Annotated in this window: 51 protein-coding genes and 1 pseudogene; 18 read left to right on the forward strand and 34 right to left on the reverse strand. The window is 71.5% G+C overall.

Annotated elements, in window-relative coordinates; all coding sequences use genetic code 11:
• Together BM430_RS25185 and BM430_RS25190 are read right to left on the reverse strand one after the other, a co-directional pair.
• A pseudogene (locus BM430_RS25185) lies at positions 1–215 on the reverse strand (IS110 family transposase); the annotation flags it as partial.
• 367 nt (positions 216–582) lie between these two features.
• Positions 583–1047, reverse strand: a complete 465-nt coding sequence (locus BM430_RS25190) for an Lrp/AsnC family transcriptional regulator (protein ID WP_244539660.1) — start codon at positions 1045–1047, stop codon at positions 583–585.
• Positions 1048–1237: 190 nt separating this feature from the next.
• Here BM430_RS25190 and BM430_RS25195 point away from each other — a divergent pair, with 190 nt between their 5' ends.
• The 7 genes from BM430_RS25195 to BM430_RS25225 all read left to right on the forward strand — a co-directional run bounded on the left by BM430_RS25195 (position 1238) and on the right by BM430_RS25225 (position 8185).
• The gene (locus tag BM430_RS25195; RefSeq protein WP_093569990.1) at positions 1238–1492 is read left to right on the forward strand and encodes a hypothetical protein; all 255 of its coding nucleotides are present in this window, start codon (positions 1238–1240) and stop codon (positions 1490–1492) included.
• Between the two features lie 39 nt (positions 1493–1531).
• Positions 1532–2779, forward strand: coding sequence for a 3-methyl-2-oxobutanoate dehydrogenase (2-methylpropanoyl-transferring) subunit alpha (locus tag BM430_RS25200; RefSeq protein WP_093569991.1), 1248 nt, complete (start codon positions 1532–1534; stop codon positions 2777–2779).
• Position 2780: 1 nt separating this feature from the next.
• A complete protein-coding gene (locus tag BM430_RS25205; RefSeq protein WP_093569992.1) occupies positions 2781–3794 on the forward strand; it encodes an alpha-ketoacid dehydrogenase subunit beta in 1014 nt (337 codons plus the stop codon).
• Positions 3795–3797: 3 nt separating this feature from the next.
• Positions 3798–5201 carry a dihydrolipoamide acetyltransferase family protein gene (locus BM430_RS25210; protein WP_093569993.1) on the forward strand — a complete coding sequence of 468 codons (1404 nt, stop codon included), beginning with the start codon at positions 3798–3800 and terminating at the stop codon, positions 5199–5201.
• Positions 5202–5204: 3 nt separating this feature from the next.
• The gene (gene lpdA / locus BM430_RS25215) at positions 5205–6593 is read left to right on the forward strand and encodes a dihydrolipoyl dehydrogenase (RefSeq protein WP_093569994.1); all 1389 of its coding nucleotides are present in this window, start codon (positions 5205–5207) and stop codon (positions 6591–6593) included.
• A gap of 73 nt (positions 6594–6666) precedes the next feature.
• Complete coding sequence (locus tag BM430_RS25220; protein ID WP_093569995.1) at positions 6667–6990, forward strand: hypothetical protein; 324 nt, start codon at positions 6667–6669, stop codon at positions 6988–6990.
• A 136-nt stretch (positions 6991–7126) separates the two neighbouring features.
• On the forward strand, positions 7127–8185 hold the full coding sequence (locus BM430_RS25225) for a DUF3616 domain-containing protein (RefSeq protein WP_093569996.1): 1059 nt from the start codon (positions 7127–7129) through the stop codon (positions 8183–8185).
• A 94-nt stretch (positions 8186–8279) separates the two neighbouring features.
• Here BM430_RS25225 and BM430_RS25230 read toward each other — a convergent pair whose 3' ends face one another.
• A complete protein-coding gene (locus tag BM430_RS25230; RefSeq protein ID WP_093569997.1) occupies positions 8280–8933 on the reverse strand; it encodes a hydrolase in 654 nt (217 codons plus the stop codon).
• Positions 8934–9079: 146 nt separating this feature from the next.
• Between BM430_RS25230 and BM430_RS25235 the strand changes: the two genes are divergently transcribed.
• Positions 9080–9961, forward strand: a complete 882-nt coding sequence (locus tag BM430_RS25235) for a LysR family transcriptional regulator (RefSeq protein ID WP_093569998.1) — start codon at positions 9080–9082, stop codon at positions 9959–9961.
• A 46-nt stretch (positions 9962–10007) separates the two neighbouring features.
• Here the strand turns inward: BM430_RS25235 and BM430_RS34865 are convergent, their stop codons facing one another.
• The 20 genes from BM430_RS34865 to bchF form a co-directional block, all read right to left on the reverse strand.
• Positions 10008–10151 (reverse strand): hypothetical protein, encoded by a 144-nt coding sequence (locus tag BM430_RS34865; RefSeq protein ID WP_177303168.1) that lies wholly within the window; start codon positions 10149–10151, stop codon positions 10008–10010.
• Positions 10148–11227 carry a phytoene/squalene synthase family protein gene (locus BM430_RS25240; protein WP_093569999.1) on the reverse strand — a complete coding sequence of 360 codons (1080 nt, stop codon included), beginning with the start codon at positions 11225–11227 and terminating at the stop codon, positions 10148–10150. Before BM430_RS25240 ends, BM430_RS34865 begins: the two co-directional genes overlap by 4 nt.
• Positions 11208–12734, reverse strand: coding sequence for a phytoene desaturase family protein (gene crtI / locus BM430_RS25245; RefSeq protein ID WP_093570000.1), 1527 nt, complete (start codon positions 12732–12734; stop codon positions 11208–11210). Before crtI ends, BM430_RS25240 begins: the two co-directional genes overlap by 20 nt.
• Positions 12735–12797: 63 nt before the next feature.
• A complete protein-coding gene (gene bchO / locus BM430_RS25250; protein ID WP_093570001.1) occupies positions 12798–13685 on the reverse strand; it encodes an alpha/beta fold hydrolase BchO in 888 nt (295 codons plus the stop codon).
• Between the two features lie 3 nt (positions 13686–13688).
• A complete protein-coding gene (locus BM430_RS25255) occupies positions 13689–15419 on the reverse strand; it encodes a magnesium chelatase subunit D (protein WP_093570002.1) in 1731 nt (576 codons plus the stop codon).
• Positions 15416–16438, reverse strand: a complete 1023-nt coding sequence (bchI, locus tag BM430_RS25260) for a magnesium chelatase ATPase subunit I (protein WP_177303169.1) — start codon at positions 16436–16438, stop codon at positions 15416–15418. Before bchI ends, BM430_RS25255 begins: the two co-directional genes overlap by 4 nt.
• A 422-nt stretch (positions 16439–16860) precedes the next feature.
• Positions 16861–18072: a 5-aminolevulinate synthase gene (hemA, locus tag BM430_RS25265; RefSeq protein ID WP_093570004.1), complete on the reverse strand. Its 1212-nt coding sequence runs from the start codon at positions 18070–18072 to the stop codon at positions 16861–16863.
• A 44-nt stretch (positions 18073–18116) separates the two neighbouring features.
• A complete protein-coding gene (gene puhE, locus BM430_RS25270; protein WP_093570005.1) occupies positions 18117–18899 on the reverse strand; it encodes a putative photosynthetic complex assembly protein PuhE in 783 nt (260 codons plus the stop codon).
• 7 nt (positions 18900–18906) lie between these two features.
• Positions 18907–19968 (reverse strand): magnesium-protoporphyrin IX monomethyl ester (oxidative) cyclase, encoded by a 1062-nt coding sequence (gene acsF, locus BM430_RS25275; RefSeq protein WP_093570006.1) that lies wholly within the window; start codon positions 19966–19968, stop codon positions 18907–18909.
• The gene (locus tag BM430_RS25280; protein ID WP_048432793.1) at positions 19965–20264 is read right to left on the reverse strand and encodes a hypothetical protein; all 300 of its coding nucleotides are present in this window, start codon (positions 20262–20264) and stop codon (positions 19965–19967) included. The genes acsF and BM430_RS25280 overlap by 4 nt, the downstream gene beginning before the upstream one ends.
• A complete protein-coding gene (gene puhC, locus BM430_RS25285) occupies positions 20264–20713 on the reverse strand; it encodes a photosynthetic complex assembly protein PuhC (protein ID WP_093570007.1) in 450 nt (149 codons plus the stop codon). Before puhC ends, BM430_RS25280 begins: the two co-directional genes overlap by 1 nt.
• Before the next feature lie 9 nt (positions 20714–20722).
• Entirely contained in the window at positions 20723–21343 is a 621-nt protein-coding gene (gene puhB / locus BM430_RS25290; RefSeq protein WP_093570008.1) for a photosynthetic complex putative assembly protein PuhB, read from the reverse strand.
• Positions 21343–22134 (reverse strand): photosynthetic reaction center subunit H, encoded by a 792-nt coding sequence (puhA, locus tag BM430_RS25295; RefSeq protein ID WP_093570009.1) that lies wholly within the window; start codon positions 22132–22134, stop codon positions 21343–21345. The genes puhB and puhA overlap by 1 nt, the downstream gene beginning before the upstream one ends.
• A 12-nt stretch (positions 22135–22146) precedes the next feature.
• Positions 22147–23553 carry a BCD family MFS transporter gene (locus BM430_RS25300; protein ID WP_093570010.1) on the reverse strand — a complete coding sequence of 469 codons (1407 nt, stop codon included), beginning with the start codon at positions 23551–23553 and terminating at the stop codon, positions 22147–22149.
• A complete protein-coding gene (gene bchM / locus BM430_RS25305) occupies positions 23550–24251 on the reverse strand; it encodes a magnesium protoporphyrin IX methyltransferase (protein WP_093570011.1) in 702 nt (233 codons plus the stop codon). The genes BM430_RS25300 and bchM overlap by 4 nt, the downstream gene beginning before the upstream one ends.
• A 280-nt stretch (positions 24252–24531) precedes the next feature.
• Positions 24532–25422, reverse strand: coding sequence for a ferredoxin:protochlorophyllide reductase (ATP-dependent) iron-sulfur ATP-binding protein (gene bchL / locus BM430_RS25315; protein WP_093570012.1), 891 nt, complete (start codon positions 25420–25422; stop codon positions 24532–24534).
• A complete protein-coding gene (locus tag BM430_RS25320; protein ID WP_093570013.1) occupies positions 25419–29135 on the reverse strand; it encodes a magnesium chelatase subunit H in 3717 nt (1238 codons plus the stop codon). Before BM430_RS25320 ends, bchL begins: the two co-directional genes overlap by 4 nt.
• Positions 29110–30645 carry a ferredoxin:protochlorophyllide reductase (ATP-dependent) subunit B gene (bchB, locus tag BM430_RS25325; protein ID WP_093570014.1) on the reverse strand — a complete coding sequence of 512 codons (1536 nt, stop codon included), beginning with the start codon at positions 30643–30645 and terminating at the stop codon, positions 29110–29112. The genes BM430_RS25320 and bchB overlap by 26 nt, the downstream gene beginning before the upstream one ends.
• Positions 30646–30649: 4 nt before the next feature.
• A complete protein-coding gene (locus BM430_RS25330) occupies positions 30650–31924 on the reverse strand; it encodes a ferredoxin:protochlorophyllide reductase (ATP-dependent) subunit N (protein WP_093570015.1) in 1275 nt (424 codons plus the stop codon).
• Complete coding sequence (gene bchF / locus BM430_RS25335) at positions 31921–32412, reverse strand: 2-vinyl bacteriochlorophyllide hydratase (RefSeq protein ID WP_093570016.1); 492 nt, start codon at positions 32410–32412, stop codon at positions 31921–31923. Before bchF ends, BM430_RS25330 begins: the two co-directional genes overlap by 4 nt.
• A 383-nt stretch (positions 32413–32795) precedes the next feature.
• On the opposite strand from bchF, the gene BM430_RS25340 reads away from it, so the two are divergent.
• The 8 genes from BM430_RS25340 to BM430_RS25375 all read left to right on the forward strand — a co-directional run bounded on the left by BM430_RS25340 (position 32796) and on the right by BM430_RS25375 (position 41317).
• Entirely contained in the window at positions 32796–33569 is a 774-nt protein-coding gene (locus BM430_RS25340; RefSeq protein WP_244539658.1) for a cobalamin B12-binding domain-containing protein, read from the forward strand.
• Between the two features lie 80 nt (positions 33570–33649).
• Positions 33650–35062 carry a transcriptional regulator PpsR gene (ppsR, locus tag BM430_RS25345; protein WP_093570018.1) on the forward strand — a complete coding sequence of 471 codons (1413 nt, stop codon included), beginning with the start codon at positions 33650–33652 and terminating at the stop codon, positions 35060–35062.
• 175 nt (positions 35063–35237) lie between these two features.
• On the forward strand, positions 35238–36164 hold the full coding sequence (gene chlG, locus BM430_RS25350) for a chlorophyll synthase ChlG (protein ID WP_093570019.1): 927 nt from the start codon (positions 35238–35240) through the stop codon (positions 36162–36164).
• A complete protein-coding gene (locus BM430_RS25355) occupies positions 36161–37501 on the forward strand; it encodes a BCD family MFS transporter (RefSeq protein ID WP_093570020.1) in 1341 nt (446 codons plus the stop codon). The genes chlG and BM430_RS25355 overlap by 4 nt, the downstream gene beginning before the upstream one ends.
• 50 nt (positions 37502–37551) lie before the next feature.
• Positions 37552–38736, forward strand: a complete 1185-nt coding sequence (locus BM430_RS25360; RefSeq protein WP_093570021.1) for a geranylgeranyl diphosphate reductase — start codon at positions 37552–37554, stop codon at positions 38734–38736.
• Positions 38733–39221, forward strand: coding sequence for a TspO/MBR family protein (locus BM430_RS25365; RefSeq protein WP_093570022.1), 489 nt, complete (start codon positions 38733–38735; stop codon positions 39219–39221). Before BM430_RS25360 ends, BM430_RS25365 begins: the two co-directional genes overlap by 4 nt.
• A 246-nt stretch (positions 39222–39467) precedes the next feature.
• Positions 39468–39737, forward strand: coding sequence for a hypothetical protein (locus tag BM430_RS25370; protein WP_093570023.1), 270 nt, complete (start codon positions 39468–39470; stop codon positions 39735–39737).
• A gap of 17 nt (positions 39738–39754) precedes the next feature.
• A complete protein-coding gene (locus BM430_RS25375) occupies positions 39755–41317 on the forward strand; it encodes a cytochrome c (RefSeq protein WP_093570024.1) in 1563 nt (520 codons plus the stop codon).
• A gap of 362 nt (positions 41318–41679) precedes the next feature.
• Here the strand turns inward: BM430_RS25375 and BM430_RS25380 are convergent, their stop codons facing one another.
• From BM430_RS25380 to BM430_RS25395, 4 genes are all read right to left on the reverse strand, one after another.
• Positions 41680–42282, reverse strand: a complete 603-nt coding sequence (locus tag BM430_RS25380; RefSeq protein WP_093570025.1) for an SOUL family heme-binding protein — start codon at positions 42280–42282, stop codon at positions 41680–41682.
• A 5-nt stretch (positions 42283–42287) separates the two neighbouring features.
• Complete coding sequence (locus BM430_RS25385) at positions 42288–42938, reverse strand: NAD(P)-dependent oxidoreductase (RefSeq protein ID WP_093570026.1); 651 nt, start codon at positions 42936–42938, stop codon at positions 42288–42290.
• 371 nt (positions 42939–43309) lie between these two features.
• A complete protein-coding gene (locus tag BM430_RS25390) occupies positions 43310–44026 on the reverse strand; it encodes a PhoH family protein (RefSeq protein WP_093570027.1) in 717 nt (238 codons plus the stop codon).
• A gap of 394 nt (positions 44027–44420) precedes the next feature.
• On the reverse strand, positions 44421–46760 hold the full coding sequence (locus tag BM430_RS25395) for an ATP-dependent helicase (protein WP_093570028.1): 2340 nt from the start codon (positions 46758–46760) through the stop codon (positions 44421–44423).
• A gap of 133 nt (positions 46761–46893) precedes the next feature.
• Between BM430_RS25395 and BM430_RS25400 the strand changes: the two genes are divergently transcribed.
• A complete protein-coding gene (locus BM430_RS25400) occupies positions 46894–47142 on the forward strand; it encodes a hypothetical protein (RefSeq protein WP_093570029.1) in 249 nt (82 codons plus the stop codon).
• Between the two features lie 73 nt (positions 47143–47215).
• Here the strand turns inward: BM430_RS25400 and BM430_RS25405 are convergent, their stop codons facing one another.
• Positions 47216–47779, reverse strand: coding sequence for a thioesterase family protein (locus BM430_RS25405; protein ID WP_093570030.1), 564 nt, complete (start codon positions 47777–47779; stop codon positions 47216–47218).
• A gap of 225 nt (positions 47780–48004) precedes the next feature.
• On the opposite strand from BM430_RS25405, the gene BM430_RS25410 reads away from it, so the two are divergent.
• Complete coding sequence (locus BM430_RS25410) at positions 48005–49423, forward strand: FAD-binding oxidoreductase (protein WP_093570031.1); 1419 nt, start codon at positions 48005–48007, stop codon at positions 49421–49423.
• Between the two features lie 249 nt (positions 49424–49672).
• Here BM430_RS25410 and BM430_RS25415 read toward each other — a convergent pair whose 3' ends face one another.
• From BM430_RS25415 to BM430_RS25440, 6 genes are all read right to left on the reverse strand, one after another.
• Positions 49673–49966, reverse strand: a complete 294-nt coding sequence (locus BM430_RS25415) for a GIY-YIG nuclease family protein (RefSeq protein WP_093570032.1) — start codon at positions 49964–49966, stop codon at positions 49673–49675.
• A gap of 146 nt (positions 49967–50112) precedes the next feature.
• Positions 50113–50697 (reverse strand): L,D-transpeptidase, encoded by a 585-nt coding sequence (locus BM430_RS25420; RefSeq protein ID WP_093570033.1) that lies wholly within the window; start codon positions 50695–50697, stop codon positions 50113–50115.
• A 125-nt stretch (positions 50698–50822) separates the two neighbouring features.
• A complete protein-coding gene (locus BM430_RS25425; protein ID WP_093570034.1) occupies positions 50823–53099 on the reverse strand; it encodes a CDC48 family AAA ATPase in 2277 nt (758 codons plus the stop codon).
• A gap of 161 nt (positions 53100–53260) precedes the next feature.
• Entirely contained in the window at positions 53261–54190 is a 930-nt protein-coding gene (locus tag BM430_RS25430) for a metallophosphoesterase family protein (RefSeq protein ID WP_244539659.1), read from the reverse strand.
• A gap of 153 nt (positions 54191–54343) precedes the next feature.
• Positions 54344–54769, reverse strand: a complete 426-nt coding sequence (locus BM430_RS25435; protein ID WP_093570035.1) for a VOC family protein — start codon at positions 54767–54769, stop codon at positions 54344–54346.
• A gap of 53 nt (positions 54770–54822) precedes the next feature.
• Complete coding sequence (locus BM430_RS25440) at positions 54823–56001, reverse strand: FAD-binding protein (protein WP_093570036.1); 1179 nt, start codon at positions 55999–56001, stop codon at positions 54823–54825.
• Between the last annotated feature and the right edge of the window lie 63 nt (positions 56002–56064).

Here is a 56064-nt window from a genome sequence, read left to right on the forward strand (position 1 = left end):
ACCTCGTGGCCCAGAGCCCGGATCTGGCGCGCCCAGTGATGGGCGGTGGCGCAGGCCTCCATCGCCACGATGGTGGCGGGGATCTTCTTGAGCGCCGGCAGCAGCTTGTCGCGCGAGACGCGTTCGGTGCTCACCACGGCGCCCTGCGCGTCCTGGGCCTCGAACTGGAAGACGGACTTGGCGATGTCCAGGCCGATGATGCTAATCTGCGTCACGGACGGTCTCCTCGGTTGGGTGTCAGACGACCTCAACCTGGCACTTATGATGCCGGCGGGGGCCGTCCACCCCAACATCCCGGGGCCGCGCAGCGGAACCCGGGATCCATAACCGCCGACAATTCATGATGAAGCGCAACACGTCGAGCCGGGTGCTGCACCGTCAGCGGTTATGAATCCCGGGTTCTCGACTTCGTCGAGCCCCGGGATGACATCGAGCGGTATTGACCGAGCGCCAGATCGATCGCAGCGAGCAGCGTCGCGCGACGGCTCATGACGCTCTCCCGATATATTCGCGCGCAGCTTGACGCATGTGGGCCGGGAGACAATTCAAGTCTGCCGCACAGCCGGCGCCCTGGGTACCGGGTCACGCCTGCCGCGCGATGGCGACCGGATCGACAGAGACCTCCTGCTTCAGGGTGCGCAAGGCGAAGACGGAGCGCGACTGGCGGATGCCGCGTATCCGGTAGAGCTTTTCGCGCAGGAATCGCTCGTAATGCGCGGTGCCGCTGACCGCGACCTTGATGATGTAGTCGTACTCGCCCGTCACCAGATGTACTTCCAGGACTTCCGGGATGCGCAGGATCTCGGTGCCGAAGGCCTCCAGCACCGAATCGTCGTGCTTGTCGAGGGTCACCTCGACGAAGACCACGTCCGGGATGCCGAGCGCCCGGTGGTCGAGCACCGCGACGTAGTCGCGGATCAGCCCTGCCTCCTCCAGGCGCTTGAGCCGCGTCCAGCACGGCGATTGCGACAGGCCGACCCGCTCGGCGAGGCCCGCGATGGTCAGCCGGCCGTCCGCCCGCAGGGCGCCGAGGATCCGGCGGTCCATGTCGTCGAGCCGGTGCGGTTCGGCGCCCTTCGCGGGGGGCTGCGTGCGCCCGGAACGCTTGTTCGGCGATTCAGCCTTCGATGCCATGATCCGTTCTCCGGAAACCGGCTTTAGCGATGAAAATCGGCGAGGACCATCCGGCCGGACCGGGCTACAAGGGAGTCAAATCAAGCGTCGCGGGAGGACGCGCATGGCTCGTGAGCAAGGCCACGTCATCGAGATCCGGGCCCGGATCCTGCACGCCTTCGACGGCGTGACGCGATTGCTCGGCGAGGTCGAGCGGGCCGGCTACGCCCTGCGCAACCTCGCCCTCAATGCCGAGGGCGCGTCCTCCGCCGTCACCCTGTCGATCCTTGTCCCGGACGGGACGGACCTCTCCTTCCTCGCCGCCCGCCTGTCGCGCCACCCGGCGGTGGTCGAGGCGCGGGTCGGCGCGTCGTCCTGATCCCCCCTGCCCCAAATCCCCCTGTCCCAAGGGATTCCCATGCCGCCAGACGCCCCGAGCCCCCAGGCTGCCTTAAGCCTGCACGTCCCCGAGCCCGCCGTCCGCCCGGGCGGCAACCCGAGCTTCTCCGATCTCGACATCCCGGAGGCCGGTGCCGTCCGCCGGCCCGAGGTCGACGTCGCGGCGGCCGACATCCGCGACCTCGCCTACACGCTGATCCGGGTGCTCGATGCGGACGGCAAGGCGGTCGGCCCCTGGGCCGGCTCGCTCACCGACGAGGAGCTGCTCGCGGGCTTGCGCGACATGATGAAGCTGCGCGCCTTCGATGCGCGCATGCTGATGGCCCAGCGCCAGGGCAAGACCTCGTTCTACATGCAGCATCTCGGCGAGGAGGCGGTGAGCACCGCCTTCCGCCGTGCGCTCGCGCCCGGGGACATGAACTTCCCGACCTACCGGCAGGCGGGGCTCCTCATCGCCGGCGGTTATCCGCTGGTCGACATGATGTGCCAGATCTACTCCAACGAGAACGATCCGCTGCACGGCCGCCAGCTGCCGGTGATGTACTCGGCCAAGGAGCACGGCTTCTTCTCGATCTCCGGCAACCTCGCGACCCAGTACGTCCAGGCGGTCGGCTGGGCGATGGCCTCGGCGATCAAGAACGATTCGAAGATCGCCGCCGCCTGGATCGGCGACGGCTCGACCGCCGAATCCGATTTCCACGCGGCACTCGTCTTCGCCTCGACCTACCGGGCGCCGGTGGTGCTCAACGTCGTCAACAATCAGTGGGCGATCTCGACCTTCCAGGGCTTCGCCCGCGGCGGCTCTTCCACGTTCGCGGCGCGCGGCCACGGCTTCGGCATCCCGGCGCTCCGGGTCGACGGCAACGATTACCTCGCCGTCCACGCCGTGGCGAAATGGGCGACGGAGCGGGCGCGGCGCAATCTCGGGCCGACGATCGTCGAATACGTCACCTACCGGGCCGGCGCGCACTCGACCTCCGACGACCCGTCCGCCTACCGGCCGAAGACCGAGTTCGACGCCTGGCCGCTCGGCGATCCGGTCAAGCGCCTGAAGGATCACCTCATCGCCCGCGGCGCCTGGTCGGAGGAGCGCCACCGCCAGGGCGAGGCCGAGATCCTCGACGAGGTCGTGGCGGCGCAACGCGAGGCGGAGACCCACGGCACGCTGCATGCCGGCGGCAAGCCCTCCCCGCGCGACATGTTCGAAGGAGTGTTTTCCGAGATGCCCCCCCATCTGCGCCGCCAGCGCCAGCAGGCGGGGTACTGACATGCCGCGCCGCACGATGATCGAGGCCATCCGCGACGCGATGGCCGTGGCGATGGAAGGCGACGACGACGTGGTCGTGTTCGGGGAGGATGTCGGCTATTTCGGCGGCGTCTTCCGCTGCACCCAAGGGCTCCAGGCCCGCTTCGGCAAGAGCCGCTGCTTCGACGCCCCGATCAGCGAATTGGGCATCGTCGGCGCCGCGGTCGGCATGGCGGCCTACGGGTTGAAGCCCTGCATCGAGATCCAGTTCGCCGACTACATGTACCCGGCCTACGACCAGATCGTGTCGGAAGCGGCGCGCCTGCGCTACCGCTCGGGCGGCCAGTTCACCGCCCCGATGGTGGTGCGGATGCCCACCGGCGGCGGCATCTTCGGCGGCCAGACCCACAGCCAAAGCCCCGAGGCCTTGTTCACCCACGTGGCGGGCCTCAAGACCGTGGTGCCGTCGAACCCCTACGACGCCAAGGGCCTGCTGATCGCGGCGATCGAGGATCCCGACCCGGTGATCTTTTTGGAGCCGAAGCGCCTCTATAACGGCCCCTTCGACGGCCATCACGACAGGCCGGTGACGCCCTGGGCCCGCCACGACCTCGGCGAGGTGCCGGACGGGCACTACACCGTGCCGCTCGGCAAGGCGGCGATCCGGCGCGAGGGCAAAGCCGTCACGGTGCTGGCCTACGGCACCATCGTGCACGTGGCGGAGGCCGCAGCAGTCGAGACCGGCATCGACGCGGAGGTGATCGACCTGAGGACGCTCTTGCCCCTCGACATGGAGACGATCGAGGCATCGGTGCGCAAGACCGGCCGCTGCGTCATCGCCCACGAGGCGACCCTGACGTCCGGCTTCGGCGCCGAGCTCGCGGCTTTGGTGCAGGAATCCTGCTTCTACCACCTGGAGGCGCCGATCGTCCGGGTCGCGGGCTGGGACACGCCCTATCCGCACGCCCAGGAATGGGCCTACTTCCCCGGCCCCGAGCGCGTCGGCCGGGCCCTGCGCGCCGCGATGGAGGGCTGAACCATGGGCTTTCGCATCGTCAAGCTGCCCGACATCGGCGAGGGCGTGGCCGAGGCCGAGGTCTCAGCCTGGCACGTCAAGGTCGGCGACGTGGTCCGCGAGGACCAGCCGCTCGCCGACGTGATGACCGACAAGGCCACCGTCGAGATCCCCTCGCCGGTGAGCGGCACCGTCGCGGCCCTGGGCGCCGAGGCCGGCCAGATGCTGGCGGTCGGCGCCGAACTGGTGCGGCTCAAGGTCGAAGGCGGGGATTCCGCACCCGCGTCGGCGCCGGAGACCGGCGTGGCCGTGGCACCGGATGTGGCCAAGGCGCAGGACGCGGCTTCGGGCCAGCCGGCCGCCGCCCTGGTCCCGGCCGCGGACGGCCTGGAGCCGGCCCAGCCCGCGCCTGCGCCGAAATCCGCCGCGGCGCCCGGCGCCACCGCAGCTGTGAGGCCGCCCGAAGCGCCGAAGCCGGCGCCGGCCAAGCCCGCTTCTCCCGCCCCGCGCCCCGCCGCGGCACTCTCCTCCGGCCCGCCCCGCCCCGCCGGCGAGAAGCCGGTCGCCTCCCCGGCGGTGCGCCGGCGCGCGCTCGAAGCCGGCATCGACCTGCGTCAGGTCCGCGGCACGGGTCCGGCCGGGCGCATCGGCCACGACGACCTCGACGCCTTCCTCGACGCCCCGCCGGAGGACGCCGCCCCCGCGCCCGCCGGCCGCGTCGCCCGCACGGGCGTCGAGGAGATCAAGGTCATTGGCCTGCGCCGGCGCATCGCCCAGCGCATGGCCGACGCCAAGCGCCGCGTCGCCCACTTCTCCTACGTCGAGGAGGTCGACGTGACGGCGGTGGAGGAGCTGCGCGCCGCCCTCAACCAGCGCCACGGCGCGAGCCGGCCGAAGCTCACCCTGATCCCGTTCCTGGTCCAGGCCCTGGTGCGCGCCCTGCCGGACTTCCCGCAGATGAACGCGCATTACGACGACGAGGCGGAGGTGATCCACCGCCATGCCGGCATCCATGTCGGCATCGCGACGCAGACCCCGTCCGGCCTGATGGTACCGGTGCTGCGCCACGCCGAGACCCGCGACGTCTGGAACGCGGCCGCCGAGGTGCGGCGCCTCGCCGAGGCCGCCCGCAACGGCTTGGCGGCCCGCGACGAGCTCTCCGGATCGACCATCACCATCACGTCGCTGGGCGCGCTCGGCGGCATCGTCACGACGCCGGTGATCAATCGGCCGGAGGTGGCGATCATCGGCGTCAACAAGCAGGTGATGCGCCCGGTCTGGCGCGACGGCGCCTTCGTGCCGCGCCTGACGATGAACCTCTCGGCGTCCTTCGACCACCGGGTGGTCGACGGCTACGACGCCGCCCTGTTCGTGCAGGCGCTGAAGGGCCTGCTCGAGACGCCCGCGACGTTGTTCATGGAGGCCTGACCCGTGGGCGAGATCACCACCAAGCTCCTGGTGCTCGGCGGCGGCCCGGGCGGCTACGTCGCGGCGATCCGCGCCGGCCAGCACGGCATCGACACCGTGCTCGTCGAGGAGAACCGCTTAGGCGGCACCTGCCTCAATGTCGGCTGCATCCCCTCGAAGGCGATGATCCACGCCGCCGAGGCGTATCACGCCGCTCTCCTGCAGGCCGAGGATGCCTCGCCCTTCGGCCTCTCGGCCGGTCCGCCGAATCTCGACTTCACCCGCACGGTCGCCTGGAAGGACGGCATCGTCGGTCGGCTCAATACCGGCGTGGCCTCGCTCCTGAAGCGCGGCGGGGCCAAGATCCTGCGCGGGCGCGGGCAGATGGTCGACGGCAAGACCTGCCTCGTCGAGACCGATACCGGCCCCGAGCGGGTGCGGGCCGAGCACGTCATCCTTGCCACCGGCTCGGTTCCGGCGGCGCTCCCGCACATCCCCTTCGGCGGGCGTGTCATCTCCTCGACCGAGGCCCTGTCCTTGTCCAAGGTCCCGGCCACGATGGCGGTGGTCGGCGCGGGCTATATCGGTCTCGAGCTCGGCACGGCGTTTGCCAAGCTCGGCGCCAAGGTCACGGTGGTCGAGATGGCCGAGCGGATCCTGCCGGCCTACGACGCCGAGCTGACCCGGCCGGTGGCCCGGCGCCTCGGGGCGCTGGGGATCGAGGTGCTGCTCGGCGCCAAGGCGACCGGGGTCTCGGGCGACGCGCTCGCCGTCGAGGTCGGTGGTGAGCTCCGAAAAATCCCGGCGGAGGTGATCCTGGTGGCGGTCGGCCGCAAGGCGCGCACGCAGGATCTCGGGCTCGACCGGCTCGACCTCGACATGAGCGGGCCGTTCATCCGCATCGACGAGCGCTGCGCCACCTCGATGCGCAACGTCTGGGCGGTCGGCGACGTCACCGGCGAACCGATGCTGGCGCATCGCGCCATGGCGCAGGGCGAGATGGTGGCCGACCTCGTGGCGGGACGCCGGCGCGCCTTCCACAAGGTGGCGATCCCGGCGGTCTGCTTCACCGATCCGGAGGTGGTCTCGGCCGGCCTGTCGCCGGAGGAGGCCCGGGCCGCCGGGCACGAGATCCGCACCGGGCTCTTCCCCTTCGCCGCCAACGGCCGCGCCATGACGCTCGGCGCCGAGGACGGCTTCGTGCGGGTCACGGCCCGGGCCGACAACCACCTCCTGCTCGGCATCCAGGCGGTGGGCGCCGGCGTCTCGGAGCTGGCGGCGGGATTCGGCCTGGCGCTGGAGATGGGCGCGCGGCTCGAAGACATCGCCGGGACGATCCACGCCCACCCGACCCTCGGCGAAGCCTTCCACGAGGCGAACCTCCGGGCGCTCGGCGAAGCCCTCCACATCTGAGAGGCGCGCCGCCGGGTGAATCGCCGCCCGATATGCGAGAGGATCGCTCGTCCGGGCCGCGGAGGGACGAGGGGTGAGCGAGAAGAAGCGCCGGGCCACGGCCGCGGAGATCCGCGGCCGGGCCTTCGGCGACGTGATCGAGTGGCTGGAATACCGCGTCGCGGTCTGCCGCGACGGGCTGGAGCGCTACACCGCCTCGCACGGCGCCGACAGCCGGGCCGCGGCGGCGGAGCGTGCCGCGGCGTTCGAGGCCGAGCTGATCCTGCGCGAGATCGGCAAGCTGGCGCGCGCGGCGCCACGCACGAGGGCGTTCCGCGAGGCGGCCGAGGCCCGCCGCCGCTTCGTCGCCGCGCAGCGCGAGGGGGACGGCGAGGCGGGGGCGCCGGAGGAGGCCTGACGGATCGCCGCCGCTTCCCGCCGAAGGCCGGGCACACGAAGAATTTTCCGCCTCAGCATTGAATAGATCCGGGCCCGCGTGAAATACTGCGAAGACGGCCCCGCTTCAGACAGGCCGCGATCCAGGGAGATTCGCCATGACGGGCCGGGGCTCGAAGCGCCTGGGAGAACTCGTTTCCGTGCTCGCCCTCTGCCTCGCGGCGCAAGGCGCGCGCGCCGAGGTGAAGACCGGGCCGGTGCTGATGCATTGGGGTCCGTGCGAAGCGTCGGGCGCCGTGCCCTACCCGGCCGGCAGCTTCGGCGACCGGTTCCTGGTGGTCGACGACGAGAGCAACGCGTTGCGCCTCTACAAGGCCGACGAATCCGGTCCGCCCTTGATGCTCAAGGGCGGCGACCTCGACGCGGCGCTCGCGACCAGCGGCCGCGAGGAGCCCGCCAAGGCCGACCTCGAATCGCTGGCCTGGCTCGGCAACGACTTGGTGCTGATGGGCTCCCACGCCCGCGATTCCGAGGGGCGCACCCGCGAGGCCTCGCGCCAGATGCTCGCCGTCGCGGTGGGCGGCGATCCCAAGTCCCCTGATTCCAAGGCCCCGGCGGTGACGCCGAAGGGCAAGCCGTTCCAGGGTCTCGCCAAGGCGATCGCCGACCTCGACCCGCGCCTGTCCGAGCGCATCGCCGTCGATCTCGCGGCGAAGGCGAGCCTGAGCCCGAAGCGGCGCGGCTTCGCCATCGAGGGCCTGAGCCCGACGCCCGACGGGCGCGGCCTGTTCGTGGGCCTGCGCAACCCGCTCAACGCCGACAACGACGCCCTGGTGGTGCCGTTCGAGAACCCGGCCGAGGTGCTGGCGGGCGGCGCAGCCCCGAAGCTCGCCAAGCCCGTCGCCCTCGACCTCAAGGGCCGCGGCATCCGCGACATCGCCTACGCGCCGGGCCTCAAGGCGTATTTCCTGATCGCCGGCGGCTCGGGCAGCGGCGGCGAGGCCGCCGACCTCTACCGCTGGTCCGGCAAGGCCGGCGAGGCACCCTCCCGCGTCGCGGGCGTGGCGGAGGCGCTGGCGGCGCTCCCCGACTTCCAGCCCGAGGGCCTGATCGTCGCCGCGGACGGCAAGAAGGTGCAGCTGATCAGCGACGACGCCGACATCTGCCCGGCGCGCAAGCCGCAGGGGTTCCGGAGCGTGGTGCTGGAATTGGAGTGAGGGGCGGATCGCCCCTCTCGCCCTCCGGTCGGACGACGTGATCCCGGGGCTCGCCGCGCGGCAAATTCCGGGATCGTGGTGATTCCAGCCCGGATTATCGGGCAGTACCGGGAACGGGCGTGTTGAGCAGCTGCTGTTCCCACAGGAACGCGATGCCGCTGCCGCCGGCATGCTGCGTGATCACGTCCGTCAGCGCGGCGGCCTGTTCGGCCCGCGCCCAGTCGCGCTGCCATTCGGCAGCAACGGCGAGCCAGGTCATCACGTTCGCGCCGGCCGCGATCATGCGCCGGATCGCGACGTCGTGGGCCTCGACCGACACCCCGCCCGAGGCATCCGTGACGACCGTCACGTCCCAGCCTTCACCCAGCGCCTGGATCGCCGGCATCGCGACGCAGACCTCGGTCCATAATCCCGCGATGACGAGCTGCTTGCGGCCCGTCGCCGCGACCGCATCGACGACCTTACGATCCTCCCAGGTGTTGATGAACGTCCGGTCGATCACCTCCTGGCCGGGGAACACCTCGGTGACCTGCGGAAAGAGCAGGCCGCCGCGCTCCGCGATGACGGTCGTGAGGATCGTCGGGACGCCGAAGGCCTTGGCGGCCTTCGCCAACCCCACCGTGTTGTTGATGACCATCTGCGGCTCGTGGCTATTCACGTTCGCGAGCTGGTAGGGCTGATGATCGATCAGCACGAGCACGGAATCCTCAGGGCGAAGAAGCGAAGCAAGACCGTTGCGACGGGTCATGAATATCCCTTTGTCTGCTGTGGTCGAGGCCGATCTGTTCGAGAGATGGCCGCGACAGCGCGCTGCCTGATGACCCTGTCACCGCGATCCGTGATGCGATAGTATTCGTTAGAGCTACCGCGTGTCGCGCAACGGGGAACGCCGAGGTGGATATCGAAGAGCTGCGGACCTTCGTCGAGGTGGCCGATGCCGGCGGCGTGTCGGGCGCCGCGCGCCGCCTCGGCCTCGCCAAGTCCGTGGTCAGTCGCCGGCTCCTGCGGCTTGAGACGGAACTCGGCGTGCAGCTTCTGGTCCGGACCACCCGGGGCGTCGCTTTCACGGAAGCCGGAGCGACCTTCCGGGACTACGCGGCCCGAGCCTGCGCCGAGATCGATTCAGGCCGCGAAACGATCATGCCGGACGGCGAGCTCCGCGGCCGCTTCCGCGTGGCGGCCCCGCTGACGTTCGGTCCGAGTCATTTCGCCGCGATCATCGCCGCCATGGCGAAGCTCCATCCCCGGCTCCACATTCACACCTGCTACACCGATCGCTTCGTCGACCTCGTCGCAGAGGGCTACGATTGCGCAATCCGGGTCGGTTATCTCCCGGATTCCGATCTGCTCTCGCGGCGCGTCGGACCACTCTACGGAAAGCTCGTTGCGAGCCCGATCTACATCGACGCCCATGGATCGCCCGAAGCTCCGGACGACTTGCTCGCTCACCAATCCCTGATGCAGGGCAACGAGTCCTGGCAGTTCATGGACGGCGCCGACATCGTCACGGTTCGCCCGCGCGGGCGCTTCAAGGCCGACAGCGGCACGGCCCTGGTCGCGGCCGCCACCGCGGGCCTCGGGATCGCCTGGCTTCCCGACGGCATCACCCGTGACTACCTGGCATCCGGAGCACTCGTGGCCGTGATGACGCGCTATCCGCCGCCGCCGGCAGGCATCTACGTCGTTCGTCCACCGGGTCGGCATCCGGCGCCGAAAGTGGGCGTGCTCACGGAGCTGCTGATCGACTGCTTCGAAAAATCCCAGGAGAGCCGCTAACGGTGGCGTATCGCATCTTTGCAGCGTCCATAGCGGCCAAGATTCGTTACGCCTCCCCAGACTTGTTCTCCCCGCGTTCTGCCCTGCGCCGCCTGTCCCGCCGCAGCACCCAGAGCTGCCAGAACCCGAACCCCAGCACCGCCCCGAAGACCAGCCCGAAATCCAGCAGCGCGAACAACGTCTGGCTCACGACGGGGCTGCGCCGCCGAAGCGTTCGCGCTCGCGCAGGGTCTCGATCAGGTCGAGCACGCGCACGACCCGGCCACCGAGGTTCCACCAGGCCGGCCGCGAGGCAGGGGGAGGCGCAGGCATCATCGCCACCGCCTCGACCAGGAAGGCCGCCTCCGGTAGGGCCGGCCGGTCGGCGCGGCGGGACGAGGACGTGAGGACCGCGCGGGCGAGCAGCCGCGCCTTGCGGGCGCCCGGCACCCGGGCGCGGCGGGTGACCGAATCGAGCCCGCCGCGCGTGAGGTCGCGGCCGATCTCGGCGTAGATCAGCCCGGCGGCGCGCACGGCGGGACGGCAGGAAGGCGGCAGCATCGCGATGCCGGATTCCGCCCGCGCGTAGAGGAGGTCGGCGGCGGCGAGCAGGCGGGCGACGACGGAGGCGAGCGCGGGGCTCGGCTCGGGATTGGCCAGGAACGCGTCGGGGTCGAGCCCGGCCTCGCGCAGCCAGGATTCGGGCAGGTAGAGGCGCCCGTTGCGGGCATCCTCGCCGACGTCGCGGGCGACGTTGGTGAGCTGCATGGCGATGCCGAGGTCGCAGGCCCGGGCCAGTGCCTCGGGCGAGCGCTCGCCCATCACCAGCGTCATCATCGCCCCGACCGAGCCGGCGACCCGGGCCGCGTAGGCGACGAGGGAGGACAGGTCCGGGTGGCGCCGCCCGGCGGCATCCCAGGCGAGGCCTTCGAGGAGAGCGGCCGGCAAGGCCTGGGGAATCGCGTGGCGGGTCACGATCTCGGCCAGCGCCCGGTCGGCGGCCGCATGGGCGGGCCGGCCGGCATAGGCGGCCGCGAGCCGCGCCCGCAGGCGCGGCACCGCGTCGGCCCGGGCGCCCGCCCCGTCGACCGCGTCGTCGGAGAGGCGGCAGAAGGCGTAGAGCCCGTAGGCGTCGCGGCGCACCGCCCGAGGCAACAGCCACGAGGCGGCGTAGAAGCTGCGCGAGCCGGCCCGGATCGCCGCCCGGCAGGCGGCGTGGTCGGCGGCGCGGGCCAGGGACGCGGCGAAGGGCGTCTGACGACGCGCATCAGGCGAAGACGGCTGCATCCGGCACCACGCGATCGAGGATCTTGGAGGAGGAGAGCACGCCCGGCAGCCCGGCCCCCGGATGGGTGCCGGCGCCGACGAGGTAGAGGTGGCGCACCGCGCCGCAGCGGTTGTGCGGGCGGAAATACGCGCTCTGGGTCAGGATCGGTTCGAGCCCGAAGCCCGAGCCGCGATAGGCCAAAAAATCGTCGGAGAAATCCTGCGGCGTCGTCACCCGGGAGGTGACGAGGGACTCCGACAGGCCCGGCAGCACGGTGGCATCGAGCCGCGCGGCGACGCGCTGACGGAACGGCTCGGCGAGCTGCGACCAGTCCTGTCCGCCGGCGAGGTTCGGCACCGGCGCCAGCACGTAGAACGCGTCGTGGCCCGGCGGCGCGACGCTCGCGTCGGTCGCGGTCGGGCGGTGCAGGTAGAGGCTCATGTCCTCGGCCAGCACTTTTCGGGAAAAGATGTCGTCGAGGAGACCGCGGTAGCGGGGACCTAACAGGATCGTGTGGTGAGCGAGGTCCGGATAGGTCCGCCGCGTGCCGAAATACCAGACGAACAATCCCATCGAGGAATGCGCCCGGTCGAGCCGCCGCTCGCGCCAGCCCCGCGCCTCCGGCGGCAGCAGGTTGAGGGCGGTCACGGCCGAATCGGCGTTCGACACCACGACGTCGGCGGCGATCTCCGTGCCGTCGGCGAGGGCCACGCCCCGCGCGGTGCCGTTCGTCACCAGGATCCGCTCGACCTCGGCGCCGCAGCGCACCTCGCCGCCCTGGCCCTCGATCAGCCGCACCATCCCGCGCACCAGGGCGCCGGTGCCGCCGAGCGCCGAATGCACGCCCCAGCGCCGCTCGAGTGAAGCGATCAGGCAGTAGAGCGCGCTCGCCCGGAACGGCGAGCCGCCGATGAGGAGCGGGTGGAAGCTGAACGCCGTGCGCAGGCGCTCGTCGCGGAACACCGAGGAGACGAGGCCGTAGACGCTGCGGTGGCCGCCGATCCGCAGGAGGTCGGGGGCGATGCGCAGCATGTCGGTGAGGCGCCCGAACGGCACCGCGCCGAGCTGCTCGAACCCGACCCGGCACAGCTCGTCCGACAGCGCCATGAACCGGTCGTAGGCCGGCGCCTCGCCGGGCGACAGGCGCTCGACCTCTTCCCGCATCGCCTCGGCCTCGCCGCACATAGCGAAGGTGGCGCCGTCGTCGAAGCGGATGCGGTAGAACGGCCGCATCGGCACCAGCGTCACGTCGTCGGCGAGGGATCGCCCGCAGAGCGCCCACAGCTCCTCGAACAGGAACGGCGCGGTGACGATGGTCGGCCCGGCATCGAAGGTGAAGCCGTCCTGCCGGTGCACCCGCGCCCGCCCGCCGGGCTGGTCCAGGCGCTCCAGCACGCTCACCCGGTAGCCCCGCGCGCCGAGCCGGATCGCCGCCGCGAGCCCGCCGAAGCCGCTGCCGATCACCACCGCACGGGGTCGGGGCCGGGCGGACGTGACCCGCGGCGGCGCGTCGTCGAATGTCAACATAAGTTGACACTATCATCGCGGTTGGGCTGGGTGGCAAGCGGGAAAGTCGGTGGCAGGCTCCGTCTATGCCGAGGCCCGCGGCTGAGCCATCCGGGCCCGGATCAGCTCGGCCACCACCTCCGGCTTCTCCTCGTGCGCCAGGTGCCCGAGGCCGCGCAGCAGCTCCACCCGCGCCCGGCCGCCGAGGCGGTCGGCGAGGCCGAACGACACGTCGGGGGCGATGGTGCGGTCCTGTCCGCCGACGATCAGCAGCAGCGGAGCCTTGAGGCGGGGCAGGTCGCGGTCGAGGGGAATCAGGTCCCAATGCGCCATCATGCCCAGCGCCCCGGCGACGTGGCCGGGGGTCTGGAACAGGCGGCGGTAGAGGTCGAGGCCGGTGCGGTTGAGGGTCGAGCCGGTGCCGTGGATCAGCCGCTCCACCGCTGCCCGGTCGGCCGACCAGGCGAAGACCCGCGGCGTCACCGGGTTGAGGAACAGGGCGCGGGCCATCGCCGGGAAGATGAAGCCGGCCATGCCCGGGAAGGGTTTCAGGGCGGCGTTGAGCCCGACGAGGAGGCGCGGCGACACGACCCCGTCGAGGCACAGCCGGGCCAGGATCGCCGCCCCGGCGGAGTGTCCGACCGCGACCTCTGGCGCCACGCCGAGGACCCGCAGGAGGTCGCCGAGCGCCCGGGCCATGCGCGGCAGCGAGGGCGTCGGCAGCGGATCGGTGAAGCCGTGGCCCGGCAGGTCGGGGGCGATCACCCGGAAGTCCTTGGCGAGGAGCGGCAGCAGCCCGCGCCAGGAATGGGTCGCCGCGCCGGTGCCGTGGACGAGGAGCAGCACCGGGCCCGTTCCCGCCTCCTGCACGTGCCAGGTCAGGCCGCCGGCGGCGACGAAGCGGCTCGCCTCGCGGTTCGGCCAATCACGGCCCTCGCGGGCGAAGGCGGGTCGGTCGTCGGATGGGGCCATCGGTCAACCCGGCGGGGCGGCCTCGCGCACCGCCCGGGTCAGGCGCGCGGCGTCGGCCTGCGGCATGGCGAGGTAGCGCGCGGCCATGGCGGCGGCGAGCGCCCGGGCGGAATCCTGTGGGCGGGCGGCGGTGTCGATCACCAGGGCGCGGGTGCCCGTCGCCGCGAGCGCCTTTGCCGCGCTCAGCGCGTCGGCGCCCGCCTGGGCCCGGCCGGGCGCACCGGAGCGGGCGACGTTGGCGCGGCCGTCGGTGAGGAGGAGCACGGTCGCGCTGCGGCCGGCCCGGCGCTCCATGGCGGCCAGCCGTCCGGCCGCCTCGATGCCGGCCGCGAGCGGCGTGCCGCCGCCGCCGGGAAGCGAGGCGAGGGCGCGCTTGGCCCGCACCAGCGAGCGGGTCGGGGCGAGGAGCAGGTCGGCACCGCGGCCGCGGAAGGCCACCAGGGCGACGCGGTCGCGCCGCACGTAGCACTCGGCGAGCAGCGATTCGACCGCGCCCTTCGCCTCGGCCAGCCGCTCCAGGGCGGCGGAGCCGGAGGCGTCGACCGCGAAGATCGTGGTGGTCTCGCGCTTCTGCACCAGCCGACGGATGCGCAGGTCGTCGGCGGTGATGCGCAGGCGCGCCTCGGCCTCACCGCGGCGCAGGCGCTGCCAGGGTGCGGCGGCCCGCAGGGTCTCGATCAGGGCGAGGCGGCCGCGACGCGGATCGCCCGGCCGCGCCCCGACCGGACGCCCGCGTTGCGCCGATGCGGCGGCGCCCGTGCGGCCGGCACCGGCACTGCGCAGCCGGGGGCCCTCGCCGGCGAGCAGGCGGGCGAGGAGGCCGGGCGGCAGGCTGGCTGCGACGGCAGCGAGGATGCGGTCGTCGAGGCACTGATGCTCGCCGGTCCGGTCGTCCTCCCGGTCCGCCGGTTCGGCCTCGTCCGGGCCGGGTGGCGGAGGTTCCGACTGCGCCTCGCTCTCGTCATCGGGCCAGACGCGGGCCCGGGGCGCGAGCACCAGGGCGACGGCGGTGGCGAGGTCGGCATCCTCCAGGGCCGCGCGTCCGCAGAGGGCAGCGTGCAGCCGCGCCACTCGCAGGGCGAGGAGCGGCGCACGCAGGGACGCGATGCCGAGGCGGGCCGCGAGGGCGCAGAGCGTCTCGGCCGCCTCGGGCGGACCGTCCGCCGGAACGGCCAGGACGGCCGCGAGGTCGGGGAGCGGCGGCGCGGTCGCGAGGGCGCCGGGCGGCACGGCGTCGAGGTCGAGATGGAGGGCTGCCCGATCGGCGAGGCAGGCCGGGATCGCTTCGTCCTCGCCCTCCCCCTCGTCGAGGAGCACCAGGCCGAAGCAGGCCGGATGCCGGATCGCGATCCCGTCGCGGGCGACCTCGACGGCGCCGCTATCGAGCGCCTGCGCGATCCGCGCCGCGGTGCCGGGCCCGAGCCGCTCGGCCATCGGCACCACCACCAGGCCGCCATGGCTGCGGGCGAGCAGGCCGGCTTGCGCCACCGGGCGCCCCGTCGCCAGGGTCGTCGGCAGGTCGAGCCCGCCGAGGAGCGCGTTGTCGGCGATGCCGGCCGGCAGACGCGTCACCGGCGTGCCCTCCGGGAGAAGGGCGCGCAGGCGCGCGAGCCAGGCCTCGCGCACCGGTCCGGGCCGGGCCCGCACGACCACGCTCGTTCCCGCCGGATCGATCGCCACTAGGGATGCCGCGAGGCAGGCCTGTGTCCAGGCCGCGTCGGGTCCGGCGCTCACCCGAGAACCTCGGCCAGCGCCCGGGCGATCCGCGCCTCGGACCCGGCCTCGTCGAGGGGATTGCGGCGCAGACGGTGGCTCAAGGCGCTCGGGGCCACCTCGCGCAGGTGGTCGAGCGTCACGGTCCCGGCCCCGTCGAGGCTCGCCGAGGCGCGAGCGGTGCGCATCAGGGTCAGCTCGCCGCGCAACCCGTCGGTGCCCAAAGCCAGGCACAGGCGGGCGGCGGCCTCCAGCACCGAATCCGGCACCACGACCTCGGGCAGCTGCGCGCGCGCCGCCAGGATCGCCTGCCCGAGCCGCGCCTCCTCCGCCGACCACTCGGCGGCGAAGGCCGCCGGATCACGCTCGTAGGCGTCGCGACGGCGCACGATCGTCACGCGGGTCGCGAGGTCGGTGGGCGTCGTCACGGTGACGGCGAGGCCGAAGCGGTCGAGGAGTTGCGGGCGCAATTCGCCCTCCTCCGGGTTGCCGCTGCCGACGAGGACGAAGCGCGCCGGATGGCGCAGGCTCAGTCCCTCGCGCTCGACGGTGTTGACGCCGGAGGCCGCCACGTCGAGGAGCAGGTCGACGAGGTGGTCCTCCAGGAGGTTGACCTCGTCGATGTAGAGGAAGCCGCGGTTGGCGCGGGCAAGCAGCCCCGGCTCGAACGCCTTCTCGCCGGCGCCGAGCGCCCGGCCGATATCGAGCGCCCCGACGACCCGGTCCTCGGTGGCGCCGAGGGGCAGGTCGACCACCGGCACCGGCACGGTCTTCACTGTGAGACCCTGCACCCGGCGGGCCGCGCAGGCCGGGCAGAGCGAGGCGGCATCGACGGGATCGCAGGCATACGCGCAGCCCGCCACCGCCCGCATCGGCGGCAGCAGGGCGGCCAGCGCCCGCACGGCGGTGGATTTTCCGGTGCCGCGATCGCCGAAGACCAGCACCCCGCCCACCGCCGGATCGACCGCCGCGACGAGGAGCGCACGCCGCATCGCATCCTGCCCGACGATGGCCGAGAACGGATAGGGCGGGCGCGGCATCGCCTCGGTGCGCGCGGCGGGATCCACGACGGTGGGCGTCGAGAAGCCCGGCTTGGGAGCCCGCCGGGACAGGGCCGAGTGGGTGGGGGCCACGGTTCGCGTCCTCGAAGGCTGACGATGGAGGCAAGGATCGGCCGGGAAGGCGGGATTGTCTAATGAAATTGACGATTGGTTTGGGTGACAGTTGCGCGTCGAGCTTGCTCGGAAGGTCGCAACGGCCGTGCGCAAAAGAACCCTCCCCCCTCTGCGGGGGAGGGTGGCCCCCGCGTCAGCGGGGGTCGGGAGAGGGGCAGCGCGACGTTGATCCAGGTGGCGGCCTTCAGAACGGTTCAGTCTTCTAAGGAAGCGGCGTCACCTCTCCCGCCCGGCTCCGCCGGGCACCCTCCCCCGCAGAGGAGGGAGGGTTCAGGAACCGCCGCGCCCTACGCGGCCCGCGCCAGCCCGATCCGCCCCCAGATCGCCCCGAGCGCCGCCGCCAGGTGGTCGATGTCGGCGTCGCTGTGGAGCGGCGACGGGGTGATGCGCAGGCGCTCGGTGCCGCGGGGGACGGTGGGATAGTTGATCGGCTGGACGTAGATCCCGAACTCGTCGAGCAGCGTGTCGCTGATCTGCTTGCATTGCACCGGATCGCCCACCATCACCGGCACGATGTGGCTCGGATTGTCGAGAAGCGGGATGCCGATGCTCGCGAGCCGCCGGCGCACGGCCGCGACGCGGTCCTGGTGGCGGGCGCGCTCGACCCCGCTCGCCTTGAGATGGCGGATGCTCGCGGCCGCGCCCGCCGCGATCGCGGGCGGCAGCGAGGTGGTGAAGATGAAGCCCGAGGCGAAGCTGCGCACGAAGTCGCAGAGCGCAGCTGATGCCGCGATGTAGCCGCCCGAGACCGCGAAGGCCTTGCCCATTGTCCCCTCGATGACGGTGAGACGGTGCATCAGCCCCTCGCGCTCGGCGATGCCGCCGCCGCGGGGCCCGTAGAGGCCGACCGCGTGGACCTCGTCGAGATAGGTCATGGCGCCATGGGCCTCGGCCACGTCGCAGAGCTCGGCGATCGGCGCGATGTCGCCGTCCATCGAGTAGACGGATTCGAAGGCGACGAGCTTCGGCAGCTTCGGGTCGACGAGGCGGAGCTTGCGATCGAGGTCGTCGGGATCGTTGTGGCGGAAGATGTGGCGCTCGGCGCGGCTGGAGCGGATGCCCTCGATCATCGAGGCGTGGTTGCCCTCGTCGGAGAAGACCACGCAGCCCGGCAGCTTCGAGGCAAGCGTGCCGAGCCCGGCCCAGTTCGAGACGTAGCCCGAGGTGAAGAGGAGCGCCGCCTCCTTGCCGTGCAGGTCGGCGAGTTCCTGCTCCAGGAGCACGTGGTAGTGGTTGGTGCCCGAGATGTTGCGGGTGCCGCCGGCCCCTGCGCCGCAGCGGTCGATCGCCTCGTGCATCGCCCCCGTCACCGCCGGGTGCTGGCCCATGCCGAGATAGTCGTTCGAGCACCACACCGTCACCTCGCGGGTGCCGTGCGCGCCGTGCTGCGTGGCGTAGGGGAACCGGCCGGCCTGGCGTTCGAGGTCGGTGAAGACCCGGTAGCGCCCCTCGCGGTGCAGACCTTGGAGAGCGGCGGAGAAGTGCGCTTCGTAGTCCATCGAACGTCCCCTTGTACGATATTCTTGTGGTCGTGTTCTTGTGGTTACGGAGCCGTGTCGGCCCCGGGGCGGCGGGCGGGCAGGCCCCAGCCCCAGAGCGCGGTGGAGGGCAGCGGCAGCATCAGGAAGCCGTGCTCCAGGATGGCGAGGGCCATCAGGGTCGCCATCATCGTGTGGCCGGAGCGCTTGAAGGCCGAGGCGCTCTCGGTCACGGCCGGGTGCAGCAGCACCAGGAGGAAGCCGGTGGCGAGGATCATCGCCACCGGAAACAGGGCGTTCATCGGCGCGCGGCGGAAGAAGCTGCCGAGATAGCGCAGATGCTCGGGCAGGAACTCGGCGTTGAGGTTGCGCACGCCGAGGAAAAGGTTGAGCCGGGCGCTGAGATTCATCCCCCACAGCACCAGGTAGGTCCAGAGCGCCATCCGGTTCGGGCAGCCCGCCGTCAGCCAGGCGATCGCCGCGAACCCGAGGATGATCGCCGCCTCGTGCCAGAGGTTGGTGGCGGCGGCCGCGCCGAACCGGGCGAGGCCCCGGTCGGTGTCAAGGCCCGGGGTGCGCCGGGGGCCGGCGACGTAGCCCATGTAGAAGGCCATCTCCTGCCAGCCCCAGACGATCAAAGCCGCCGTGAAGGCCGCGTAGGCCCCCGCCTCGCTCTCCTGGGTCGCGCTCCAGGCGACGACCCAGAGGGCGGCCGCCAGCGCCAGCGTCGTCGCGCCGAAGCTCCAGGCATGGGTGCGGCGCGGCCGGTGGTTCAGCCAGAGGATCGCCCCGGTCAGGAACCACCAGATCACGACGGCGTAGAGGATCGGCGCGGCGTAGTCGGACATGCGGGCGCTACCAGGCGGGGCTGAGGCGGATCTGCGCGGGCATCGGGTTGGCTTTCGCCGGCATCACCATCAGCCGCCCGAAGGCGAGAGCCGCCTTCGCGGCGTAACCGGCATGCTTGAGCTTGCCGACGATCCCGCCCTGCGCCTTCGCCTCCTCGATGCCGCGGGCGCAAGCGAGCAGCCGCTCGAGGCCGGCCCGGAAGCCCGGATTCTCGATGTCGAGGGTGAGCGGAAACACCTGGCGCGAGATCTCGGAGGTGATGGCGAAGACCTGGAAGTCGTACTCCTTCGGGTCGACCCCGAGCGCCTTATGGAAGGCGGGCCGGCACTGGTCACGCACGTACATCGTGCAGAACACCGCTAGCAGGAAGAACTTGATCCAGTAGTAGTTGACGCCGGTGAGCAGCTTCGGGTTGGCGCGCATCAGGAGCGCGAAGGCCTCGCCGTGGCGGAACTCGTCGTTGCACCACTTCTCGAACCACTTGAAGATCGGGTGGAAGCGCTTGTCCGGATGGCGCTCGAGGTGGCGGAAGATGGTGATGTAGCGGGCGTAGCCGATCTTCTCCGACAGATAGGTGGCGTAGAAGATGAATTTCGGCCGGAAATGGGTGTACTTCTTGGCCTTGGTCAGGAAGCCGAGGTCGATGCCGACCCCGAAATCCTTCAGCGTGTCGTTGATGAAGCCGGCGTGGCGGGCCTCGTCGCGGCTCATGAAGCCGAACAGTTCGCGGATGTCCTTGTTCTTGGCGCGCTTGCGCATCTCGGCGTAGAGCACGCAGCCCGAGAACTCGGCGGTGATCGACGAGACGAGGAAGTCGAGGAATTCCTTGCGCAGCTCCGGGTCGAGGCCGGACAGGTCGAGGTCGAAATCGGAATTGCGCACGAAGTGGCGCTTGTTCGGATCGCTCCGCATCTCGGCGATCAGCACGTCCCACTCGGCCCGCACCGGCTCGACGTTGGTGCGGTCGAGTTCCTCGAAATTCGTGGTGTAGAAGCGCGGGCTCAGGAACGTCGTCGCCTGCGCCGACTGGGTGCTCTCGTTCGGGGTCCTCAGGGTCGTCGCGCTCATAGCCGCGTCCTTTCCGAGAAGCTGACTTCGTAGAGTTCGGTGAGCTCGAAATGACCCGCGATGCGGGTCCACAGGCGCTCGACGGCGCCGGCGCGCACCACCGTGGCGGTGCGGCGCACCACGATCCGGTCGCCGTAGGGCACGGAGGTCGGCGCGTCGTGCACCGTCACCTCGTCGCCGGGGGCGATGAGAAGCCCCCCGTCCAACGTGACGTGGGCGTGCAGGCTCTCGGCCGTCTGCTCGATCTCGACCGTGCACGGCACCTCGATGCGGCGTCGGCCGCCCAACCAGTGCATCACGATGCGCCCCTCCCCTGTTCGAGCAGCCGCGCGAAGGCGGCCGCATTGCCGAGCCCGAAGGCTTCGAGGTTGATCCGCCGGCCCGTCGCGGCGTCGTCGAGCGAGAGCGTGCCGTTGTCCCAGCGGGTGAGCCGGAACGGCGGGGTGCGCGACAGGCCCTCGCGCAGGCGCGCCTGGGCCATCACCCGGAGGGTGGCGCGCAGGAACCCGTCCTCGCCGGGCTGCACCTCCGCCACGAGGCGGCCATCCGCGGCGTTGCGGAGGTCCACCCGGCCGTCCGGCCGGTCCTCGACCGTGAGATCCAGGACCTGGACGGCCTGGGCCGGCGGCATCTGCGTGGTGCCGATCCCGCCGAACCGTCCGATCGCCACCGCCGCCAGCGAGAAGGCGACGAGGAGGCCGGCATTGCGCAGGAGCGGCCGGGGGATCTGGATGTCGTGCGCCATGCGACCCCCCTAGTGGCCCGCCGCCGCGAGGCGGCCAGGCAGGACGGGAGCCGCCTCGGGTGCGGGCGGCATCGCCTGCACCGGCTGGCCGTTCGCCTCGGCCAGCGCCGCGGCGATGCGCTTGGCGACTGCCTCGGCGTCCGGCACGCAGCGCAGCATCGGTTCGGGCCGGGTCAGGCGCCAGGGCCGGGCATGCGGCCAGAGATGTAGGTAGGCCAGCCGCACGCCGGGCTTGAGCCGCAGGGGCAGGTCGCCGCTGCCATCGCTGAGCCGGCGGAAGGCGGCGCCCTCGATCTCCTTCAACGGGAGATTGATGTCCATCTGGAGCGCGATGCCGATGCGCAGCATCAGCCGTCGGTCGGTCAGGGTGTAGACCGTGGTGCGGCAGGCGCCCCAGGCGAGGAGGAACAGGATCGCCAGCGCCAGCGCGCCGGCGAGGAGGACCGGCCAGGCCGCCGCGGCCCGCCCGGCCGAGACCGCCTGATAGAGCGCGAGCCCGCCGAAATAGACCGCCACGAGATCGACGTGGAAGGCGCGGCGCGCCAGGCTGAGGAGCATCGGGCGGCCCTGCCACAGCAGGCGCTCGCCCTTCGGCAGCGGGCCGGGCAGCCCGTGAGGAAGCGTGTCCATCACAGCAGCGGCTCCTGGCGGGCGTCGGTGGCGTAGAGCGTGCCGGCGCCGTAATAGGCGATGACCCGCTCCTCTTCCCGCAGCGTGATGCTGTCGGGGTCGCGGGCTTGCGGCACGCCGGCGAACTGGCGGGCGAGCAGGGCCGCGACGACGATCTTCTTCTCCCGGCTGAAGCGGTGCAGGTCCGCGAAGGTCACCGGGATCAGCACGGTGCGGTCGCGGGCGCCATCGAGTTCCATCTCGTAGTAGCGCGGCAGCGACTCGCCGCGATCGACCCAGATCTCCGTGACGGTGCCGGCCCGCACCCCGTCGGCGCCGTAGACCGGCAGGCCGCGCGGATCCGGATCGTCCGCCGAGACCGTGAACTCGTCGGCGACGCGCATCGGCACGATGCGGGTCTTGCCCTCCCAGGTCAGGTCCGGCCGCTCGGCGCGGAGCGCGTAGGCGCCCGGGCCGACGCCGTCGGCGAGGCGGGAATCATCGGTCGAGGTCGGGACGATCGGGGCGCCCGGCCAGGGTTCGAGCTTGACCGCCTTGAGTTCGCCGACCGGCCCCTCGTGCGGGCGCGGCGCCAGCACCGCCGAGCCGTCGGCGAGCAGGAAGGTCTTGGGAGAGGGCAGGAACAGCCAGTCCCAGCCTTTCAGGCCGCCATGGGTCTCGGATTCGAGCGGGTAGCCCTCGCGCCGGTCCTCGCGGCGCAGGTAGAAGACGAGGCCCGCGAAGAAGATCCAGAAGGCGTAGAGCACCACTTGCGCGACGTCGAGATAACCTGTGAGGGCACCCTTGGGCATGATGGCCTCCTTCTACGGTAGGGCCGGACGGGCGGAGAGCGGGGCGCGATCGGGCCGGCGGACCAGCGGCCCGATCGCCACCAGGGTGGCGAACAGGAGCCCGATCTCGATGTGGTAGACGACGAGGTAGCCGGTCGAGGCCTCGGACAAGGCCTCGCCGAGGCGGCCCGAGACCGCGAGCGCCGAGCCGAGATCGCGCAGGATGCCGCTCGCCGCGATGGCGAGGCCCGCGGCGCAGGCCTGGACCGCACCCCAGGCGCCGAGCGCCAGCCCGGTCTGCTCCGCTTGCGCGCCCGCCATCGAGGCGGTGAGCGTACCGTGGGCGAAGAGCCCGCCGCCGACGCCGATCAGCGCGACGCCGCAGGCGAAGAGACTGCCGGAGCTTAAGGGCGCGGCGAAGACCACCGCCGAGAAGGCCGCGATGCCGACGACGGCGCCGGCCGCCGCGACCCGGAACGGATCGCCGCCGCGGTTGAGCCAGCGCGCCGCGGTGATGAGCCCCGCCCCTCCGCCGACGGCGAGCACGGCGGTCAGCGCGGTCGTGGCAGCGACCGGCAGGTGCAGGATCTGGCCGCCATAGGGCTCGAGCAGGATGTCCTGCATGCTGAACCCCGCCGTGCCGAGGCCAGTGGCGATGAGGCGCCGGCGCGCCTGCGGCTGGGCCGCGTAGGCCTGCCAGGCGTCGCCGAAGCGGCGCGGCGCCTCCGTCCTGCGGGAGGTGTCGCGCGGCTCCTGCTTCCACAGGGCGATGCCGTTGAGGATGAGCGTCGCGAGCGCTGCGCCCTGGATCACCTGGATCAGGCGGATCGCCGAGAAATTGTGCAAAGCCAGCCCGAACACCACAGCGCTCGCCATCATGCCGGCGAGCAGCATGGCGCAGAGCAGCGCCACCACCTTCGGGCGGGCATGGGCCGGCGCGAGATCGGTGGCGAGCGCCAGCCCCACGGTCTGCGTGGTGTGAAGGCCGGCGCCGACGAGCACGAAGGCGAGCGCCGCGGCCACCTGGCCGATGACGATCGGCCCGGTCGTGTCGCCCGACAGGATCAGGAGCGCGAACGGCATGATGGCGAAGCCGCCGAATTGCAGCAGCGTGCCGAACCAGAGGTAGGGCACCCGCTTCCAGCCCAGCACCGAGCGGTGGGTGTCGGAGCGGAAGCCGATCAGCGCCCGGAAGGGAGCGGCCAGCAGCGGCAGCGCCAGCATCACGGCGACGATCCAGGCCGGCACCTCAAGCTCGACGATCATCACCCGGTTGAGGGTGCCGATCAGCAGCACCGCCGCCATCCCGACCGTGACCTGGAACAGCGACAGCCGCAGCAGTCGGCCGAGCGGCAGCTCCTCGGTCGCGGCATCCGCGAAGGGCAGGTAGCGGGGCCCGAGATCGGCGAGGGCCCGGGCGAGGCGGTGGGCCGTGCTCATCGGCGCGCCAGCTCCAGAGCGTTCGAGAGGTAGAAGCCGGAATTGACCCGGCGGCTGCGGGCCACCGCGAAGGGCGCGAGGCCCGGCTCGGCGGCGATGCGGCGGCGTAAGGCGCCCTCGCCGACCGGCTCGATCGCCGGCGCCCGGTCGCCGCGGGGGAAGAGACGGCCGGCGGCGTGCATCACGGTCAGCAGCGGAGTGCGCGGCGCGACGGTGAAGAGGAGCGAGGCGTCGGTGCGGCAGGCGAGCGCCGCCAGCGCCCGGACGATGTCGGGCGTGCGGTAATGGATCAGCGAATCCATCGCCACGACGTGGTCGAAGCGGCCCAACCCCTCGTCCAGCATGTCGCCGACCTGGAAATCGAGGCAGCCGGAGAGCCGCAAGCTGGCGGTGCGCTCGCGGGCGAGATCGATCAGCGTCGGCGACACGTCGATCGCGACGACCTCGGCGCCGCGCCGCGCGGCCTCGACGGCGAGTGCGCCGGTGCCGCAGCCGGCATCGAGCAGGCGCCGCCCGGTGAGGTCGGCCGGCAGCCAGGACAGGAGCTCGGCCCGCATCGTATCGCGACCGGCCCGCACGGTGGCGCGGATGCGGCTCACCGGCGCGTCGGAGGTGAGCCGCGCCCAGGCCTCGACGGCGGTGCGGTCGAAATAGGTTTCGAGCTGGGCCCGGCGGGTGATGTAGGTGGAGCTGGTCATGGGCGGGGGCTTTCTGTGCCGGAGACCCAATCCGGGCGCCGCGCGAGAACCCTCCCCCCTCTGCGGGGGAGGGTGGCCTGCCGAGCAGGCCGGGAGAGGGGCAGCGCGACGCTGATCCAGGGGGCGCCCGTCATCATGGTCGCGACCTCTCCGGAAACGGGGTTCCCCTCTCCCGGCCCCTGCTCACGCAGGGGCCACCCTCCCCCGCAGAGGGGGGAGGGTTCACGCGCGCGGGCCTCAAGACCAGGGAGTGAAGAAGAGAGATCCATCATCGCTCTCCTCAATCGAACCCGAGGAACTCGAACAGATCCCTGTCCTTCATCGGCACCGCCGGCAGCGGGTCGACGCCGGCCCAGAGCTGCTCGGCGAGCTGCAGGTACTCGGCCTGCACCGCCAGCAATTCCGGCGAGGGATCCATCTCGAAGAGCGTCGCCTTCTTCAGGCGCGAGCGGCGTACCACGTCGAGATCCTGAAAATGCGCCAGGCGCTTCAAGCCCACTGCGTCGTTGAAGCGGTCGATCTCGTCGGTCTTGGCCGAGCGGTTGGCGATGACACCCCCTAAGCGCACGCCGTAATTCTTCGACTTGGCATGGATCGCCGCGACGATGCGGTTCATCGCGAAGATCGAGTCGAAGTCGTTCGCGGTGACGATCAGCGCCCGGTCGGCGTGCTGGAGCGGCGAGGCGAAGCCGCCGCAGACGACGTCGCCGAGCACGTCGAAGATCACCACGTCGGTGTCTTCCAGAAGGTGATGCTCCTTGAGGAGCTTCACCGTCTGCCCGACGACGTAGCCGCCGCAGCCGGTGCCGGCGGGCGGCCCCCCCGCCTCGACGCAGCGCACGCCGTTATAGCCCTCGACGACGAAGTCCTCGACGCGCAGCTCCTCCGAGTGGAACTGCACCGCCTCCAGCGCATCGATGACGGTCGGCGCGAGGCGCTTCGTCAGCGTGAAGGTCGAATCGTGCTTTGGGTCGCAGCCGATCTGGAGCACCCGCTTGCCGAGCTTCGAGAAGGCGACCGAGAGGTTGGACGAGGTCGTGCTCTTGCCGATGCCGCCCTTGCCGTAGACGGCGAAGACCTTGGCGGTCTCGATGCGGATGTCCGGGTCGAGGGCGACCTGGAGGCTGCCTTCCTCCCGACGCGGCACGGGGTTTCGAATCGCGATGTTCATGCGGCAGCCTCCGCGGTGATGCCTTCGAGCCGGTCCTCCAGGGCCTCCTCGGCCCGGTCGAGGGCGGCACGGGTCTCGGGATCGGGGGTCCAGAAGCCGCGCCGGTGCGCCTCGATCAGGCGGTGGGCGACCTTGGCCGAGGCGGCGGGGTTGAGCGCCGCCATGCGCTCGCGCATGACTTCGTCGAGGACGTAGGTCTCGGTGATGCGCTGGTAGATCCAGGGCGCGACCTGATCGGTGGTCGCCGACCAGCCCACGGTATTCGTGAGGTGCTGGTCGATCTGGCGCACGCCCTCGTAGCCGTGGCCCAGCATCCCCTCGACCCATTTCGGGTTGAGCATCCGGGTGCGAGTCTCCAGAGCGACCTGCTCGGAGAGCGAGCGCACCCGGCCCTCGCCGCGGGTCTGGTCGCTGATATAGACCGGCACCGAGGTTCCCCGGGCCTTCGCCACGGCGCGGGCCATGCCGCCGAGCCCGTCGAAGTAATGGTCGACGCTGGTCACCCCGACCTCGACCGAATCGAGGTTCTGGTAGGCGAGGTCGACCCCCGCCAGCACCGCCTGCATCAGGGCGCGGCGGGGCTCCGGACGGCCGGTGCGGCCATAGGCGAAGCTCTTGCGGCGCGAGAAGGTCTCGCACAGCTCGGCCTCGTCTTCCCAGCGCCCGGAATCGACGAGGTGGTTGAGGTTGGCGCCGTAGGCTCCTTCCGCGTTGCTGAAGACCCGGAGCGCCGCCGTCTCGATGTCGATCCCCTGCGCCGCCTGGTGGGCGAGCGCGTGCTTGCGCACGAAGTTCATCGCCTCCGGCTCGTCGGCGGTGGCGGCGAGGTAGGCGGCTTCCGCGAGCAGCTTGGTCTGGAGCGGCAGCAGATCGCGGAAGATGCCGGACAGCGTCGCCACCACGTCGATGCGCGGGCGGCCGAGGTCTTCGAGCGGGATCAGCACCGCGCCGCAGAGCCGGCCGTAGCCGTCGAAGCGCGGCGCGGCACCCATCAACGCGAGGGCCTGGGCGACGGGCGCGCCCTCGCTCTTCAGGTTGTCGCTGCCCCACAGGACGAGCGCGATGCTCTCCGGATAGGCGCCGCCATCCGCCGCGTGGCGGGCGAGCAGCCGCTCGACCTGGGCGCGGCCGTCGGCGAGAGCGAAGGCGCTCGGGATCCGGTAGGGATCGAAGCCGTGCAGGTTGCGGCCCGTCGGTAGGATCGCGGGCGAGCGCAGCACGTCGCCGCCGGCGACCGGCGCGACGAAGCGGCCGTCGAGGGCGCGCAGCAGGGCCGGGATCTCGTGATCCTCGGCCAGCAGCCGGTCGGTCTCGGCGAGCGCCCGGAAGGCGGCGAGCGTCGCGTCGTCGGCGGGCAGGCCCGAGGCCGCGATCGCCTCTTCCGCTGTAGCGCCGTCGACCAGCCGGGCGATGCCGGCGCAATCCGGTGCGAGGCCGTGGACGGATTCGGCGAGCGCCACCAGCAGGTCGGTCCGCTCCTCGGCAGGCGTCCCCTGCCCCACCACGTGCAGGCCGTGCGGGATCAGGGTGTGTTCTAGCTCGACGAGCCGCACCGACAGGGCGGCGATGCGCTGTTCCGCATCCTCGCCCCATTCCTCGCCCTCGGCGAGGTCGAGACCGAGGGCCTGGCCGTGGATCAGGATCGCGAGCTTTCCCCGCTCGGCCGCATCCTCCGGCGGCAGGGCGCGGCGGCGCTCCAGCGACGCCTTGAGATCGATGAGGCCGCGATAGAGCCCGGCCTGGGCGAGGCTCGGGGTCAGGTAGCTCACGAGCGTCGCGGCGGCGCGGCGCTTGGCGAGGGTGCCCTCCGAGGGGTTGTTGGCGGCGTAGAGGTAGACGTTCGGCAGCGCGCCGATCAGCCGCTCGGGCCAGCAGGCGGCCGAGAGCCCGGTCTGCTTGCCGGGCATGAATTCGAGCGCGCCGTGGGTGCCGAAATGCAGCACGACGTCGGCGCAAAAGTCCTCGCGCAGATAGCGGTAGAAGGCCGAGAAGGCGTGGGTCGGGGAAAAGCCCTGCTCGAACAGCAGGCGCATCGGGTCGCCCTCGTAGCCGAAGGCCGGCTGCACCCCGACGAAGACGTTCTCGAAGTGGGCCCCGAGCACCAGGATCCCGCCGCCATCCGTCTGGTGGCGGCCGGGCGCCGGGCCCCATTGCGCCTCGATCTCGGCGAGGTGGGCCTCGCGCCGCACATGCTCGTCGGCCGAGATGCGGTGGGCGACGTTGGCCGGCGTGCCGTAGCGGGCGGCATTGCCTTCGAGCACCCGGGCACGCAGGGCGTCGACGGTCTCCGGCACGTCGACGGAGTAGCCGTCGGCCTTCAGGCCGGTGAGGACGCGGTGCAGCGATTCCCACACCGCCAGGAAGGCGGCGGTGCCGGTGGCGCCGGCATTCGGCGGGAAGTTGAACAGCACCACCGCGACCTTGCGCTCGGCGCGCGCGCGGGAACGCAGCGAGACGAGCCGCGCCACCCTTTCGGCGAGGCGAGCACTTCGCTCGGGATGCACCGCCATGTCGCGGGAATCGCCCACGCCGGCGGCGCGGCCGCCGAACACCATCGGGGCGGTGGCGCCGTCGAGTTCGGGGATCGCCACCATCATGGTCGCCTCGACCGGCGACAGGCCGCGGGCGGAGGCCTCCCACTGCTCCAGGCTCTGGAACTCGACCGCCTGGGCGGCGAGGTAGGGTACGTCGAGCCGCGCCAGCATCGCGCTCGCGGCGGCGGCATCGTTGTAGGCGGGACCGCCGACGAGGGAGAAGCCGGTGAGCGAGACCAGCGCGTCGATCGCCGGCCTTCCGTCGCGCAGGAAGAATTTTTCCACCGCCGGGCGGTTGTCGAGCCCGCTGGCGAAGGCCGGTACGACCGTAAGGCCGCGCGCCTCCAACGCCGCGATCACACCGTCGTAATGGGCGGTGTTGCCGGCGAGCACGTAGGAGCGCATCAGCAGGAGGCCGATGCGGCCCCCCTTGCCGGAAGCCGGCAGCTTGTCGAGGCGCTCGGTCACCCGCTCGGGGATCCGCGGGTGGTAGAGGCCGGTCTCCGGATAGGCCAGCGGCTCGGCGGCCGTGAGGTGGCGGCGCCAGGCGGCGCGCGGACCCGCGGCGTAGCGCCCGGCGAGGAAGCGCACCAGGTTGACGACGTTCTCGTCCGAGCCGGCGAGCCAGTATTGCAGGGTCAGGAAATAGGCGCGCACGTCCTGGGCCGAGCCCGGAATGAAGCGCAGGATCCGGGGGATCTGGCGGATCAGCGCCATCTGGCGCGCGCCGCTGCCCTGGGTCCCGCCCGGGCCCGACTTGCCGCGTAGCCGCTTCAGGAAGTCGAGCGCGCCGCGCTGCGACCCGTCCATGGCGAAGCGGTTCATCCGGGTGGTCCGCACCACCTCGGCCGCCGAGAGGCAGCCCACCATCGCGTCGCAATGCGGACGGCGTTCGAGCAAAGCGGGGAGGACCGCCCGGACGTGCTCATCCATGAACAGCATCGCCGAGAGCACGATGTCGGCCCGCGCGATGTCGGCCCGGCAGGATTCGAGGGCCGAGGGATCGGTCTCCCACTCGGCGGCGGCGTGGAAGCCGAGGACGAGGGTGGGCGCCGTCTGCGCCAGCACCCGGCGCGCGCGCTCCACCGCCCCGGCGAGGTGGTTGTCGAGGGTGACGATGACGACGCGCAGCTCCGGCAGCGCGCCCGGTCCGTCACCGGCTGAAATGCGCTTTGGCATCGTACAGGGTCTCGACGGTGATGAGCGGGAGCGCCCGCTCGCGGGCGAAGCGTTCGGTGTTGTGGCGGGCCTTGCCCCGCACGAAGAACGGGACCTTCTTCAGCTCGCGTTCGGCCTCGATCGACCAGACCACCGGGGCGACGGCGGTGGCGGGCGCGGCGACGATGGTCTCGGCCTCCTCCTCCCGCGGCCGTCCGCCGAGATGGGAAGGGGCGACGCCGTCATGGAATTCCGGATCGTCCCGGAACATCGCCAGCAGGTGCTCCTCCAGCCCCATCATCAGCGGGTGGACGAAGGTGTCGAACAGGACGTTGGCGCCCTCGAAGCCCATCTGCGGCGCGTGGCGGGCCGGCACGTCCTGCACGTGCATCGGCGCCGAGATCACCGCGCAGGGGATGCCGAGGCGCTTGGCGACGTGGCGCTCCATCTGGGTGCCGAGCACCAGCTCCGGCTGCGCCGCCGCGATCGCCGCCTCGACCGCGAGGTAATCGTCGGTGATCAGCGCCTCGATGCTGTGGAGCGAGGCTTCTGCCCGCACCTCGCGGGCGAATTCGCGCGAATAGGTGCCGAGCCCGACGACGGAGAAGCCGATCTCGCGCGAGGCGACCCGCGCCGCCGCGACAGCATGGGTGGCGTCGCCGAAGACGAAGACCCGCTTGCCCGTCAGGTAGGTCGAATCGACCGAGCGCGAGTACCAGGGCAGGCGCGAGCCCTCCCCGTCGAGGACCGGGGCCGGGTCGACGCGAGCGAGCGCCGCCACCGCCTCGACGAAGGCGGTCGTGCCCTTCACGCCGATCGGCGTCGTCTCGACGAAGGGCTGGCCGTGGGTGCGCTCCAGCCACTGCGCGGCGCTGCGCGCCACTTCCGGGTAGAGCACGACGTTGAAGGCGGCGTTGCCCAGGCGCCCGAGATCGGCCGGCGTGGCGCCCAAGGGCGCCACCACGTTGACGGCGATGCCGAGTTCCCCGAGGAGGCCGCGCACCTCGCGCAGGTCGTCGCGGTGGCGGAAACCCAGCGAGGTCGGCCCGAGGATGTTGCAGCTCGCCTGGATCCGGGGGGCGTCGGTGCGTGGGCCGGCGAGCGTCCGCACGAGGCGGTAGAAGGTCTCGGCGGCGCCCCAGTTCTCCTTCTTCTGGTAGGCCGGCAGCTCCAGCGGGATGACCGGGATCGGCAGGCCGAGCGCCCGCGACAGCCCGGCCGGATCGTCCTGCAGCAGCTCGGCGGTGCAGGAGGCGCCGACGATCATCGCCTGCGGCCGGAAGCGGCCATAGGCGGCGGCCACCGCCTGCTTGAAGATCTCGGCGGTGTCGGCGCCGAGGTCGCGGGCCTGGAAGGTGGTGTAGGTCACCGGCGGGCGGGCGCCGTGCCGCTCGATCATGGTGAAGAGCAGGTCGGCGTAGGTGTCGCCCTGCGGCGCGTGCAGCACGTAGTGCAGGCCGCGCATCGCGGTGGCGACCCGCATCGCGCCGATGTGCGGGGGGCCCTCGTAGGTCCAGAGCGTGAGCTGCATGGTCCTAGCCCTCCAGCCGCGCGCGGCGGGCAAGCGGTCGGGTGAACAGACCGGCGAGGTCGCCGGCCTGCTCGTAGCCCTGGATCGGGGTGAACAGGAGCTCGATCGACCACTTGGTCGCGAGGTCCTCCGCCTCGAGCGGGTTGGCGAGGCCGAGGCCGCAGACCGTGAGGTCGGGCCGGGCCGCCCGGCAGCGGTCGAGCTGGTCGTCGAGGCTCTGCCCTTCCGTCACCAGGGTGCCGTCGGGCAGGAGCGCCAGGTCCTCGGCGAGGTGGCCGCGATGCAGGTAGGGCGTGCCGACCTCGATCAGCTCGGCGCCCATCTCCCGCGACAGGAAGCGGGCGAGCGGCACTTCGAGCTGCGAATCGGGAAAGAAGAACACGCGGCGGCCCGAGAGCGCGGCGCGATGCGCCTGGAGCGCCCGCGCGGCCCGGGCCCGGCCGGCCTCCGTCACCGCGACGACGCGCGACGGCGGGATCCCGAAGGCGCGGGCGGCCGCCGCGAGCCAGAGGGTCGTCCCCTCGGCGCCGAGCGGGAACGGCGCCGCGATGCGCGTGGCACCCCGGTTCTCCAGGGCACGGGCCGTGTCGGTGAGGAAGGGCTGGGCGAGGAGATATCGGGTGTTCGGGCCGACCGGCGCCCGGTCGGCCGCGCGGCGCCCGGGCAGGAAGCGCACGTCGGCGATGCCGAGATCGTGAAAGAGCCGCGAGAACTGGTCCTCGACCACGTCCGCGAGCGCCCCGACGACGAGGAGCGATTCGTCGCTACCTCGCGGCAGATCGGGGACGAGGGAGGCGAGGCAGGCATCCTCGCCTTGCGTGAACGTCGTCTCGATGCCGCTGCCGGAATAGCTGAGCACCCGCACGTCCGGGGCGAAGCTGGCGGAGAGCCGCGTCGCGGCGCGGCCGAGATCGAGCTTGATCACCTCGGACGGGCAAGAGCCGACGAGGAACAGGAGCTTGATGTCGGGCCGGCGCTCCAGCAGGCGGCGCACGACGCGGTCCAGCTCCTCGTGCGCGTCGGCGAGGCCGGCGAGGTCCCGCTCCTCGATGATCGCGGTGGCGAAGCGCGGCTCGGCGAAGATCATCACCCCGGCGGCCGACTGGATCAGGTGGGCGCAGGTGCGCGAGCCGACGACGAGGAAGAACGCGTCCTGGATCTTGCGGTGCAGCCAGACGATGCCGGTCAGCCCGCAGAACACCGCCCGCTGGCCGCGCTCGTGGCGGATCTCGGGGCCGCAGGGGACGGGGGACGCGAGGGGGGTGGCGAGCGCCGTCATCGGGCGGCTCCCACGGCGTAGACGGGAGCCTGCAGCCGGGCGGCCCGCAGCTTGAGCAGGAACTGGCCGGCATTGACGAGGTAGGAGGCGTAGGCGGCGAGCGCCAGGAGCATCAGCCCGGCGGTGCCGAGCGCCCCCGTCGCCAGCGCCACCAGGTAGGCGGTGTGGAGCGCCAGCACCAGCATGCTGACCACGTCCTCCCAGTAGAAGGCCGGGGCGAAGAGGTAGCGTCCGAACACCGCCTTCTCCCACAGGGAGCCGGTGACCATGATCGCGTAGAGCGCCAGGGTCTTCGCCACCACCGAGGCGTTGGCGAGGGCTGCCCCTTCCCCGGTCGCCAGCGTGCGCGAGACCAGGGCGAGGCTGACGAGGAAGATCGCGAATTGGAGCGGCGCCAGCACGCCCTGGACCAGGGTCCAGGGCGAGGCGTCCCGGCGGCGGCGCTCGGCCTCGCTGTAGAGAAACGGCCGGTCCGTGGACGTCGCCATCGCGCCTGCCCTCACCTGTCCGACCCGCATTGGCTGCGGATGCCGATGGAGGAAGCCTAGGGCCGGCGGCAGCGAAGTGTCAACCTAAGTTGACAGTTGGATATGATGACAATCCGGGGAGGGGCTCGCGAATGCGCCTTGCGGCAGAACGCGGGAGATGTATCCTAGAATGAATCCGGATGACGCCGCCCCACATCGGCGCTTCCAGTGTAGAATACCCGACACAAGGGCGAGAAAACCCGATTTTCCTGAGCATCGGGGAGGTGCCGGTGGGAGATCAAGCACAGTCCGGCATGGTATCCGGCAACAGGCCGGCCCCGCGTGACCGGGCTTTCCATGATCGGCCGTCCCTCGATACAAACTCCGGGGGAGTACATCGGCACATGCGTTGGCGGGACGACCTCGCCCAGGTCGTCGAGGCCGAGATCATCCCGCGGCTGATGCTCGCCCATCGCAGCGAGCGGACGCCGCGTCGTGTTCCCGCCCGCCTGAGCGGGACCGACGACATCGGCCGCCTCGGCACCCTGCTGCTGCTGCCCGAGGACCGGGACGTGCTGGCGGAGATCCGCGGCCTGATCGCCGAGGGCATGGCCCTCGAGGAGGTGCTGACCGGCCTCCTGGCGCCCACGGCCCGGCATATCGGCCGGCTGTGGGAGGAGGATGTCTGCGACTTCGTCCAGGTGACGACCGCGATGGCGCGGCTGCGCCGCCTCGTCCACGACCTGGAGACGCTCTGCCTCGACCCGCAGCCGGTCGACCCGGCGAGCCGCCGGGTCCTGCTGGTGCCGGCGCCGGGCGAGACCCACACCTTCGGGCTGACGCTCGCCGCCCACTTCTTCGCCGAGGCCGGCTGGGAGGTGACGACGAGCTTCGACACCCATCTCGCCGACGCCCTGGAGCGCCTGCGGACCGAGTGGTTCGACGTCGTCGGCCTGTCCCTCTCCTGCGACGTCTGCCTCGACCGGCTGGTCGCGGCGGTGCCGGTGCTGCGGCGCGCCTCGCGCAACCGCGACCTGCAGGTGATCGTCGGCGGGCCCGCCTTCCACGGCCGGCCCGACCGGATCCGGCTCGCCGGCGCCGACGCGGTCGTCGACGATGCGCGCGATGCGCCCGGAATCGTGCAAAGCTTGCTTGATCTGCGGATTAGAGCCTGCTGAAAGACCTGTTCGATGCGGTCGGCGTGTGTTGGTGACCCTTGAACAGACCCTTGAGCCCTGCTGCGAAGGAATCGTTCGCGGTGCTGCGAGACGCCGTCTCCCGCCTCGATCCCCGGATGACGGGCAGCCTCGTCGCTGCCGCCAGCGACGTGTCCCTCGTCGTCGACGGCGAGGGCGTGATCCGCGACGCCGCCTTCGGCGCCGACGGGCTGTCCGAGGAGGCGGGCGACAGCTGGCTCGGCCGGCGCTGGATCGACACCGTGACGGTCGAGAGCCGGCCGAAGGTCCTGAGCCTGATCGAGGACGCCGCCCCCGACGCGGTCACGCGCTGGCGCCAGGTCAACCACCCCTCCGCGCAGGGCGGCGTCGACGTGCCGATCCGCTACGCGGCGTTGCGCGTGCCCGACGACGACCGCATCATCGTGATCGGCCGGGACCTCCGGGCGCTCTCGGCCCTGCAGCAGCGCCTGACCGAATCGCAGCAGGCGCTGGAGCGCGACTATGCCCGCCTGCGCAGCGCCGAGACCCGCTACCGGGTGCTGTTCCAGCTCGCCGGCGAGCCGATCCTGATCGTCGATGCGGGCACGCGCCGCGTCACCGAGATCAACCCGGCCGCCGCCCGACTCCTCGGCCGGGCGGTCAAGCGCATCGTCGGGCGCGACCTGATCGACCTGTTCGAGCCCGAGGGGGCCCGCGCCGTCCAGGCTCTGCTCGTGGGCCTGCGCCTCACCGGCCAGGCCGAGGACCTCACCGCCCGCCTCGCCCAGAGGCGCGGCGAGGCGCGGGTCTCCGCCACCTTGTTTCGCGAGGAGGCCGGGATGAACATCCTGGTCCGCCTCGCCGCCCTCAATCCGGCCCCGCACCCGGTGGCGCCGCGCTCGGGCGCGCTCGAGGTGATCGAGGCGATGCCCGAGGGCTTCGTCGTCACCGATCGCGACCGGCGCATCATCGGCGCCAACGCCGCCTTCCTCGACCTCGCCCAGCTCGCCACCGAGCACCAGGCCAAGGGCGAATCGCTGGAGCGCTGGCTCGGGCGCGAGGGCACCGAGATCGCCGCCCTGTTCACCACGCTCTCCGAGCACGGCTCGGTGCGCCACTTCGCCACCGTGGTGCGGGGCGAGTTCGGCGCGCTCGACGAGGTCGAGGTCGCGGCGGTCTCGGTCCCGGGCGGCGACCGGCCGTGCTTCGGCTTCACCCTGCGCACCCTGCCCCGCCGCGTCGCCGCCGTGGCGCCGGGCGGGCGCGAATTGCCGCGCTCGGTCGAACACATGACCGAGCTCGTCGGCCGCGTCTCGATGAAGGCGCTGGTGCGCGAGACCACCGACCTGATCGAGCGCCTGTGCATCGAGGCGGCCCTGCGCATCACCCACGACAACCGCGCCTCGGCGGCCGAGATGCTGGGCCTCAGCCGGCAGGGCTTCTACGCCAAGATGCGCCGCTACGGCCTCGGCGACCTCGACGGGACGGAAGAGGCGGATGACGGCGGGGAATGATCCGCAGTCGGGATTGCGCATCGTTCCCTGCCCGCGCCCTGCCCGAGCCGGCCTGGTCCCCGCATGGCGATCGCGACCGGTCGACCTTCGCGTGAGCGCGCACGTCTTCGCGACGGCGTGGACGGGAGTGTAAAGCGCGCTTGACACTCGCCCGGGGCCGTCCCACCCTCGCGGCATGACGACCGAGCCCCTGACCAAGCCCCTGATCGCGCCCGCTGCGGGCCCAGATCCCCGGGCGCTTCTGGAACTGCTCAAGCCGATCACCTGGTTCGCCCCGATGTGGGCCTTCGCCTGCGGGGTGGTCTCGTCGGGCAGCCCGGTCCAGGGGCGCTGGCCCGTGGTGATCGCCGGCATCCTGCTCGCGGGGCCGCTGGTCTGCGCCACCAGCCAGGCGGCGAACGACTGGTTCGACCGGCACGTCGACGCCATCAACGAGCCGAACCGGCCGATCCCGTCGGGCCGCATCCCCGGCCGCTGGGGCCTCTACGTCGCGATCGCCTGGACTTTCCTGTCGCTCGCGGTCGCCGCCCTGCTCGGGCCCTTCGTCCTGGCGGCGGCGATCTTCGGGCTCGCCCTCGCCTGGCTCTACAGCGCGCCGCCGGTGCGGCTGAAGCGCGACGGCTGGTGGGGCAACGCGGCCTGCGGCCTCTGCTACGAGGGCCTGCCCTGGTTCACCGGCGCCGCCGTGATGGGCAGCGCCCTGCCGGACGGGCGGATCATCGGGCTCGCCCTCCTCTACAGCTTCGGCGCCCACGGCATCATGACGCTGAACGACTTCAAGTCGATGGAGGGGGACCGGCGCACCGGCATCCGCTCGCTCCCGGTCCAGCTCGGCGCCGACCGCGCCGCCCGCCTCGCCTGCTGGGTCATGGCGGCGCCGCAGGCGGTGGTGGCGGTCCTGCTGCTGGCCTGGGGGGGCCCCTGGCACGCCGCCCTCGTCGCCGCCCTGCTCGCCGGCCAGGGCCTGCTGATGCGCCGCTTCCTCGGTGATCCGCACGGTCAAGCCGCCTGGTACAACGGCACCGGCACGCTGCTCTACGTGCTCGGCATGCTCACCGCGGCGCTCGCCCTGCGTGGAAGTCTCGTGGGGGGCCTCGCATGAGCGGTCCGGCGACCTTCGGCTGGGGGACGATTGTCCGCCTCGGCCTCGTCCAGACCGCGCTCGGCGCCATCGTGGTGCTGATCACCTCGACCCTCAACCGCGTGATGGTGGTGGAACTGGCGCTGCCGGCCGCCCTGCCCGGCGGGCTGGTGGCCCTGCACTACGCCGTGCAGGTGTTGCGGCCGCGCTGGGGCTACGGCTCGGATCTCGGCCGCCGCCGCACGCCCTGGATCGTCGGCGGCATGGCGCTCCTGGCGCTCGGCGGGGCCGGCGCCGCCCTCGGGACGGCGCTCGTCGCGAGCCATCCGGCGGCGGGCTATGGGCTCCTCGTCGTGTCCTTCCTCGCCGTCGGCATCGGGGTCGGGGCGGCGGGCACCTCGCTGCTCGTGCTGCTCTCCACCGGCGTCGCGCCCCATCGCCGGGGGGCCGCCGCGACGATCGTCTGGATCATGATGATCGCCGGCTTCGTCGTCACCGCGCCGACCGCCGGGCACCTGCTCGATCCGTTCTCGGGCTCCCGCCTCGTCGCGGTGTCGAGCGGCGTGTCGCTGATCGCCTTCCTGGTGGCGCTCGGCGCGCTCTGGGGCGTCGAGCCGGCGCGGGCCCCCGCCGCCACCTCCGCCGAAGGCGCGCCGCTGCGGCCCTTCGCGCGCGTGCTCGCCGAGGTCTGGGCCGAGCCGGAGGCGCGCCGCTTCACGGTCTTCGTCTTCCTGGCGATGCTCGCCTACAGCGCGCAGGAGCTGATCCTCGAACCCTTCGCCGGTCTCGTCTTCGCGCTGTCGCCGGGCGCCACCACCAAGCTGTCGGGCCTCCAGAACGGCGGTGTGCTCGTCGGCATGATCGTCGTCGCCCTCGTCACCGCCAACGGGCGCGGACCGCTCGCGTCCTTGCGCCTGTGGACCGTCACCGGCTGCCTCGGCTCGGCCGCCGCGCTCGCGGCGATCGCCGCCTGCGGCTATGCCGGGCCCGACGTCCCCCTGCGCTCCTGCGTCGTCGGGCTCGGCCTGTTCAACGGGATCTTCGCGGTGGCGGCGATCGGCCAGATGATGGCGCTCGCCGGCAGCGGCGGCGCGCCCGACGGCGAGAGCCGCCACGGCACCCGCATGGGGGTGTGGGGCGCGGCGCAAGGCGTCGCCTTCGGGCTCGGCGGCTTCCTCGGCGCGGCCGGCGTCGACCTCGCGCGGCTGGCCTTCGGCACCGTGGTGCCGGCCTACGCGACGGTGTTCGTCACGGAGGCGGCGCTGTTCCTGCTCGCCGCCGGGCTGGCCATCCGGATCGGGCGGCCGGAGCGGGATGCGCGGGCGCTCGGGACGCTGTCGGTGCGGCACGCCGTCTAAGACCAAGTCCGGCCGCCATCAACCGGCCCGGACAACCCGGAGGCACGGCCATGGACGAGGGAATCGTCGACGCGGTGGTGGTGGGAGGGGGGCCGGCCGGGGCGACGGCGGCGACCGATCTCGCGCGGCTCGGGCGCCGGGTCGTGCTGCTCGACCGGGCCGGGCGCATCAAGCCCTGCGGCGGCGCGATCCCGCCACGGCTGATCCGCGACTTCGCCATCCCCGACGAGCTGCTGGTGGCGAAGATCCGCTCCGCCCGCATGGTCTCGCCGCGGGACCGCGCGGTCGACATGCCGGTCGGCGAGGGTTTCGTCGGCATGGTCGACCGGGGGCCGTTCGACGAGTGGCTGCGGGTGCGCGCCGCCCTGGCCGGCGCCGAGCGGGTGACCGGCACCTACCTGCGCCTGGCCCGCGAGGAGGGCGGCCCGGTCACGGTGCATTACCGGGATGCGGAGGGCGGCGAGGCGACGATCCGCACGCGCCTCGTCATCGGGGCGGACGGCGCCAATTCGGCGGTCGGGCGCCAGGAGATCCCGGCGCACGGCAAGATGCGGCAGGTCTTCGCCTACCACGAGATCGTGCGCGTGCCGCCGGCCGGCGCAGAGGCGGTCGAGCCGACGCGCTGCGACGTCTACTACCAGGGCGTCCTGTCGCCGGATTTCTACGCCTGGATCTTCCCGCACGGCGACACGCTCAGCATCGGCACCGGCAGCGCCCGCAAGGGCTTCTCGCTGCGCGGCGCGGTCGGGCGGCTTCGCGCCGCCACCGGGCTCGATCTCGGCGAGACGGTCCGGCGCGAGGGCGCGCCGCTGCCGTTGAAGCCGCTCTCCCGCTTCGACAACGGCCGCGACGTGCTGCTCACCGGCGACGCCGCCGGCCTCGTCGCCCCGGCCTCGGGCGAAGGCATCTACTACGCGATGTATGGCGGGCGCCTCGCCGCGGAAGCGGCCCACGAGTTCCTCGCCACCGGCAAGGCCCGCGCGCTCGCGAAGGCGCGCCGCCGCTTCCTCAAGGCGCATGGCCGGGTGTTCTGGATCCTGCGGCTGATGCAGGGCGTCTGGTACCGCAACGACGCGTTGCGCGAGCGCTTCGTCAGCATCTGCCGCGACCCCGACGTGCAGTCGCTCACCTGGGACGCCTACATGAACAAGGAACTGGTGCGGGCCAAGCCCGCGGCGCATGCGCGGATCTTCTTCAAGGACCTCGCCCACCTCTTCCGCTGGGTCTCGCCGTGATGGACGCTCTGGGCGGGCGTTGGGGCCCGATCGTGGTGGCGGCTTTCTCGGCCATCGTGGTGGCGGCGGCGGGCGCCTGGCTCACCACGCTGGGTCCCTGGTACCGCTCCCTGCAGGTGCCGTCCTGGAAGCCGCCCGACTGGGCCTTCGGCCCGGTCTGGACCACGATCTTCACGCTGAGCGCCATCGCCGGCGTGCTGGCCTGGAACGCGGCGCCGGAGGGGCCCGAGCGGGTCTGGCTGCTGGCCGCCTTCGCGGTGAACGGCGCCCTCAACATCGCCTGGAGCGGCGTGTTCTTCCGCCTGCAGCGGCCGGACTGGGCGCTGATCGAGGTGGCCGCCCTGTGGCTGTCGGTGGCCGTGCTGATCCTGGTGGTGGGGCGCCATACCGGCCTCGGCGCGCTGCTCCTCGTGCCCTACCTCGTCTGGGTCGGGACCGCCGCGATGCTCAACTGGTCGATCGTGCGGCTGAACGGGCCGTTCTGACCCACCTCACGCAGCATCCGCCGGGTTCGGCGCAGGTCCGGTCTGTCCGGTACCGGACCCGTTGCTCGGGTCGCGGAAAATTCGATCGTTTGAGACCGGATCGCCGCAGATGCGACATCGTGAACCGTGGGGCGATTTCGGCGAACGCCACCCTATGTCCCGAGTTTGCAGGACTGGACTCTCCCGTCTGCTCGGTGATTTCCCCGATCGACTGCGCATCATCGATGCGGTCAGGAGGATTGACGCGTGCCGGACCTCCTAGCCAGCGGCCACATCGTCGACGCCGCGCTGCTGATCGTCGCCGCGGAGGCCGCCCTGATCGTCCTGTGGCGACGCCGGGGCGGGCCCGGGCGGGGGGCGCTCCTCGTCAACCTCGCCTCGGGCGCCTGCCTGATGGTGGCCCTGCGCGCCGTGCTCGCGGGCGCGCCAGGATACTGGCTCGCCGCCGCGCTCGCGGGGGCGGGCGCCGCCCATGTCGCCGATCTCTGGCTGCGGCTGCGCTCCGCCGCCCACTAACCCCGGAGGATTGTTTCATGCGCCGCCAGCCCGTCACCCGTCGTCGCACGCTCACCGCCCTGCTCGGCTCCGGCGCGCTCGCCCTCGCGGCCGGCACGGCCCTGGCGCAGCCGGCCTCCTCCGACCTCGTCGAGAAGGGCCGCTACCTCGCGACGGCCGGCGACTGCGTCGCCTGCCACACCGCGCCGGGCGGCAAGCCCTATGCGGGCGGCCTCTACATCAACTTCCCCGGCGGCATCGGCAAGCTCGCGACGCCGAACATCACCCCGGACAAGGAGACCGGCATCGGCAGCTGGAGCGACGACGACTTCAAGAAGGCCATGCACCAGGGCATCACGAAGAACGGCAGCTACCTCTACCCCGCCTTCCCGTTCCCCTGGTACACCCGCCTGTCCGACGAGGACGTGGCGGCGATCAAGGCCTATCTGTTCTCGCTCGAGCCGGTGAACGCGCCGCGCAAGCCCACCGACATCGCCTTCCCGTTCAGCATCCGCGAGGGTTTGCTCGCCTGGCGCCTCGCCTTCTTCACCGAGGGCCGATTCAAGCCCGACCCGAAAGCGAGCGACGAGGTCAATCGCGGAGCGTACCTGGTCGAGGGTCCGGGCCATTGCGGCGCCTGCCACAACGGCAGCAAGCTCGTCGGCGCCTCGCAGTGGAGCGGCTACCTCGAGGGCGGCACGATCGACGGGTGGTACGCCCCGAACCTCTCGGGCGACGACAAGGAGGGCCTCGGCAAGTGGAGCGAGGACCAGCTCACGACCTACCTCAAGACCGGCGCCGCCCCGGGCCGCGCCGGCGTCGTCGCCGGGCCGATGCGCCAGGTGATCGAGGAGAGCCTGAGCAAGATGACGGACGCGGATGTGCGCGCCATCGCGGTCTACCTCAAGACGCTGGCGCCCAAGCCCACCTACACGCCCGACGTAAAGTCCGACTTCAAGTCGGCCTCCGCGGCGCCGGGCGCCGACACCTACCTCAACCGCTGCGTCGCCTGCCACCGGCCGGACGGTCAGGGCCAGCCGGGCGCGATCCCGCCGCTCGCCGGCAACGGCGCGGTGCTGGCCAAGGGCCCGGAGACGGTGATCCGGGTGATCCTCGGCGGCCTCGACGCCAAGGGCGAGTACGCGGCGATGCCGGCGGTCGGCGTCGGCATGACCGATTCGGAGATCGCCAACGTCACGAACTACGTCCGCCAGACCTTCGGCAACCAGGCCCCGCCGACCGCCGAGCCCGGCCAGGTGGCGACGTTGCGCAAGGAGACCCAGACGATGCTCGCCGGCAACGCCCCCTGCGAGACCGTCTCGAACCCGACGCTCGCCGAGGCGCTGAAGACCGCGGATGCGTCGGGCCAGCTCAAGGACCTGAAGGCCGAGCAGATGCTGCCCCGCGTCGCCACCCTGCTGCCGGCGGTGCGCCAGGCCGCGCCGCAGGCGAGTTCGGCCGACCTCGTCAACGGGCTGACCGCCACCTTCTGCCAGGTCGCCGACCACGACAAGACCGGTCTCGACTGGCCGACGACGATCGGCAGCTTCTCGGGCGTGGTCTACGGGCAGCTGAAGAGCCCGAGCCGGGCTGAGAAATAGGCGTGGGTGCTGTCGGGGGACGGGTCTTTTCCGTCCCCCCGCCTGCATCGCCGGTCCGTAAGTATCAAATATTCGGATGGACGCGCGAAATCTAATAGCGCGGGATCCCCTCTCCCGTGTGGGAGAGGGGTAGGGGTGAGGGTGCTACGGTTCCGCAGAAAACTCCGGCCGTGCCGCTACCAGCACGAAAATCTCCGCTTTACACTGAAGCGTGTCGCCCTCACCCCCGGCCCCTCTCCCACACGGGAGAGGGGAGAAGCGCCTGACCTTTATTGCCTGTAGCCGAGTAGAACCGCAGGAGATCTTCGCCCCGTGTGCGGCGCACCGTTTCCGAAACCCTGGCGCCGCAGCCACCCCGGTGATCACCCGCCGAGCCGCACCGCCACCTCGTTGCGCCGCAGGAAGGGCAGCGCGAAGGGTGGGTCGTATCCCATGAAGAACGGCGGCGCGGCCGGAGACCGGCCGGCGGCCCGCAGCACCTCGGTCAGGATGCGCTCCTGCGCGGCCCGGGCCTCCAGCGTGATGCGGCCGGAGAAGCGGAGCGCCGCGATCCGCTCCAGCGGTACTTCGACGAGGCGCACGCCCGGCTCGGTCGGCTGCGGCGCGCCGGCCGGCGCGACGGCGTGCGGCAGGAAGAACCGCATCGTGCCGCCCGTCCCCTGCTCCACCGGCACCGTCATGGCGATGCGCTGTCCGCCGGCCTCGACCGGCGCAGTCATGGCGATGCGGTCGCCGGCCTGGTTCGCCCCGGTGATGTAGCGAAAGAGGCGCCCGAACGCCTCGCCGTCGCCCTGGCCGCGCGCATCGGTCTCGACCGCGAGCCGCGGTTCGTAGGCCCGGATCTCGACGCCGCAGTCGAGCCGCTCGACCACCGCGTAGCGGGGCTGGTCGTAGAACGCGCGGATCCCGAACACCCCGAGGAGAGATTCGATCAGCGTGACGGCGTAGTAGAGGATCTTGTCCATGTGATTTAGAGCGGGAGCGGGTGGTGGATCAGCACGACGGCGCGCCCGACATGGTCGTTGCCCGCGATCTCGCGGGTGATGAACTGCGCCACATCCGCCCGGGCGATCAGCCCGTTCTTCCACGAGGACGGCCGGTCGAGCACCTGGTAGCGCCCGGTCGCGGGCCCGCCGGTGAGCACGCCGGGGCGCACGAAAGTCCAGTCGAGCCCGCTCTGGCGGATCCGGATCTCCTGGGCATCCTTGTCGTCGTAGGCGCGGCCGAAGACGAGGCGGAACGGCAGGCGCTGCAGCGGGCCGATGGCCGCGCGGCTGTCGCCGGTGCCGAAGCCGGTGACCGCCACCAGCCGGCGCACCCGCGCCTTCTCCATCGCCGGCACGAGCACGTTGGTGGCATCCGAGAACAGCCGCACCGGCCCGAACAGGTCGCGGAACGGCACGCCGAGGGCCTGGACCACGGCATCGACGCCGTCGAGCGCGGCCGTGACGTCGGCGGTCGACAGGGCATCGCCGGGGAAGCGTTCGAGATTTGGATCGGACAGGTCGATCTTGTTCGCCGAGCGGGCGAAGGCCCGTACCCGGTGCCCTGCGGCGAGCGCCGCCTTGACCGTCTCCAGGCCGATGCCCTGGCTGGCGCCGATGACGAGGAGATGGGGCATGGATGCGTCCTGGGGGAGCGAGGAACTCGGTTGACCCTAGGAAGCGTTCGGGCGCGCGATGGTTGCTGGCACGGAGTCAGATTTCGGGCGCCTGCGACGACGCGGTGACCCTCGGTGTCATCCCGGGGCCGCGCAGCGGAACCCGGGATCCATAAACGCCGACATTTCAGAAGAAACCGGGCCGAACCGAGCTGGGCTCTGCATCGTCAGCGGTTATGGATCCCGGGTTCTCGTCTGCGGCGAGCCCCGGGATGACGACGGAGATCAACGAGAACGGCAGCTTGATCTGAAACAACAGAGTGGAGCCTGGATATCGATCAGTCCTGACCAATCGCCTGCCCGACTTCTCCAGCCGGGCAGGCATCACCCCCTCAGACCCGCGCTTCCTCGAAGGCCCGCACCCATTCGGCGCAGATGCCGGAGCGCACGATGTCGTCGAGGCCGAACTCGACGATCGGGATCGGCATCATCCGGCTCTTGACCAGATGGATCACCGTGCGCAGGCCCGAGGTCTCGCGCAGGTCAGTCTGCGAGACGTCGCCGTTGATGATGACCTGGGTGTCGTCGCCGATCCGGGTCAGGAACATCTTGATCTCGGCGGGGGTGGTGTTCTGGGCCTCGTCGAGGATCACCAGGCAGTTCTTGAAGGTGCGGCCGCGCATCACCTCGAAGGGCACGACCTCGATGTCGCCGGCCTTGACGGCGATCTCGAAGGCGCCCTCGCCCATGCGCTCCTTCATGGTCTCGGTGAGGGGGGCGACCCAGGGGGCGATCTTGTCCTCAAGGGTGCCGGGGAAGAAGCCGAGGGAGCGGCCGGAGGGCACGTTCGGCCGGGTGATCACCACCTTGGCGACGCGGCGCTGGCGCAGCTGGTCCGCGGCGCGGGTGCCGGCGATGTAGGTCTTGCCGGTGCCGGCGGGACCGAGGACGATGACTTGCGGGTGGGACCCGAGGGCTTCCAGATACTCGGCCTGACGGGCCGTCATCGGCTGGATCGGTGGCGGGTTGCGCTCTTCCTCGAAGCGCGTGCGATGCACGCGGATCGGGCGGTCGTCAACCAGTTCAAGTCGTGCGCGTCGTCTCTTCACGGATCAACACTCCCACTGGACTTGCGGTGCCGATATTGGTGTGCCCTCTCGTGTCCCTGATCTCCTGTGTTCTTGCGACGATTCAAAGCCTCGCGGGCCGCAACGGTTCCGGTCGGGGTTGACGCAGGCGGTGGACAAGTCCGCCTGTTTCATCCGACAAGGTAAGCATCCGATGATGAACGAGCAATTGTCGCGCCGCACCATGCCCCTGCGAAACCGGTCGGGACGCGGATGGGGCGACGGATTGTGATGAAAACCACACAGAGGTGGAGGGGGTGGGCGCGGAAGCGGTACGGGCGGCGGCGGGGTGGGCGATGAGGACGGGGTCGCCGGATGAGATCGCCACCTGATCGCCGCTCCCGGTTGGCCTGCGGACGGTGCCCGCGGGACCGCTTCAGCCCGGCTGGACGAAGCTGTCGAGGACCATCTTCCGGCCGGCCTTGTCGAAGTCAACGGTGAGCTTGTTGCCGTCGACGGCCGCCACCGAGCCCGGTCCGAATTTGGTGTGGAAGATGCGCGCGCCCGGCTCGAAGGCCGACGGCGTGATGGATTTCGCCACCAGCGTGCCCTCGATCTGCTGCGGCCCGCGCCGGCCGGGTGCACTGGTCCGCCCTCCCCCTCCGAACCGGTCCTGAGCGGCGGTCTGGGCCTGGGCCCGCTGCCAGCCGGGGGTGGCGTAGGACGAGCCGAAGGCCGGGGCCTGCCGGTCGAAGCGCGACGGCCCCTGCGAGAAGCTGGCCGGCGCGTCGAGCACCGCGACGCTCGCCTCGGGCAATTCGTCGATGAAGCGGCTCGGCACCGTCGAGGACCACAGGCCGTGGATGCGCCGGTTGACCGCGAAGGAGATCTTGGCGCGCTTGCGCGCCCGGGTCAGGCCGACATGGGCGAGGCGCCGTTCCTCCTCCAGGCCGGCCCGCCCGCTCTCGTCGAGGGCGCGCTGGTTCGGAATCAGGCCGTTCTCCCAGCCGGGCAGGAACACGGTGTCGAATTCCAGGCCCTTGGCCGCGTGGAGCGTCATCAGGCTCACCCGGTCGCCGCCCTCGGCCTCGTTGGCGTCCATCACGAGGGAGACGTGCTCGAGGAAGCCGGCGAGGTCCGGGAACTCCTCCATCGAGCGCACCAGCTCCTTCAGGTTCTCCAGCCGGCCGGCGGCGTCGGCGGTGCGCTCCTTCTGCCACATCTCGGTGTAGCCGGATTCCTCCAGGATCGTCTGCGCCACCTCGGTGTGCGGCTGGTCCTCCAGGAGCTTGGCCCAGCGGGAGAAGCTCTGGCACAGGGCGCGCACCGTGGAGCGGGGCTTGGGCTTCAGCTCCTCGGTCTCGCTCATCATGCGGGCGGCCTGGAGCAGCGGCACCTTGGCGCGGCGAGCCAGCCCGTGCAGGGCCTGGAGCGTCGCGTCCCCGAGGCCGCGCTTCGGCGTGTTGAAGATCCGCTCGAAGGCGAGGTCGTCGGAGCCGTTGGCGACGATGCGCAGGTAGGCGAGCGCGTCGCGGATCTCGGCCCGCTCGTAGAAGCGCGGGCCGCCAACCACCCGGTAGGGCAGGCCGAGCTGGACGAAGCGGTCCTCGATCTCGCGCATCTGGGCCGAGATGCGCACCAGCACGGCGATCTCGGAGAGCTTGTGGCCCTTGGCCTGCAGGCTCTCGATCTCCTCGCAGACGAGGCGCGCTTCTTCTTCCGAATCCCAGGCGCCGGTGACGGTGACCTTCTCGCCCTCCGGGCTGTCGGTGCGCAGGGTCTTGCCGAGGCGGCCCTCGTTATGGGCGATCAGCACGGAAGCCGCGGCCAGGATGTGACCGGTCGAGCGGTAATTGTTCTCCAGCCGCACCACCAGGGCGCCCGGAAAGTCGTGCTCGAACCGCAGGATGTTGTCGACCTCGGCGCCGCGCCAGCCGTAGATAGACTGGTCGTCGTCGCCGACGCAGGCGACGTTGCGGTGGCCCTGCGCGAGCAGGCGCAGCCAGAGGTACTGGGCGACGTTGGTGTCCTGGTACTCGTCGACCAGGATGTAGCGGAAGCGTTGCTGGTAATTGGTCAGCACGTCCGGATTCTCGCGCCACAGCCGCAGGCACAGCAGCAGCAGGTCGCCGAAATCGACGGCGTTGAGCGCCTTCAGGCGCTCCTGGTAGGCGGCGTAGAGCCCGCCCCCCTTGCCGAAGCCGAAGGCCGAGGCCTCGCCCGCCGGCACCTGCTCGGGGCCGAGGCCGCGATTCTTCCAGCCGTCGATCGTGCCGGCGAGGCTGCGGGCGGGCCAGCGCTTCTCGTCGAGATCGGCCGCGGCGATCACCTGCTTCAAAAGCCGCAGTTGGTCGTCGGTGCCGAGGATCGTGAAGTCGGAGCGCAGGCCGACCAGCTCGGCGTGGCGGCGCAGGATCTTGGTGCCGATGGCGTGGAAGGTGCCGAGCCACGGCATCCCCTCTCCGGCCGGGCCGATCAGGGTGCCGATGCGCTCCTTCATCTCCCGGGCGGCCTTGTTGGTGAAGGTCACCGCCAGGATGTCGAAGGGCCGGGCGCGCCCGGTCGAGATCAGGTGGGCGATGCGGGTCGTCAGCACCCGGGTCTTGCCGGTGCCGGCGCCGGCCAGCACCAGGACCGGCCCCTCCGTCGCCTCGACGGCGCGGCGCTGCTCGGGATTGAGCCCCGTGAGGTAGGAGGCGTCCTGCGGCACCACCGCGGCGCGGGCGCGGGCGGAGATCGAGGTGGGGGCAGTCCCGGCCGGGAAGTCGCGAGTCATGCCCGCATCACTGGACCAAAACGCGAACGGCGTCGAGGGTGGGGAGCGCATAGGTCTCGGGGGCGGGGCTGGAACCTTGCGAGGGCCCCGGCGTCGTTCCCGCAGCGACCACCCCGACAGGGAAAGGATTCCGATGCGCGCCCACGCCCTTCTCATCCTCGCGCTCGCCGCCGCACCGCTCCCGGTGCTGGCGCAGAACCAGGTGCCCGCCAACCGCTCCCAGCAGACCGTCGACGGGATCAACCGCTCGATCACCAACAGTGCCGAGACGCGGAGCATCCAGCAGCAGAACCGGTTCGAGACCAATCAGCTCCAGGGGCAGATCCGGAGCCAGCAGGCCGTGCCGCCGCCGCCCGCGCCGATCGTGGTTCCGCGGCGCTGACGCGCCACACTGTGGGTTCCACGGCGCTGACGCGCAAAGGATGGGTTTCGCGGCGCTGACGCGCCGCCTGGCCTCAGTGCCTGACCCGCGCCCCGGCGGCCGCGAAGGCGATCGCCTCTGGCCGCGGGTGGCTGCGGTCCGGGATGCCGATCACCCGACCGAGATCGTCGGGCCGCGGCAGCCGGGCATGCGAACCAAGCATGACCGAGAGGTTGGCCTGGATGTCCTCCGGGAACGGCGCCACGCGCCGCGTCATCGGGTCGACGTGGAGGGACAGGTTTTCGGAACTGGCGGCGACCCAGCCCTCGGTGGCGTGGCGGATCTCGGAATAGAAGTGGATCCGCTTCTCGTCGAAGCCGATGAGCTGCAGCGTCACCCGGACGCGATCGTCGAGGACCAGCTCGCGGCGGTAGCGCACGTGCACCTCGGCGGCGAAGGTCGTGCCGCGCCCGGTCTCCATGTAGTCGGGCCCGAGGCCGACCACGCCGAACGCCTCGTCCACCGCCCGGTCGAACAGGACGTGGTAGTAGGCCATGTTCAGGTGGCCGTTGTAATCGATCCAGCCCGGCTCGATCGCCATCGTGGACGACACGAACGGCGCGAAGAAGAAGACCGAAGCGGGACGGTCGTCAGCCATTGTGGGGCTCCCGGTGAGCGCAAGCGGGATGACAAGGGCGCCCTGGGACGTACCATGCCTCGGCAAAGGATGCATCCCCGGATGCGTTGCACCTTGGGGCAAGGTGCCCGCCCCGGAGCGCACTTCTCCGTGACCGGGCGCCCGGATATGCCGGCCGGGACACGGCTGCTAGAGTGGCCGGCAAAGGGCCGGTCCGTCCGGTCGCCAATCGTCCGGGAGACCGCCATGAACGCCCCAAGCCCTGTTCCCACCCGCGAGCGCCCGTCCCCGGAGACCGTCGACGCGGTCATCCGCGAGCTGACCGCGCAATTCGGCAACCGCGTCGTCACCTCGCAGGCGGTGCGCGAGCAGCATGCCAGCACCCTGACCTGGGTCGCCAACCAGCCGCCGGACGCGGTGGTCTACGCCGAGAGCACCGAGGACGTGCAGGCGGTGGTGCGCGTCTGCGCCGCCCACAGGATGCCGGTCGTCGCCTTCGGCACCGGCACCTCGCTCGAGGGCCACGTCAACGCGCCGTTCGGCGGCATCTCGATCGACATGAACGGGATGAACAAGGTGCTGGCGGTCCATGCCGAGGACCTCGACTGCGTGGTCCAGCCCGGCGTGACCCGCAAGGCGGTGAACGAGCACCTGCGCGACCAGGGCCTGTTCTTCCCGATCGATCCGGGCGCCGACGCCTCGCTCGGCGGCATGGCGGCGACGCGGGCCTCGGGCACCAACGCGGTGCGCTACGGCACGATGAAGGACAACGTCCTGTCGCTCACCGCGGTGATGCCGAACGGCGACGTCGTCCGCACCAGCCCGCGGGCGCGCAAGACCTCGGCGGGCTACGACCTGACGCGCCTCCTCGTCGGCTCCGAGGGCACCTTCGGCATCATCACCGAACTGACCCTCAAGCTCGCCGGCATCCCGGAGGCCATCTCCGCCGGCGTGTGCCCGTTCCCGAGCATCAAGGCCGCCTGCGACGCGGTCATCGTGACGATCCAGTCCGGCCTGCCGGTGGCGCGGATCGAGCTCCTCGACGAGGTCCAGGTCGCGGCCTGCAACGCCTACTCGAAGCTGACCCTGCCCGAGACACCGCTGCTGCTGGTCGAGTTCCACGGCACGGATGCCAGCGTGCGCGAGCAGGCCGAGCGCTTCGGCGAGATCGCGGCGGAGTTCGAGGGCGGGCCCTACGAGTGGGCGACGAAGCCCGAGGACCGCACCCGGCTGTGGCAGGCGCGCCACGACGTCTACTGGGCGGCGGTCGGCATGCGGCCGGGGGCCCGGGTCATCGCCACCGACGTCTGCGTGCCGATCTCGCGGTTGGCGGAATGCGTCGACGCGACGAAGCGCGACATCGTCGAGAGCGGCATCACCGCGCCGATCGCCGGCCATGTCGGCGACGGCAACTTCCACACCTCGCCGCTGGTGATGATGGACGATCCCGACGAGATCGCCCGGGTCACCGGCTTCATCGAGCGCTTGGTCGCCCGCGCCATCGCCATGGAGGGCACCTGCACCGGCGAGCACGGCATCGGCCAGAAGAAGATGCGCTTCATGGAGCTGGAGCACGGGCCGGAGGCGCTGAACCTGATGCGGACGCTCAAGCGGGCGATCGATCCGGACAACATCATGAATCCGGGGAAGGTCGTGGTGGTGTAGGCTGCACTCCTTCCACGATAAGATCGAGCTTGTAGGCGGACATTCGTCACAAGGCTCTCCCTTTCCCGGACGACTGAAACGAAGTGGAAGGAGATCCGGGATCCAGCGCAAAAGTCGCGAAGCGTCTTTATGTCTGCAACGGTGCAGCATACAGAGCCGCTTCGCGGCACTTCTTATGCTGGATCCCGGATCTCCTTCCGCTTCGCTTCAGTCGTCCAGGAAAGGGGCGAGTTGGATAAATTGATTTGTTTAGCTGTTGAGGTCGGCTGAGAGATCGCGCCAGTTGGGATTCATGGCCTCGATCAACGCGATCTTCCAGGTGCGACGCCACTTCTTCAGCGTGTATTCGCGGTGGCGGGCATCGACGATCAAATCATAGTGCTCATACCAGACCAGATGAGTCACGTCGTATCGTGTCGTAAAGCCGGACAGGTGACCTTGCTGATGCTCATAGATGCGCCGGCACAGATCCACCGTCGATCCGAGATAGAGCGTGCCGTTGCGACCGCTCGCCAGCATGTAGACGAAGGCCCCCTTCGCCATGCGCGCAATGCCCTTTCCCGGACAAGAGCAGCGTAAGCGGAAGGAGATTCGGGATCCAGCGCGAGAAGTGCCGCGAAGCGGCTCCATCTATCGGCACAACGCCGACACGGCCGCTTCGCATCCGAACCAACCCGAAAGAATGAACCCTACGGCAACACCACCACCTTCGTCCCCACCTTCACGCGATCGTACAGATCGATCACGTCCCGGTTGGTCATGCGGATGCAGCCCGAGGACACCGCCGCCCCGATCGTCTCCGGCTCGTTCGAGCCGTGGATGCGGTAGAGCGAGGAGCCGAGATAGAGCGCGCGCGCGCCGAGCGGGTTGTCGTTGCCGCCGGCCATGTAGCGCGGCAGGTCGGGGCGGCGCTTGATCATCTGCTCCGGCGGGCGCCAGGCCGGCCACTCCTTCTTCATGGTCACGGTCTTGGTGCCGGCCCAGGAGAAACCCTCGCGGCCGACGCCGACGCCGTACTGCACGGCCTCCTGATTCGGCAGGATGTAGTAGAGCCGGCGCTGGCTGGTCGAGATCACCACCGTGCCGGGCTTGTAGGGGCTGTTCCAGCCGATGGTCTGGCGCGGCACGCCCTGCTGGCGAAACACCGTCAGGAAGTCGGCGATCGGCCCGCGCTCGAGCAGGCTGATGGCATGGGCGGGCGCCGCGAGGCTCACGAGGGCGGCAACGGCCAGGAGTGGCTTCAACAGGCGCCGCGGCGCGGTCAGACGGGTCATGGTCCCCTCCCGTTCGAAAGACAGCGAACGGGTTGGCCGCCGGGCTGTGGCGAAAACAGGGCGGAAACAATCGCCGGGCGGCCCATGGTGCAAATGGGTCACAGGCCGCCCGACGGTAATCCCGCCTACTCTGCCGCCTGCCGGAGCGGCACGAAGCCGATCGGCTGGCGCTGCGGGCCCTCCTGCTTGAGGGTGCGCAGCATCGTCTCGTAATCCTGCTCCATCTCGGGCGTCACCGAGGCGCGGGTCTCGCGGAGCGCCGCGTCGAAATGCGCCTGCGTCACCCGCTCGCTCGCCAGGTTCTCGCGCAGCGCCATCAGGCCGGCCCGGCGGGTCAGGTCCTCGAGGTCGGCACCGGTGAAGCGGGTCGTGCGCTCGGCGAGCCCGTCGAGGTCGACGTCGTCGGAAAGCGGCATGGCGCGGGTGTGGATGCCAAGGATGTGGCGCCGCCCGGCGATGCCCGGCACCGGCACGTAGACCAGCTCGTCGAAGCGGCCGGGGCGCAGCAAGGCCGGATCGACGAGGTTCGGCCGGTTGGTGGCGGCCATCACCACCACGCCCTGCAACTCCTCCAGGCCGTCCATCTCGGCGAGGATGGTGTTGACCACCCGCTCGGTCACCGCGGGCTCGCCAAGGCCGCCGCCGCGGACGGGGGCGAGCGAATCGACCTCGTCGATGAAGATGACCGTCGGGGCGACCTGGCGGGCGCGGGCGAACAGGCGCGAGACCTGCTGCTCGGATTCGCCGTACCATTTCGAGAGCAGGTCGGAGGACTTCGTCGCGACGAAGTTCGCCTGCGCCTCCCGGGCCACCGCCTTGGCGAGCAGGGTCTTGCCGGTGCCGGGAGGGCCGAACAGCAGGAAACCCTTGGCCGGGCGGATGCCGATGCGGCGGAACGCCTCCGGGTTGCGCAAGGGCAGCTCCACACCCTCGCGCAGCTTGGTCTGGACGTCGCCGAGGCCCCCGACATCGTCCCAGGTGACGTTCGGGACCTGAATCATGATCTCGCGGAGCGCCGAGGGCTGGACGCGCTTGAGGGCGTTCAGGAAATCCTCGCGGCAGACCTGGAGCTGCTCCAGGATCTCGTGCGGGATGCCTTCCTTCAGGTTGATCTGCGGCAGGACGCGGCGGAGCGCGTCCATCGCCGCCTCGCGGGCGAGCGCCGAGAGGTCGGCGCCGACGAAGCCGTAGGTGGTGCGCGCGATCTCGTCGAGATCGACGTTGTCGCCGAGGGGCATGCCGCGGGTGTGGATGGTCAGGACCTCGCGCCGGCCGGGCTCGTCGGGCACGCCGATGATGATCTCGCGGTCGAAGCGGCCGGGCCGGCGCAGGGCCTCGTCGATGGCGTCGCGCCGGTTGGTGGCGCCGATCACCACGATGTTCTGACGCGGCTCGAGACCGTCCATCAGGGTCAGCAGCTGCGCCACGATGCGCCGCTCGACCTCGCCGCGGACCTCCTCTCGCTTCGGGGCGATCGAGTCGATCTCGTCGATGAAGATGATGGCGGGCGCGTTGCGCTGGGCCTCGGAGAAGATCTGGCGCAGGCGCTGCTCGGATTCGCCGTACTGGCTGCCCATGATCTCCGGGCCGGCGATGTGGAAGAACTGCGCCTCGGTCTCGTTCGCCACGGCGCGGGCGAGCAGCGTCTTGCCGGTGCCGGGAGGCCCGTAGAGCAGCACGCCCTTCGGCGGGTCGATGCCGAGGCGCTGGAACAGTTCGGGATGGCGCAGAGGCAGCTCCACCATCTCCCGCACCTGGTCGACGGTGTTCCCCAAGCCGCCGATGTCGTCGTAGGTGACGTCGGCGCGCCGCACCTCCTTCGGCTCTTCGTAGAGCGGGCGCAGCTCGACCTCGGTCTCGGCGGTGACCTGGACGATGCCGCGGGCCGGCTGGGTCGAGACCACGACGAGGCGGATCTCCTGCAGGCCGTAGGCCGGCAGGCTGAACATCTGGCGCAATTCCTCCGGCACCTCCTCGCGCTTGAAGCGCGAGGGCACCGAGGTCGAGATCACGTCGCCGGCGACCAGCGGCCGGCGGTAGAAGGTGCGGCGCAGGGCCTCGCCCGAGCCCTGCAGGCGCAGGTTCTTCTGGGCCGGCGCCAGCACCACCCGGGTCGCCGGGCGCACCTCGGCCTTGCGGATCTCGACATGGTCGCCGGAGCCGACGCCGGCATTGACGCGCTGGAGGCCGTCGAGGCGGATGATGCTCAGGCCCTCGTCCTCCTGGCCGAGCGCGATGGCCAGTGCGGTGGTGTGGCGCTTGCCGACGATCTCGATCGGCTGGCCCTCCTGCAGGCCGAGGCTCTGGAGCACGGCCGCGCCGACCCGGGCGACGCCACGGCCCACATCCTCGGCCCGCGCGTTCGCGACCTGCGCCCTCACGCCGCCTGCTTCGTCCGCCATCGGAGTGACCTCGCTCCTCGGGGCCGGGACGCGAAGCCCCGCCGCGGGCGGCCGCGCCGCCTCCCCTGCCGCAACACCGGCGCCGCCCGACGAGCGGGGGCGCATCGGCGGGAGAACGCCGTCTTCCTCGAAATGTTGCGGCGCGGGTTAGGCCTTGGATCTCAGGCCTTGAGGGTCAGGGTGCCGAGATCGCCCATTCCCCCCTCGGGCAGGAGGCCGCGCAGGGTCGCGGTGAGGGCGTAGCCGGCGGCCGTGCGCTCGATCTCGTAGAGGTGGTAGCCGGCGCAGTGCTTGAGCGCGCCGCCGCGGGCCGAGGCCGAGGGCGCGCCGATCACCGGCACGCGCCGCCCGCCCGGCGCCATCAGGAAGGCGACCGAGCCGACATGGTTGTGGCCGTGCAGCACGAGGTCGGCGCCGACCCGGCCGATCATCGCCTCGAAGGCGTGGGCGTCGGTGAGGTTGCGCCCCGCCTTGGCGCCGCCGACATGGGGTGGGTGGTGGATCATCACCACCCGGCACGGCCGCTCGGGCTCGGCGGCGAGATCCGACAGCAGCCTTTCGGCGGCCCGGATCTGCTCGGAGCCGAGGCGCCCGCTCGCCACGAAGGGCGCGGTCGGGATCGCCGAGGACAGGCCGACGAGGGCGAGCGGTCCGCGCCGGCGCAGGTAGGGAAACACCTTGTCGCGGCCGGCATCGTCCCGGGTCCAGGGCCCGACGGCGTCGAGGAGGCCTTTGAGCGAGCCGCGCACGTAGGCGTCATGGTTGCCGGGCACGAAGCTGACGAAGCCGGGCTCTCCCAAGCCCTCCATGAAGACGCGGGCGGTCTCCCACTCGCTCGGCAGGCCGATGTTGCAGAGGTCGCCCGTGCAGGCGATGTGGTCGGGCGCGCTGGCGCGCAGGTCGGAGACCAGCGCGGCCAGGATCTCCATGTCGTGGGTGAGCTTGCGACCGCGGCTCCAGTTGACCCAGCCGGTGGCGCGCTTGCTCATCAGCTGGCGCAGGCGCGGGCGGGGCAAGGGCCCGACATGCGGATCGGTGAGATGGGCGAGGCGGAACGTCATCAAGGGCAGGAACGCATGAGATCGGATCATGTCCATCGCGCCGGGGTCGCGCACGGTTCTCCCTAAAGCATTTTCCGACGACGTGGACACCGGTTCGTCGCAGAAAATGCGGCAGAATCAACGACCTAGAGCACTGCCTGATGGAAACGCGATCGGGCGGTGCTCCAGCAGCGGACCGGGCCGTCACGCATCCCCTTCGGCCCCACGATCCCCTTGGGCCTCGTGACACACGACGCAGAGCTTGTTGCCGTCGAGATCGCGGAAATAGGCGCCGTAATAGTCCGGGTGATAATGCGATCGCAGCCCGGGCGGACCCTCGCAGGTGCCGCCCGCCGCCAGCGCCAGGGCGTGGCAGCGGTCGACGCTCGCCCGCGAGCGGGCAGTCAGCGCCGTCATGAGCCCGTTGCCCGGATTCGGGGCCTCGCCGTTCCACGGCCGGCCGACGATCACGAGGGGCCGGTCGGCGTCCCGCGGCATCCAGCCGGCCCAGCCGTTCTCCGGCTCGTGGAAGCGGAGCCTGAGGCCCAGCTCCTCGAACAGGGCGGCGTAGAACCGAACGGCGCGCGCGAGGTCGGCGGTGCCGAGGCAGACATGCGAGATGACGCTCATGCGGGATGACGCTCCTGGCCGTCGGACCGCTTCCTCGAACGTTGTGGCGGGTGTCAGATCCCGGCGTACATCCGCCCCGGATTGAACAGGCCGGCGGGGTCGTGCGCGGCTTTGAGGCCGGCGGTGATCCGCATCAGGGGCTCGGACAGGGGCTCGAAGACCGGCACCGCCGCCCGCACGGCCTCGGGTGCCCGCACCAGCGTCGCGTGGCCGGCGCCGCCGAGGGCCGCCCGCACGTCGGCCGCGCCCGCATCACCCGTCGCGGACGTCGCGAGCCAGACGAGGCCGCCGCCCCAATCGTAGAACCAGCGCGCCGGCCGGGCCGCCGCGATCGCGGCCGCGACGGCGGGGCCGCGGTTCGGCGCGGTCGAGACGCGCCACACCGCCTCGTCGCCGCCGGCAAACGCCAGGACGTCGCGCACCGCGCGCCACAGGGTCGAAGCGGGCTCGCCCTCCAGCGTGTCCGGCTTGCCCACGCGGCGCAGCAGGCGGGTCAGCTCGCCGAGGCGGTAGTCGACCGAAGCCGAGAAGCCCTCGATGCGCAGCAGCGTGCGGGCGGGGCCGTCGATCCCCTCCGGCAGGTGGGCCGCGCCGGTGATCTCGAACGGCGAGCCGAGGGCGAGGCTCATCGCCTCGACGGCGCGGGCATCGTCGAGGCCGGCCAGCACCAGGGTGGCGGTGCGCTCGGGCACCGGGAGCACCTTGAAGGTGACCTCGGTGAGGAAGCCCAGCGTGCCCCAGGAGCCGGCCATCAGCTTCACGAGGTCGAGCCCGGTGACGTTCTTCATCACCCGGCCGCCGGACTTCACCGCCTCGCCGCGCCCGTTGATGAAGCGCACGCCGATCAGGCTGTCGCGGGCGGCCCCGCCGGCGATCCGCCGCGGGCCCGAGATGTTGCCGGCGGCCACCGCCCCGATCGTCGGCGCGCCGGAGGTGCCCAGCAGCGCGCGGTGGTCCATCGGCTCGAAGGGCAGCATCTGGCCGCCCTCCGCCAGCCGCGCCTCGACCTCGGCGAGCGGCGTGCCGGAGAGCGCCGCGATGACGAGCTCGGCCGGCTCGTGGAGGGTGATGCCGGTGAGGCCGGCCGCCGAGAGCGTGGCCTCGTCCTGCGCCGGCCGGCCGATCCCCGCCCGGGTGCCGCCGCCGACGAGCCGCAGCCGCTCGCGCCGCGCCGCCACCTCACCGATCAGGGTGGCGGCCTCGGCCTCGCTTCCGGGCTGGTAGATGCGCATCGCGGGCTCGCTCGGGCAGGGGCCGCGCCGGATGCGCGGGGATCGGGGCGCGGATCATTGCGG

The organism is Methylobacterium sp. 174MFSha1.1, from assembly GCF_900116815.1.
Classification (GTDB): domain Bacteria; phylum Pseudomonadota; class Alphaproteobacteria; order Rhizobiales; family Beijerinckiaceae; genus Methylobacterium.

What these genes read in the sequence shown, in the direction of transcription:
- BM430_RS25190 (WP_244539660.1), bottom strand. Translation starts at nt 1,047, where the DNA reads ATGGACCGCCGGATCCTCGGCGCCCTGCGGGCGGACGGCCGGCTGACC.
- BM430_RS25195 (WP_093569990.1), top strand. Translation starts at nt 1,238, where the DNA reads ATGGCTCGTGAGCAAGGCCACGTCATCGAGATCCGGGCCCGGATCCTG.
- BM430_RS25200 (WP_093569991.1), top strand. Translation starts at nt 1,532, where the DNA reads ATGCCGCCAGACGCCCCGAGCCCCCAGGCTGCCTTAAGCCTGCACGTC.
- BM430_RS25205 (WP_093569992.1), top strand. Translation starts at nt 2,781, where the DNA reads ATGCCGCGCCGCACGATGATCGAGGCCATCCGCGACGCGATGGCCGTG.
- BM430_RS25210 (WP_093569993.1), top strand. Translation starts at nt 3,798, where the DNA reads ATGGGCTTTCGCATCGTCAAGCTGCCCGACATCGGCGAGGGCGTGGCC.
- BM430_RS25225 (WP_093569996.1), top strand. Translation starts at nt 7,127, where the DNA reads ATGACGGGCCGGGGCTCGAAGCGCCTGGGAGAACTCGTTTCCGTGCTC.
- BM430_RS25230 (WP_093569997.1), bottom strand. Translation starts at nt 8,933, where the DNA reads ATGACCCGTCGCAACGGTCTTGCTTCGCTTCTTCGCCCTGAGGATTCC.
- BM430_RS25240 (WP_093569999.1), bottom strand. Translation starts at nt 11,227, where the DNA reads ATGCAGCCGTCTTCGCCTGATGCGCGTCGTCAGACGCCCTTCGCCGCG.
- crtI (WP_093570000.1), bottom strand. Translation starts at nt 12,734, where the DNA reads ATGTTGACATTCGACGACGCGCCGCCGCGGGTCACGTCCGCCCGGCCC.
- bchO (WP_093570001.1), bottom strand. Translation starts at nt 13,685, where the DNA reads ATGGCCCCATCCGACGACCGACCCGCCTTCGCCCGCGAGGGCCGTGAT.
- bchI (WP_177303169.1), bottom strand. Translation starts at nt 16,438, where the DNA reads ATGCCGCGCCCGCCCTATCCGTTCTCGGCCATCGTCGGGCAGGATGCG.
- hemA (WP_093570004.1), bottom strand. Translation starts at nt 18,072, where the DNA reads ATGGACTACGAAGCGCACTTCTCCGCCGCTCTCCAAGGTCTGCACCGC.
- puhE (WP_093570005.1), bottom strand. Translation starts at nt 18,899, where the DNA reads ATGTCCGACTACGCCGCGCCGATCCTCTACGCCGTCGTGATCTGGTGG.
- acsF (WP_093570006.1), bottom strand. Translation starts at nt 19,968, where the DNA reads ATGAGCGCGACGACCCTGAGGACCCCGAACGAGAGCACCCAGTCGGCG.
- BM430_RS25280 (WP_048432793.1), bottom strand. Translation starts at nt 20,264, where the DNA reads ATGCACTGGTTGGGCGGCCGACGCCGCATCGAGGTGCCGTGCACGGTC.
- puhC (WP_093570007.1), bottom strand. Translation starts at nt 20,713, where the DNA reads ATGGCGCACGACATCCAGATCCCCCGGCCGCTCCTGCGCAATGCCGGC.
- puhB (WP_093570008.1), bottom strand. Translation starts at nt 21,343, where the DNA reads ATGGACACGCTTCCTCACGGGCTGCCCGGCCCGCTGCCGAAGGGCGAG.
- puhA (WP_093570009.1), bottom strand. Translation starts at nt 22,134, where the DNA reads ATGCCCAAGGGTGCCCTCACAGGTTATCTCGACGTCGCGCAAGTGGTG.
- BM430_RS25300 (WP_093570010.1), bottom strand. Translation starts at nt 23,553, where the DNA reads ATGAGCACGGCCCACCGCCTCGCCCGGGCCCTCGCCGATCTCGGGCCC.
- bchM (WP_093570011.1), bottom strand. Translation starts at nt 24,251, where the DNA reads ATGACCAGCTCCACCTACATCACCCGCCGGGCCCAGCTCGAAACCTAT.
- bchL (WP_093570012.1), bottom strand. Translation starts at nt 25,422, where the DNA reads ATGAACATCGCGATTCGAAACCCCGTGCCGCGTCGGGAGGAAGGCAGC.
- BM430_RS25320 (WP_093570013.1), bottom strand. Translation starts at nt 29,135, where the DNA reads ATGCCAAAGCGCATTTCAGCCGGTGACGGACCGGGCGCGCTGCCGGAG.
- bchB (WP_093570014.1), bottom strand. Translation starts at nt 30,645, where the DNA reads ATGCAGCTCACGCTCTGGACCTACGAGGGCCCCCCGCACATCGGCGCG.
- BM430_RS25330 (WP_093570015.1), bottom strand. Translation starts at nt 31,924, where the DNA reads ATGACGGCGCTCGCCACCCCCCTCGCGTCCCCCGTCCCCTGCGGCCCC.
- bchF (WP_093570016.1), bottom strand. Translation starts at nt 32,412, where the DNA reads ATGGCGACGTCCACGGACCGGCCGTTTCTCTACAGCGAGGCCGAGCGC.
- BM430_RS25340 (WP_244539658.1), top strand. Translation starts at nt 32,796, where the DNA reads ATGCGTTGGCGGGACGACCTCGCCCAGGTCGTCGAGGCCGAGATCATC.
- chlG (WP_093570019.1), top strand. Translation starts at nt 35,238, where the DNA reads ATGACGACCGAGCCCCTGACCAAGCCCCTGATCGCGCCCGCTGCGGGC.
- BM430_RS25355 (WP_093570020.1), top strand. Translation starts at nt 36,161, where the DNA reads ATGAGCGGTCCGGCGACCTTCGGCTGGGGGACGATTGTCCGCCTCGGC.
- BM430_RS25360 (WP_093570021.1), top strand. Translation starts at nt 37,552, where the DNA reads ATGGACGAGGGAATCGTCGACGCGGTGGTGGTGGGAGGGGGGCCGGCC.
- BM430_RS25375 (WP_093570024.1), top strand. Translation starts at nt 39,755, where the DNA reads ATGCGCCGCCAGCCCGTCACCCGTCGTCGCACGCTCACCGCCCTGCTC.
- BM430_RS25380 (WP_093570025.1), bottom strand. Translation starts at nt 42,282, where the DNA reads ATGGACAAGATCCTCTACTACGCCGTCACGCTGATCGAATCTCTCCTC.
- BM430_RS25385 (WP_093570026.1), bottom strand. Translation starts at nt 42,938, where the DNA reads ATGCCCCATCTCCTCGTCATCGGCGCCAGCCAGGGCATCGGCCTGGAG.
- BM430_RS25395 (WP_093570028.1), bottom strand. Translation starts at nt 46,760, where the DNA reads ATGACTCGCGACTTCCCGGCCGGGACTGCCCCCACCTCGATCTCCGCC.
- BM430_RS25400 (WP_093570029.1), top strand. Translation starts at nt 46,894, where the DNA reads ATGCGCGCCCACGCCCTTCTCATCCTCGCGCTCGCCGCCGCACCGCTC.
- BM430_RS25405 (WP_093570030.1), bottom strand. Translation starts at nt 47,779, where the DNA reads ATGGCTGACGACCGTCCCGCTTCGGTCTTCTTCTTCGCGCCGTTCGTG.
- BM430_RS25410 (WP_093570031.1), top strand. Translation starts at nt 48,005, where the DNA reads ATGAACGCCCCAAGCCCTGTTCCCACCCGCGAGCGCCCGTCCCCGGAG.
- BM430_RS25415 (WP_093570032.1), bottom strand. Translation starts at nt 49,966, where the DNA reads ATGGCGAAGGGGGCCTTCGTCTACATGCTGGCGAGCGGTCGCAACGGC.
- BM430_RS25420 (WP_093570033.1), bottom strand. Translation starts at nt 50,697, where the DNA reads ATGACCCGTCTGACCGCGCCGCGGCGCCTGTTGAAGCCACTCCTGGCC.
- BM430_RS25425 (WP_093570034.1), bottom strand. Translation starts at nt 53,099, where the DNA reads ATGGCGGACGAAGCAGGCGGCGTGAGGGCGCAGGTCGCGAACGCGCGG.
- BM430_RS25430 (WP_244539659.1), bottom strand. Translation starts at nt 54,190, where the DNA reads ATGATCCGATCTCATGCGTTCCTGCCCTTGATGACGTTCCGCCTCGCC.
- BM430_RS25435 (WP_093570035.1), bottom strand. Translation starts at nt 54,769, where the DNA reads ATGAGCGTCATCTCGCATGTCTGCCTCGGCACCGCCGACCTCGCGCGC.
- BM430_RS25440 (WP_093570036.1), bottom strand. Translation starts at nt 56,001, where the DNA reads ATGCGCATCTACCAGCCCGGAAGCGAGGCCGAGGCCGCCACCCTGATC.